General features: G+C 72.2%; 44 protein-coding genes and 1 riboswitch. Of the genes, 29 read left to right on the top strand and 15 right to left on the bottom strand.

The genetic code is table 11. The annotated features are described in order from the left end of the window. The first annotated feature begins 187 nt into the window (after positions 1-187). The 10 genes from ACFY7H_RS32325 (at position 188) to ACFY7H_RS32370 (ending at position 10315) form a co-directional block, all read left to right on the top strand. Positions 188-775 carry a CDP-alcohol phosphatidyltransferase family protein gene (locus ACFY7H_RS32325; protein ID WP_388945716.1) on the top strand — a complete coding sequence of 196 codons (588 nt, stop codon included), beginning with the start codon at positions 188-190 and terminating at the stop codon, positions 773-775. A gap of 101 nt (positions 776-876) precedes the next feature. Continuing rightward, a complete protein-coding gene (locus ACFY7H_RS32330; RefSeq protein ID WP_388945719.1) occupies positions 877-3375 on the top strand; it encodes a sugar phosphate nucleotidyltransferase in 2499 nt (832 codons plus the stop codon). Positions 3376-3463: 88 nt separating this feature from the next. Further along, on the top strand, positions 3464-4369 hold the full coding sequence (locus ACFY7H_RS32335) for a DUF881 domain-containing protein (protein WP_388945721.1): 906 nt from the start codon (positions 3464-3466) through the stop codon (positions 4367-4369). After that, positions 4366-4698: a small basic family protein gene (locus tag ACFY7H_RS32340; RefSeq protein WP_007262894.1), complete on the top strand. Its 333-nt coding sequence runs from the start codon at positions 4366-4368 to the stop codon at positions 4696-4698. The genes ACFY7H_RS32335 and ACFY7H_RS32340 overlap by 4 nt, the downstream gene beginning before the upstream one ends. 5 nt (positions 4699-4703) lie before the next feature. Continuing rightward, positions 4704-5588, top strand: coding sequence for a DUF881 domain-containing protein (locus ACFY7H_RS32345; protein WP_388945724.1), 885 nt, complete (start codon positions 4704-4706; stop codon positions 5586-5588). A gap of 130 nt (positions 5589-5718) precedes the next feature. Further along, positions 5719-6609 (top strand): FHA domain-containing protein, encoded by an 891-nt coding sequence (locus ACFY7H_RS32350; RefSeq protein ID WP_388945727.1) that lies wholly within the window; start codon positions 5719-5721, stop codon positions 6607-6609. A 69-nt stretch (positions 6610-6678) separates the two neighbouring features. Then, positions 6679-7443 (top strand): MerR family transcriptional regulator, encoded by a 765-nt coding sequence (locus ACFY7H_RS32355; protein WP_388945730.1) that lies wholly within the window; start codon positions 6679-6681, stop codon positions 7441-7443. Between the two features lie 63 nt (positions 7444-7506). Continuing rightward, a complete protein-coding gene (locus ACFY7H_RS32360) occupies positions 7507-7980 on the top strand; it encodes a bifunctional nuclease family protein (RefSeq protein ID WP_388945733.1) in 474 nt (157 codons plus the stop codon). A gap of 184 nt (positions 7981-8164) precedes the next feature. Continuing rightward, on the top strand, positions 8165-8803 hold the full coding sequence (locus ACFY7H_RS32365; protein WP_388945736.1) for a MerR family transcriptional regulator: 639 nt from the start codon (positions 8165-8167) through the stop codon (positions 8801-8803). Between the two features lie 90 nt (positions 8804-8893). Next, complete coding sequence (locus tag ACFY7H_RS32370; RefSeq protein ID WP_388945739.1) at positions 8894-10315, top strand: DNA polymerase IV; 1422 nt, start codon at positions 8894-8896, stop codon at positions 10313-10315. Here the strand turns inward: ACFY7H_RS32370 and ACFY7H_RS32375 are convergent. Next, positions 10312-10668 (bottom strand): PRC-barrel domain-containing protein, encoded by a 357-nt coding sequence (locus ACFY7H_RS32375; RefSeq protein WP_388945742.1) that lies wholly within the window; start codon positions 10666-10668, stop codon positions 10312-10314. The two genes, ACFY7H_RS32370 and ACFY7H_RS32375, sit on opposite strands and share 4 nt — an antisense overlap. A 123-nt stretch (positions 10669-10791) precedes the next feature. Then, positions 10792-10890: riboswitch (glycine riboswitch) on the top strand. 196 nt (positions 10891-11086) lie between these two features. On the opposite strand from ACFY7H_RS32375, the gene gcvP reads away from it, so the two are divergent. After that, complete coding sequence (gcvP, locus tag ACFY7H_RS32380) at positions 11087-13972, top strand: aminomethyl-transferring glycine dehydrogenase (protein WP_388945745.1); 2886 nt, start codon at positions 11087-11089, stop codon at positions 13970-13972. Between the two features lie 309 nt (positions 13973-14281). Here the strand turns inward: gcvP and ACFY7H_RS32385 are convergent, their stop codons facing one another. Both ACFY7H_RS32385 and ACFY7H_RS32390 read right to left on the bottom strand, forming a co-directional pair. Beyond that, complete coding sequence (locus ACFY7H_RS32385; protein ID WP_030236602.1) at positions 14282-14470, bottom strand: DUF5999 family protein; 189 nt, start codon at positions 14468-14470, stop codon at positions 14282-14284. A 260-nt stretch (positions 14471-14730) separates the two neighbouring features. After that, a complete protein-coding gene (locus tag ACFY7H_RS32390) occupies positions 14731-15351 on the bottom strand; it encodes a hypothetical protein (protein WP_388945749.1) in 621 nt (206 codons plus the stop codon). A gap of 493 nt (positions 15352-15844) precedes the next feature. On the opposite strand from ACFY7H_RS32390, the gene ACFY7H_RS32395 reads away from it, so the two are divergent. Both ACFY7H_RS32395 and ACFY7H_RS32400 read left to right on the top strand, forming a co-directional pair. Next, positions 15845-17380, top strand: a complete 1536-nt coding sequence (locus ACFY7H_RS32395) for a glutamate-cysteine ligase family protein (protein ID WP_388945751.1) — start codon at positions 15845-15847, stop codon at positions 17378-17380. Positions 17381-17504: 124 nt separating this feature from the next. Then, on the top strand, positions 17505-18302 hold the full coding sequence (locus tag ACFY7H_RS32400) for a CPBP family intramembrane glutamic endopeptidase (RefSeq protein ID WP_388945754.1): 798 nt from the start codon (positions 17505-17507) through the stop codon (positions 18300-18302). Here the strand turns inward: ACFY7H_RS32400 and ACFY7H_RS32405 are convergent. Then, entirely contained in the window at positions 18299-19126 is an 828-nt protein-coding gene (locus ACFY7H_RS32405) for a PhzF family phenazine biosynthesis protein (RefSeq protein ID WP_388945757.1), read from the bottom strand. The two genes, ACFY7H_RS32400 and ACFY7H_RS32405, sit on opposite strands and share 4 nt — an antisense overlap. Before the next feature lie 605 nt (positions 19127-19731). After that, complete coding sequence (locus tag ACFY7H_RS32410; protein WP_388945759.1) at positions 19732-20160, bottom strand: SRPBCC family protein; 429 nt, start codon at positions 20158-20160, stop codon at positions 19732-19734. A gap of 170 nt (positions 20161-20330) precedes the next feature. Here ACFY7H_RS32410 and ACFY7H_RS32415 point away from each other — a divergent pair, with 170 nt between their 5' ends. After that, complete coding sequence (locus tag ACFY7H_RS32415) at positions 20331-21293, top strand: DMT family transporter (protein ID WP_388945762.1); 963 nt, start codon at positions 20331-20333, stop codon at positions 21291-21293. 257 nt (positions 21294-21550) lie between these two features. Next, positions 21551-22552, top strand: a complete 1002-nt coding sequence (locus ACFY7H_RS32420) for a DMT family transporter (protein ID WP_388945765.1) — start codon at positions 21551-21553, stop codon at positions 22550-22552. Here ACFY7H_RS32420 and ACFY7H_RS32425 read toward each other — a convergent pair. Further along, a complete protein-coding gene (locus ACFY7H_RS32425; RefSeq protein ID WP_388945767.1) occupies positions 22534-23199 on the bottom strand; it encodes a pyridoxamine 5'-phosphate oxidase family protein in 666 nt (221 codons plus the stop codon). The two genes, ACFY7H_RS32420 and ACFY7H_RS32425, sit on opposite strands and share 19 nt — an antisense overlap. A gap of 37 nt (positions 23200-23236) precedes the next feature. Between ACFY7H_RS32425 and ACFY7H_RS32430 the strand changes: the two genes are divergently transcribed. Both ACFY7H_RS32430 and ACFY7H_RS32435 read left to right on the top strand, forming a co-directional pair. After that, a complete protein-coding gene (locus ACFY7H_RS32430) occupies positions 23237-24568 on the top strand; it encodes an aminotransferase class I/II-fold pyridoxal phosphate-dependent enzyme (protein WP_388945770.1) in 1332 nt (443 codons plus the stop codon). A gap of 96 nt (positions 24569-24664) precedes the next feature. Further along, the gene (locus ACFY7H_RS32435; RefSeq protein WP_388945774.1) at positions 24665-25297 is read left to right on the top strand and encodes a GNAT family N-acetyltransferase; all 633 of its coding nucleotides are present in this window, start codon (positions 24665-24667) and stop codon (positions 25295-25297) included. Positions 25298-25328: 31 nt separating this feature from the next. Here ACFY7H_RS32435 and ACFY7H_RS32440 read toward each other — a convergent pair whose 3' ends face one another. Further along, positions 25329-26315, bottom strand: a complete 987-nt coding sequence (locus ACFY7H_RS32440; RefSeq protein WP_388945777.1) for a DMT family transporter — start codon at positions 26313-26315, stop codon at positions 25329-25331. A 74-nt stretch (positions 26316-26389) separates the two neighbouring features. Between ACFY7H_RS32440 and ACFY7H_RS32445 the strand changes: the two genes are divergently transcribed. Continuing rightward, positions 26390-27289, top strand: a complete 900-nt coding sequence (locus tag ACFY7H_RS32445) for a LysR substrate-binding domain-containing protein (protein ID WP_388945780.1) — start codon at positions 26390-26392, stop codon at positions 27287-27289. A gap of 7 nt (positions 27290-27296) precedes the next feature. Here the strand turns inward: ACFY7H_RS32445 and ACFY7H_RS32450 are convergent, their stop codons facing one another. Beyond that, on the bottom strand, positions 27297-27770 hold the full coding sequence (locus ACFY7H_RS32450) for a pyridoxamine 5'-phosphate oxidase family protein (RefSeq protein ID WP_388945783.1): 474 nt from the start codon (positions 27768-27770) through the stop codon (positions 27297-27299). Positions 27771-27864: 94 nt separating this feature from the next. Here ACFY7H_RS32450 and ACFY7H_RS32455 point away from each other — a divergent pair, with 94 nt between their 5' ends. The 3 genes from ACFY7H_RS32455 (at position 27865) to ACFY7H_RS32465 (ending at position 29759) form a co-directional block, all read left to right on the top strand. Then, positions 27865-28491 carry a cysteine hydrolase family protein gene (locus tag ACFY7H_RS32455; protein WP_388945785.1) on the top strand — a complete coding sequence of 209 codons (627 nt, stop codon included), beginning with the start codon at positions 27865-27867 and terminating at the stop codon, positions 28489-28491. 229 nt (positions 28492-28720) lie between these two features. Continuing rightward, the gene (locus ACFY7H_RS32460; protein ID WP_388945788.1) at positions 28721-29131 is read left to right on the top strand and encodes a J domain-containing protein; all 411 of its coding nucleotides are present in this window, start codon (positions 28721-28723) and stop codon (positions 29129-29131) included. Positions 29132-29513: 382 nt separating this feature from the next. Then, on the top strand, positions 29514-29759 hold the full coding sequence (locus ACFY7H_RS32465; RefSeq protein ID WP_388945791.1) for a hypothetical protein: 246 nt from the start codon (positions 29514-29516) through the stop codon (positions 29757-29759). 243 nt (positions 29760-30002) lie between these two features. On the opposite strand, the gene ACFY7H_RS32470 is transcribed toward ACFY7H_RS32465, so the two are convergent. Further along, positions 30003-30341 carry an STAS domain-containing protein gene (locus tag ACFY7H_RS32470; protein WP_388945794.1) on the bottom strand — a complete coding sequence of 113 codons (339 nt, stop codon included), beginning with the start codon at positions 30339-30341 and terminating at the stop codon, positions 30003-30005. Positions 30342-30402: 61 nt separating this feature from the next. Further along, complete coding sequence (locus tag ACFY7H_RS32475; protein WP_388945797.1) at positions 30403-30699, bottom strand: hypothetical protein; 297 nt, start codon at positions 30697-30699, stop codon at positions 30403-30405. A gap of 233 nt (positions 30700-30932) precedes the next feature. On the opposite strand from ACFY7H_RS32475, the gene ACFY7H_RS32480 reads away from it, so the two are divergent. The 7 genes from ACFY7H_RS32480 (at position 30933) to ACFY7H_RS32510 (ending at position 37013) form a co-directional block, all read left to right on the top strand. Further along, positions 30933-31778, top strand: coding sequence for a HipA family kinase (locus ACFY7H_RS32480; protein ID WP_388945800.1), 846 nt, complete (start codon positions 30933-30935; stop codon positions 31776-31778). Next, a complete protein-coding gene (locus ACFY7H_RS32485; protein ID WP_388945803.1) occupies positions 31775-32158 on the top strand; it encodes a DUF3037 domain-containing protein in 384 nt (127 codons plus the stop codon). The genes ACFY7H_RS32480 and ACFY7H_RS32485 overlap by 4 nt, the downstream gene beginning before the upstream one ends. 137 nt (positions 32159-32295) lie before the next feature. Then, entirely contained in the window at positions 32296-33057 is a 762-nt protein-coding gene (gene fabG / locus ACFY7H_RS32490; RefSeq protein WP_388945806.1) for a 3-oxoacyl-ACP reductase FabG, read from the top strand. A gap of 27 nt (positions 33058-33084) precedes the next feature. Beyond that, entirely contained in the window at positions 33085-33891 is an 807-nt protein-coding gene (locus ACFY7H_RS32495) for an SDR family oxidoreductase (RefSeq protein WP_388945808.1), read from the top strand. A 152-nt stretch (positions 33892-34043) separates the two neighbouring features. Next, a complete protein-coding gene (locus ACFY7H_RS32500) occupies positions 34044-35627 on the top strand; it encodes an ABC transporter substrate-binding protein (protein ID WP_388945811.1) in 1584 nt (527 codons plus the stop codon). Positions 35628-35724: 97 nt separating this feature from the next. Further along, positions 35725-36393, top strand: a complete 669-nt coding sequence (locus tag ACFY7H_RS32505) for a uracil-DNA glycosylase (RefSeq protein WP_388945828.1) — start codon at positions 35725-35727, stop codon at positions 36391-36393. Positions 36394-36443: 50 nt separating this feature from the next. Next, a complete protein-coding gene (locus tag ACFY7H_RS32510) occupies positions 36444-37013 on the top strand; it encodes a hypothetical protein (RefSeq protein ID WP_388945813.1) in 570 nt (189 codons plus the stop codon). Between the two features lie 55 nt (positions 37014-37068). Here ACFY7H_RS32510 and ACFY7H_RS32515 read toward each other — a convergent pair whose 3' ends face one another. Both ACFY7H_RS32515 and ACFY7H_RS32520 read right to left on the bottom strand, forming a co-directional pair. Continuing rightward, positions 37069-37605, bottom strand: coding sequence for a hypothetical protein (locus tag ACFY7H_RS32515; RefSeq protein ID WP_388945815.1), 537 nt, complete (start codon positions 37603-37605; stop codon positions 37069-37071). 95 nt (positions 37606-37700) lie between these two features. Further along, entirely contained in the window at positions 37701-38222 is a 522-nt protein-coding gene (locus ACFY7H_RS32520) for a DinB family protein (protein WP_388945817.1), read from the bottom strand. Positions 38223-38304: 82 nt separating this feature from the next. Between ACFY7H_RS32520 and ACFY7H_RS32525 the strand changes: the two genes are divergently transcribed. After that, positions 38305-39219, top strand: a complete 915-nt coding sequence (locus ACFY7H_RS32525; RefSeq protein WP_388945819.1) for a Gfo/Idh/MocA family protein — start codon at positions 38305-38307, stop codon at positions 39217-39219. On the opposite strand, the gene lnt is transcribed toward ACFY7H_RS32525, so the two are convergent. The 3 genes from lnt to ACFY7H_RS32540 form a co-directional block, all read right to left on the bottom strand. Further along, positions 39155-40702: an apolipoprotein N-acyltransferase gene (gene lnt, locus ACFY7H_RS32530; RefSeq protein ID WP_388945822.1), complete on the bottom strand. Its 1548-nt coding sequence runs from the start codon at positions 40700-40702 to the stop codon at positions 39155-39157. The genes ACFY7H_RS32525 and lnt overlap by 65 nt on opposite strands. Positions 40703-40750: 48 nt before the next feature. Then, positions 40751-41212, bottom strand: a complete 462-nt coding sequence (locus ACFY7H_RS32535; RefSeq protein ID WP_388945825.1) for a nuclear transport factor 2 family protein — start codon at positions 41210-41212, stop codon at positions 40751-40753. Positions 41213-41280: 68 nt separating this feature from the next. Next, entirely contained in the window at positions 41281-41448 is a 168-nt protein-coding gene (locus ACFY7H_RS32540) for a hypothetical protein (protein WP_388945831.1), read from the bottom strand. Positions 41449-41631: the final 183 nt, after the last annotated feature.

Here is a 41631-nt window from a genome sequence, read left to right on the forward strand (position 1 = left end):
CAGGGGGGACCCTGTGGGAGAGTAGGACGCCGCCGAACAATCATTGTGGGAAAGCCCCGCACCTTCTGGTGCGGGGCTTTTCTGCGTTCAGGGCCCGGGTCAGCGGCAGGCCGGCCCCTGCAGGGACTCCTGTAGGGTCAGGGGGCATCGATTCGACCATTTCTAGCGTCACAGTGGAGGCCCCCGGGTGGAGGTCCAGGAGACTCGGGTTCAGACCGACCGAATTTTCACCATTCCGAACATCCTGAGCATGGCTCGTCTCGTCGGCGTACCGCTGTTCCTCTGGCTCATCCTGGAGGGCCACGACGGGTGGGCGCTGGCCGTCCTGATGCTCAGCGGGATCAGCGACTACCTCGACGGAAAACTCGCGCGCCGCTGGAATCAGATCAGCAAACTGGGCCGCCTGCTGGACCCCGCCGCTGACCGCCTCTACGTCCTGACCACCCTCTTCGGGCTGACCTGGCGGGAGATCCTGCCCCTGTGGCTCACCGCGGCGCTCCTCGCCCGGGAGGCGATGCTGCTGGTCATGGTGTGGATCCTGCGCCGGCACGGCTATCCGCCGCCGCAGGTGAACTTCCTCGGCAAGGCCGCGACCTTCAACCTCATGTACGCCTTCCCCCTGCTCCTGCTCAGTGACGGAACCGGCTGGTTGGCCTGGATGGCGTCCGTTTTCGGATGGGCGTTCGCAGGATGGGGTACAACTCTCTATTGGTGGGCAGGAATCCTTTACGTGGTGCAAGTCCGCCGGCTGGTCAGGGCTACCACGGCCGATTGAGCTCACTCGGCACCGGTACTGACGCGGATGAGTTGCGGAGTATCCGCCCCGGATGAGTGAGGTCGGCTGGACCGTCATCTCTCTAGGAGGACTCTTCCGACATGAAGGCCGTCGTGATGGCCGGTGGCGAAGGTACGCGGCTTCGCCCCATGACCTCAAGCATGCCCAAGCCGCTCCTGCCGGTGGCGAACCGGCCGATCATGGAGCACGTGCTGAGGCTGCTCAAGCGGCATGGGCTCAGCGAGACCGTGGTCACGGTGCAGTTCCTGGCGTCCCTCGTCAAGAACTACTTCGGTGACGGCGAGGAGCTCGGCATGGAGCTCACCTACGCCAACGAGGAAAAGCCTCTCGGTACCGCCGGCAGCGTGAAGAACGCCGAGGAAGCCCTGAAGGACGACACCTTCCTCGTCATCTCCGGCGACGCGCTGACCGACTTCGACCTCACCGACCTCATCAATTTCCACAAGGAGAAGGGCGCACTGGTCACGGTGTGCCTGACCCGGGTGCCGAACCCGCTGGAATTCGGCATCACCATCGTGGACGAGGAAGGGAAGGTCGAGCGCTTCCTCGAGAAGCCGACATGGGGGCAGGTGTTCTCGGACACCATCAACACCGGCATCTACGTGATGGAGCCGGAAATCTTCGACTACGTCGACCCGGACGTCTCGGTCGACTGGTCCGGTGACGTCTTCCCCCAGCTGATGAAGGAAGGCCGCCCGATCTACGGCTACGTGGCCGAGGGCTACTGGGAGGACGTGGGCACCCACGAGAGCTACGTCAAGGCGCAGGCCGACGTCCTCGAGGGCAAGGTCCAGGTCGACATGGACGGCTTCGAGATCTCGCCCGGCGTGTGGATCGCAGAAGGGGCCGAGGTCAGCCCCGACGCCGTGCTGCGCGGGCCGCTGTACGTCGGGGACTACGCCAAGGTCGAGGCCGGGGTGGAGCTCCGCGAGCACACCGTCATCGGGTCGAACGTGGTCGTGAAGAGCGGTGCCTTCCTCCACAAGGCCGTCGTCCACGACAACGTCTACATCGGCCCCCACAGCAACCTGCGCGGCTGCGTCATCGGCAAGAACACCGACATCATGCGGGCAGCCCGGATCGAGGACGGAGCCGTCATCGGTGACGAGTGCCTCGTGGGTGAAGAATCCATCGTTCAGGGCAATGTGCGCGTCTACCCGTTCAAGACGGTCGAGGCCGGTGCCTTCGTCAACACCTCGGTCATCTGGGAGTCCCGCGGCCAGGCACACCTGTTCGGCGCCCGGGGAGTCTCCGGGATCCTGAACGTGGAGATCACCCCCGAGCTGGTGGTCAAGCTGGCGGGCGCCTACGCGACGACGCTGAAGAAGGGCGCGATCGTCACCACGGCCCGTGACCACTCCCGAGGCGCCCGTGCGCTCAAGCGCGCGGTGATCTCGGCGCTCCAGGCCAGCGCCATCGACGTCCGCGACCTGGAGAACGTACCGCTGCCGGTGGCGCGCCAGCAGACGGCCCGCGGCGCGGCGGGCGGGATCATGATCAGGACCTCGCCCGGGGTGCCGGACTCGGTGGACATCATGTTCCTCGACGAGCGGGGAGCCGACCTCTCGCAGGCGCAGCAGCGCAAGCTGGACCGGGTGTACGCACGTCAGGAGTACCGGCGTGCCTTCCCCGGGGAAATCGGCGACCTGCAGTTCCCGTCGAGCGTCTTCGACTCGTACACGGGCTCGCTGCTGCGACGGGTGGACACCACCGGGATCGCCGACGCCGGGCTCAAGGTCGTCGTGGACGCCTCGAACGGCAGCGCGGGGCTAGTGCTGCCCAGCCTGCTCGGCCGGCTCGGCGTCGACGCGCTGACGATCAACCCCGGCCTGGACGAGTCCCGGCCGACCGAGACGCGGGAGTCCCGACGGGCCGGGCTGGTGCGCCTCGGGGAGATCGTGGCGTCGGCGCGGGCGGCCTTCGGGGTGCGGTTCGACCCGGTGGGCGAGCGGATCTCGCTGGTGGACGAGCGGGGCCGGATCATCGAGGACGACCGGGCGCTGCTCGTGCTCCTCGACCTGGTGGCCGCCGAGAAGCGCAGCGGCAAGGTGGCCCTGCCGGTGACCACGACGCGGGTCGCCGAGCAGGTGGCGGCGTACCACGGCACCCAGGTGGAGTGGACGACGACCTCGCCCGACGACCTGACCCGGGTCGGCCGGGAGGAGACGACGATCTTCGGCGGGGACGGGCGGGGCGGGTTCATCGTCCCCGAGTTCAGCTCCGTGTTCGACGGGTCGGCGGCCTTCGTGCAGCTGATCGGACTGGTGGCCCGGACGCAGCTCACCCTGAGCCAGATCGACGCCCGGATTCCCCGTGCGCACGTGCTCAAGCGGGACGTGCCCACGCCGTGGGCGGCGAAGGGCCTCGTCATGCGGCGGGTCGTGGAGGCGGCGGGTGACCGTCAGGTGGACACCACCGACGGGGTGCGCGTGGTCGAGGCCGACGGGCGGTGGGCGCTGGTCCTGCCGGACCCGGCGGAGGCTGTCACCCACCTGTGGGCCGAAGGCCCCGACGACGCCTCCGCCCAGGCGCTCCTCGACGAATGGGGTGCGGTCGTGGACGGAGCCGGGCAGCACTGACGCGCGGTGCCGGCGGGCCGGGTGCGGGGATCTCCGCCCCGGCCCGCCGGACGAGCGCATTGGGTGGGGGCGGCGCCGACATGCGACGATGTGCGGCATGTCGCAGCCGCCCAACAACCGGAGCTCGGCCACACCGCCGGCGCGCCCGGACGCGTCCATGTCGCTGCTGACCCATGTGATGGACCACAGCCTCGACGAGGGCTATGCGGAAGCTTCGGCCCGGCGCGAGGCGGAGGGTACGGCGGGGCTGCCCCGTACGCTCAAGGCCAAGCTCGGGCTCGCCGCGGGGCTGGTGCTCGCCGCCATGGTCGTCACGCTCGGTGCCGCGCAGGCGCGTGTCTCGGCGCCGGTGCTGGCCAAGGAGCGTCAGGAACTGATCGACCGGGTGCAGCGGGCCGATGACCACGCGGACGGTCTGGAGCGCGACACGGACCGGCTGCGGACCGAGGTCGCCGACCGGCAGCGCGTGGCGCTGAAGCAGCAGGTCGGCGAGCGGGGCAGGCTGGTGGAACTGCTGGCGGGCGCAACCGATGTGCGTGGTCCCGGCGTCAAACTGATCGTGGACGACGCCAAGGGCGCCTCCTCTGGCGGCGGTGGCGGCCCGCGCGAGAGCGCCGGGTTCTCGAACACCGGCCGGGTGCGCGACCGCGACATGCAGCGGATCGTCAACGGACTGTGGCAGGCGGGGGCCGAGGCCGTGTCGATCAACGGGCAGCGGCTGACGGCGCTGTCGGCGATCAGGGCCGCGGGTGACGCGATACTGGTCGACAACAAGCCCCTGGTGCCGCCCTACGAGGTCCTCGCGGTGGGCGACAAGAAGGGGCTCGGGACCACGTTCCAGGACTCCGTGGACGGCCAGTACCTGCACGTCCTGCAAGAGAGCTACGGGATCCGCTCCAGCCTGACCCCGATGGACGAGGTGCGGCTGCCGGCGGCGTCGAGCCTGACCGTCCGCTCAGCCACAGCAGAAGAGCCGAAGAAGGGTGCATCGTGATCGCGGTACTGGGCCTCTTGGCCGGAGTGGTGGTCGGGCTTCTGGTCCGGCCCGAGGTGCCGGCCGTGGTGGAGCCTTATCTGCCGATCGCCGTGGTCGCCGCGCTCGACGCGGTGTTCGGCGGTCTGCGCGCGATGCTGGACGGGATCTTCGTCGACAAGGTCTTCGTGGTGTCGTTCCTGTCGAACGTGGTCGTGGCCGCGCTGATCGTCTTCCTCGGTGACAAGCTGGGCGTCGGCTCGCAGCTGTCGACGGGTGTGGTCGTCGTCCTCGGCATCCGGATCTTCTCCAACGCCGCGGCCATCCGCCGGCACGTCTTCCGGGCGTGAGGCCGATGAGCACGGAGAACACCCCGCCCGGCGAGCCGGAGGTCCCCGGCCAGTCCGGGTCGAGGCCCCAGCAGCCCCAGCAGCCCCAGCAGCCACAGCAACAACCCGCGTCGGAACAGGCCGGGCCCCAGGAGCCCCCGCGGCAGCCCGGGCCCGCCGTGCCGGAGGAGACCGGGCGCCAGCGCCTGGCCGCCGGGCTGTGGCCGCCCCGGTTCAGCCGGGCCCAACTGATCGTCGCGCTGCTGTTGTTCGTCCTGGGGCTCGGTCTCGCGATCCAGGTCCGCTCCAACAGCGACTCCAGCGCGCCGCTGCGCGGTGCCCGTCAGGAGGACCTGGTACGGATCCTCGACGAGCTGGACGGGCGGACCCAGCGCCTGGAGGACGAGAAGCAGAGGCTGGAGGACCAGCGCAAGGAGCTGCAGAGCAGCTCCAACCAGGCCGAGGAGGCTCGGCGGCAGACGGTTGAGAAGGAGCGCCAACTGGGCATCCTGGCCGGTACGGTGGCCGCACAGGGCCCGGGGATCACGCTGCGGATCACCGACGCCAAGGGGCAGGTGCGGTCCGACCAGCTGCTGGACACCCTCCAGGAGCTGCGGGCGGCCGGGGCGGAGGCGATCCAGATCAACGGGGTGCGCGTCGTGGCGGGCTCGTACTTCTCGGACGAGGCCGGCGGGGTCGGGATCGACGGTAAGAAGATCACACAGCCCTATGAGTTCAAGGTCATCGGCAAACCGCAGGATCTGGAGCCCGCGCTCAACATCCCGGGAGGTGTCGTACAGACCATGGAGAAGGAACAGGCGACCGTTGCCGTCACACGGTCGGCGAAGATCGTTGTGGATGCCTTGCGGGCTGCGAAGCAGCCTGACTACGCTCGGTCGTCATCGTCGTGACGCGTAGCGGTGTGCGGACGCTCTCACGCGGGCCGGCGCCTGCGGGGGGTCGACGCACGGAAGTCGCCGTGCGTGGTGGAAACTGTCTGGTGGTTACGGACGTTGTCAGAATGTCCGGGTCGGCAGGTGTGTGCATGCAGAGTTCGTCCTGCCCCACGGGCGGGTCTGTTTCGGTCAAGGGGAATCGCCCGTGAAGTTGTTTGAGAAGTTGTTCGGCAAGAAGAAGAACGAGGAAAGCGGTGGCTCGCGGCATCGCGCGGGGCAGCCGGGAGCGGAGGGGCAGGGCGACAGGCCGCTCTTCCGCGACGAGGTGGCCGGCCCGGGTGACCCTGCGGGGGGCGGCGCGTCGTCCGTTGACCCCGCCGGTTCCGGACGCATAGGTTTCGGTGAACCGTCAAGCTCCAGTGCGGGTGGAGGGTTTGCCTCCGACCCCTATGCCACCAGTGCCTCCGCGGGGCAGCCGCGGCGCGAGGAGCCGTCCATGTCGGCCGAGCAGACGTGCGGCAGGTGCGGACACCGCAGCGATGCGGCGAGCCGTTTCTGCTCCAACTGCGGGGCGCCGCTGCGGCCGGGTCTGACGCCGGAGCGTGCCTCGGAGACCACGTCCACCATCTCGATCTCCGGCCTCGAGGCCTACGAGGCCGAGGGGTCGGGCCAGCACCTGTCGTCCTCGCTGTCCCCCGAGGCCCAGGCCGCGGTGGAGGCGCTGCCGCCCGGTTCCGCCCTGTTGATCGTGCGGCGCGGGCCCAACTCGGGCAGCCGGTTCCTCCTGGACGGCGAACTGACCACTGCGGGCCGGCACCCGCAGAGCGACATCTTCCTGGACGACATCACCGTGTCCCGCCTGCATGTCGAATTCCGCCGGAGCCCGGAGGGCGGCTTCACCGTCGCCGACGTGGGCAGCCTCAACGGCACGTACGTGAACCGCGAGCCGATCGAGTCCGTCGCCCTGCACAACGGTGACGAGGTGCAGATCGGCAAGTACCGGCTGGTCTTCTACGCGAGCCTGCGGGGCGCCTGACCCCCTCGGACACCGTCCGGGGGGAACCCCACCCCCGGACACCCTCCGGGGGGACCCAGGGAAGGTTCCATGCTGCGTACCCCGACGGGCGGTGCCCCGAAGAACGGCACCGCCGGCTCGGCCGGACAGCTGGTCAGCATCGGCACGGTGCTGACCACGCTGCGGGACGAGTTCCCCGAAGTCACGATTTCGAAGATCCGCTTCCTGGAGGCGGAGGGGCTGGTCGAGCCCCGGCGCACACCTTCCGGATACCGCAAGTTCAGCGCGGCGGACGTCGAGCGGCTCGGGCGCATCCTGCGCCTGCAGCGCGACCACTACCTCCCGCTGAAGGTGATCCGGGAGCAGCTCGACGCGCTCGACCGCGGAGAGCAGATCCGCATCCCCGCGCCCGCCGCGCACGGGGAGTCGGTGGATCCCGCGCAGTCCTCCGCCGGGGGCGGGGAGGCCGGCGGGGAGCGGCCGACGCCGGCCCGGGTGGGCCGGGCCGAGCTGATCGCCGCCGCCGAGGTGGACGAGGCGCAGCTCGAGGAGTGGGAGTCGTACGGACTCGTCTCCGAGGCACCGGGCGGCGGGTTCGACGCCGGGACGGTCACCGTGGCCCGGCTCATCGCGGACCTCGGGCGGTTCGGACTCGAGCCCCGGCACCTGCGGGGCATGAAGGCGGCGGCGGACCGCGAGGCCGGCCTGGTGGAGCAGCTGGTCTCCCCGCTGCGTCGGCACCGCAACCCGCAGACCAGAGCCCATGCCGAGGCCACCATGAGGGAGCTCACGGGGCTCTCCGTACGGCTTCACGAGGCCCTGGTCCAGACCGCTCTCGGGCTGCGTCCGCACTGACCGGAGTGGTCCCGGGGGAGCCCCGACTACCCAAACCTGCCGAGCAGGTCCTAGGGTTGCTGTGTGAACGAGCTCGACGTTGTGGGTGTCCGGGTGGAAATGCCCTCCAACCAACCGATCGTGCTCCTGCGTGAAGTGGGAGGCGACCGGTACCTCCCCATCTGGATCGGTCCTGGGGAGGCGACCGCCATTGCCTTCGCGCAGCAGGGCATGGCCCCTGCCCGGCCGCTGACGCACGACCTGTTCAAGGACGTGCTGGACGCGGTCGGCGAGGAGCTCACCGAGGTCCGGATCACGGATCTGCGGGAGGGCGTCTTCTACGCGGAGCTGGTCTTCGCCAGCGGAGTCGAGGTGAGCGCGAGGCCGTCGGACGCCATAGCGCTGGCCCTGCGCACGGGAACGCCGATCTACGGCAGTGACGGTGTGCTGGACGACGCCGGAATCGCCATTCCCGACGAGCAGGAGGACGAGGTGGAGAAGTTCCGAGAATTCCTCGACCAGATCTCGCCCGAGGACTTCGAGACGGGCCCCCAGTAGCCGCGCCGACGGTCGCGTCATCCACCGTGAACGGTCAGCCCATTCAAGTAGCCTTTCCCCGCAATGGGGTACGGGAAACCACTCTCAGGGTGATTATCACTCGGCGTGCCGAGTGTGGCGATCGTTGACGCACCCCTGGTCACTGCCTACCTTCGAGATGGCAGGTCAAGGACGGAGGGTCGGCGTGAGGATCACGGGCGACGGTACGACCGGGGGCACCCCCGCGCGGAGCGATGGTGGGCCGTACCCGCTGCACAGTGGTGCGGCGGGGTCCGTGCACCGTCAGCCGGCGCCCGCGCCGGTCGGACCGGTGAGCGACGGCCCGGTGTCCGAACAGGTCGGCTACCGGGGACCGACGGCGTGCGCCGCCGCCGGGATCACGTACCGGCAGCTCGACTACTGGGCGCGGACCGGGCTGGTGGAGCCGAGCGTGCGGCCCGCGTACGGCTCGGGGACCCAGCGGCTGTACAGCTTCCGCGACGTGGTCGTCCTGAAGATCGTCAAGCGCTTCCTGGACACTGGAGTGGCGCTGCAGAACATCCGCACCGCCGTGCAGCACCTGCGCGACCGGGGCTTCTCCGACCTGGAGCGCATGACGCTGATGAGCGACGGCGCGACCGTGTACGAGTGCACCTCGCCGGACCAGGTCGTGAGCCTGCTCCAAGGCGGTCAGGGCGTCTTCGGCATCGCGGTGGGCGTCGTCTGGCGCGACGTCGAGAACGCGCTGTCCCAGCTGCACGGCGAGCGCGTGGACACCGGGGAGACCCTGGTCCGCCACAACCCGGCCGACGAGCTGGCCGCCCGCCGGAACCGGGCCGTCTGAGCCCGCCCCGCGCCCGTGCCCCCGGGGGCGGGACGCGGGCCGCGGCCACGGATCACCGCGTTGTCAGTGGCATGGGGCAGCATCGGTACCGTGAGAGCCGCGCCGACCATCCTGCACCTGGACATGGACGCCTTCTACGCCTCCGTCGAGCAGGCGTCGAAGCCCAGTCTGCGCGGGAAGGCCGTGATCGTCGGAGGGCTCGGGCCGCGCGGGGTCGTGGCCACCGCCTCGTACGAGGCCAGGCGCTTCGGGGTGCACTCGGCGATGCCGACCGCCCAAGCCCGCCGGCTCTGCCCGAACGGCGCGTACCTGATTCCGCGCTTCACCCTCTACCGCGAGGTCAGCGAGCTGGTCATGGGCCTGCTCCGGGAGCTGTCGCCGCTCGTGGAGCCGCTCAGCCTCGACGAGGCCTTCGTGGACCTGGAGGCGGGCGGAGCCGCCTTCGACTCGGAGAGCGCCCGCGCCACGGGGGAGCGTCTGCGGGCGGAGATCCTGGCGCTCACGGGGCTCAGCGGCTCGGTCGGACTGGCCGGGTCCAAGATGCTGGCCAAGGTGGCCTCGGAGGAGGCCAAGCCGGACGGACTGCTGCTGATCGAGCCCGGCACCGAACGCGAGCTCCTCGCGCCCATGTCGGTGCGCACCCTTCCGGGGGTCGGGCCGGCCACCGGTGAACACCTGCGCCGGGCCGGGATCACCACCGTGGGGGAGCTGGCCGAGGCGGGCGAGGACGAACTGGTGCGGATGGTGGGCAGGGCGCACGGGGTGGGGCTCTACCGGATGGCGCTGGGTCTGGACGACCGGCCGGTGGTCGCCGAGCGCGACGCGAAGTCCGTGTCGGTCGAGGACACCTTCGACGTGGACCTGCACGACCGGGTACGGATCCGCAACGAGGTGCAGCGGCTCGCGGACCGCTGCGTGGGCCGGCTGCGCGGCTCGGGACACTCGGGGCGGACCATCGTCCTGAAGGTCCGCCGGTACGACTTCTCGACCCTGACCCGCTCGGAGACGCTGCGGGGGCCCACCGACGACGCGGCCGTGGTGCGGGAGGCTGCCGCGCGGCTGCTGGAGGGCGTGGACACCACCGGCGGCGTGCGGCTGCTGGGGGTGGGGGTGACGGGGCTCGCGGACTACACCCAGGAGGACCTGTTCGCCCACGCGCTGGCCGCCGCCGCGGAGGCGGAGGAGGCGGCCGGCGCCGGGGCCACGGGGGCCGGAGGAGCCGGAGGAGCCGGCGACGACCCCGCGGAGTCCTCCGGCGAGGCGGAGCCGCCCGAGGAGCCGGCGCAGGCCCTGGAGGGCACGGAGGCCGCTCCCGTACGGCACTGGGCCGCCGGGAGCGACGTACGGCACGCGGTGTACGGGCCGGGGTGGGTGCAGGGCAGCGGGGTCGGCCGGGTGACCGTACGGTTCGAGCAGCCCGGATCAGCCCCGGGCCGGGTCCGCACCTTCCGGCTGGACGACCCCGAGCTGGAGGCCTCGGACCCGCTGCCCCTGGTAGGGGAGGGCCCTTAGGGCCTGTCCTGCGGGTGGGGGCGCTGGAAGTCGGAGGGGAGGGCCACGTCGAGGCCGTAGTGGTGGTAGAGCTGGAGCTCCTGTTCGGGGGAGAGGTGGCGGCCGACGCCGAAGTCGGGGGCGTCCTTGATCAGGGCGCGTTCGAAGGGCACGCGCAGGGCGTCGTCCACCACCTCGCTGGGTTCCAGGGGGACGAAGGCGTCGCGGCCGAAGAGGCCCGTCCGGACGGCGGCCCACTCCGGGACGCCCGTGGCGTCGTCGAGGTAGACCTCGTCCACGGTGCCGATCTTGGCGCCGTTGCGGTCGAACGCCTTGCGGCCGATCAGGCTGCGCGGATCGATGTCGGTCTGCACGGTCCCTCCGTACGGTCGCAGTGATGCAGAGCTCATCCGTCATGACTACAAAAGTGCATATTTGAAGAGGGGGCCACTCGAGGGAGGGTCGAGATCCTCGCTGGTAGGCTGGGTGACGGCTGTTGACCCTGTGCGGGAGAGTCCTCCGAGTGAGTACGACGGAGGCGCCGAAGGAGCAAATCCTCCCCGGAATCTCTCAGGCATACGTACCGCACGTGACGAGGCCACTCTGGAAAGCAGGGGCAGGCTCCGGACCCGCAGTACCGGCGCTTCTCCTCACCGACGGTGAAAGCCGGAGCTCTCGGGCGAACCCCGCGGCTCCGGTGAAGCTCTCAGGTTGAGATGACAGAGGGGGAGGCCGTCCGGGTGCCCGCGCCGTGGTGCCCCTCGCAGGTCATACGACCAGGAGGCCTCCGTTATGACCGCCAACCGCATTCCGCTCTCCCAGCTCGAGCGGGGCATCCCCTTCGAGCAGCGTCACATCGGCCCGGACGCCGAAGCGCAGGCGAAGATGCTCGCCCAGGTGGGCTACGGCTCCCTCGACGAGCTCACCGCCGCCGCGGTACCGGATGTGATCAAGACCGCCGAGGCGCTGAACCTGCCCGAGGCGCGCACCGAAGCCGAGGTGCTGGCCGAGCTGCGCTCGCTCGCCGACCGCAACCAGGTGCTCTCCTCGATGATCGGTCTCGGCTACTACGGGACCTTCACCCCGCCGGTGATCCTGCGCAACGTCATGGAGAACCCGGCCTGGTACACGGCGTACACCCCGTACCAGCCGGAGATCTCGCAGGGCCGCCTCGAGGCGCTGCTGAACTTCCAGACCCTCGTCGCCGACCTGACCGGTCTGCCGACCTCCGGCGCCTCCCTGCTCGACGAGGGCACCGCGGCCGCCGAGGCCATGTCGCTGGCCCGCCGCGTGGGCAAGGTCAAGGACGGCGTCTTCCTCGTCGACGCCGACGCGCTGCCCCAGACCATCGCCGTGATCGAGACCCGCGCCGAGCCCACGGGCGTCGAGGTCGTCGTCGCCGACCTGTCCGAGGGCATCCCGGCCGAGATCGCCGAGCGCGGTGTCTTCGGCGTGCTGCTCCAGTACCCGGGCGCCTCCGGCGCCGTCCGTGACATCAAGCCGGTCATCGACCAGGCGCACGAGCTCGGCGCGATCGTCACCGTCTCCGCCGACCTGCTGGCCCTGACCCTGCTGACCTCCCCGGGCGAGCTGGGCGCGGACATCGCCGTCGGCACCACCCAGCGCTTCGGCGTCCCGATGGGCTTCGGCGGCCCGCACGCCGGCTACATGGCCGTCCAGGGCAAGCACGCCCGCTCGCTGCCCGGCCGCCTCGTCGGCGTCTCCGTGGACGCGGACGGCAACAAGGCGTACCGCCTGGCCCTGCAGACCCGCGAGCAGCACATCCGCCGCGAGAAGGCCACCAGCAACATCTGCACCGCGCAGGTGCTGCTCGCCGTCATGGCCGGGATGTACGCGGTCTACCACGGCCCGGACGGCCTGAAGACGATCGCGCGCCGCACCCACCGCTACGCCGCGCTGCTCGCCGCGGGCCTGACGGCCGGCGGGGTCGAGCTGGTCCACGGCTCCTTCTTCGACACCGTCACGGCCCGCGTGCCCGGCAAGGCCGCCGAGGTCGTCGCCGCCGCCCGTGAGGGCGGGGTCAACCTGTACCGGGTCGACGCCGACCACGTCTCGGTCGCCTGCGACGAGACCACGCGCCGCGCCGACCTCGAGGCCGTCTGGGCCGCCTTCGGTGTCACCGCTGACATCGAGGCCCTGGACGGGACCGCCGCCGACACGCTGCCCGAGGGCCTGCTGCGCTCGGACGCGTACCTCACCCACCCGGTCTTCCACCAGCACCGCTCCGAGACCGCGATGCTGCGCTACCTGCGCAAGCTCTCGGACAAGGACTACGCGCTGGACCGCGGCATGATCCCGCTGGGCTCCTGCACCATGAAGCTCAACGCGACCACCGAGATGGAGCCGGTCACCTGGCCCGAGTTCGGCCAGCTGCACCCCTTCGCCCCGGTCGAGCAGGCCGAGGGGTACCTCACGCTCATCAACGAGCTGGAGGAACGTCTCTGCGAGGTCACCGGCTACGACAAGGTCTCCATCCAGCCGAACGCCGGCTCCCAGGGCGAGCTCGCCGGTCTGCTCGCGGTGCGCGCGTACCACCGCGCGAACGGCGACGAGCAGCGCACCGTCTGTCTCATTCCGTCCTCCGCGCACGGCACCAACGCCGCCAGCGCCGTGATGGCCGGCATGAAGGTCGTGGTCGTCAAGACCGCCGACGACGGCGAGGTGGACGCGGACGACCTGCGCGCCAAGATCGAGCAGTACCGTGACGAGCTCTCCGTGCTCATGATCACCTACCCGTCGACGCACGGTGTGTTCGAGGAGCACGTCGCCGACATCTGCGCCCAGGTGCACGAGGCCGGCGGCCAGGTGTACGTGGACGGCGCGAACCTGAACGCCCTGGTGGGCCTGGCCAAGCCGGGTCACTTCGGCGGCGACGTCTCGCACCTGAACCTGCACAAGACCTTCTGCATCCCGCACGGCGGCGGCGGCCCGGGCGTCGGCCCGGTCGGTGTCCGGGCGCACCTGGCCCCGTACCTGCCCAACCACCCGCTCCAGCCGGCCGCCGGCCCCGAGACGGGCGTCGGCCCGATCTCGGCCGCGCCGTGGGGTTCGGCGGGCATCCTGCCGATCTCCTGGTCGTACGTCCGCCTGATGGGCGGCGAGGGCCTCAAGCGCGCCACCCAGGTGGCGGTGCTCGGCGCCAACTACATCGCCAAGCGCCTGGAGCACCACTACCCGGTGCTGTACACCGGTCCGGGCGACCTGGTCGCGCACGAGTGCATCATCGACCTGCGTCCGCTGTCGAAGGCCACGGGTGTGAGCGTCGACGACATCGCCAAGCGCCTGATCGACTACGGCTTCCACGCGCCGACCATGTCCTTCCCGGTGGCCGGCACGCTGATGATCGAGCCGACGGAGTCCGAGGACCTCGCCGAGATCGACCGCTTCTGCGACGCGATGATCGCGATCCGTGCGGAGATCGAGCGGGTCGCGGCCGGTGAGTGGCCGGTGGACGACAACCCGCTGGCCAACGCCCCGCACACCGCCGCGGCGCTGGGCGGCGAGTGGAACCACCCGTACACCCGCGACGAGGCCGTCTTCCCCGGGGGCGTCTCCGCCGCCGAGAAGTACTGGCCGCCGGTGCGCCGGATCGACGGCGCCTTCGGCGACCGGAACCTGGTCTGCTCCTGCCCGCCGCTGGACGAGTACGACCACTGACACGGCAGCCGGGCCCGTAGCTGACGGGCCGGTGACAGGGTGAAGGGGCCGGTCCCGGAGCATTGCGCTCCGGGACCGGCCCCTTCTTCGTCCGTGCGTCCGCGCCGTGCGGTGCCCTAGGCCGTCTCTTCCGGATCTTGCTCCCCCAGCTACCGCTGGGAGGTGCCCCCAGACCCGCGACGCCTGGCACGGCACCTCGCCGCGTTGTCGGCGCAGCCGAGTACGTCCGGTACGCGCGCTGTGCCTCCGCCTTGCGAGGCACCGCACCAGACGCCGCGGGCTTGACCGGCAAGATCCGGAAGAGACGACCTAGGCCACCGCGAGCGGGCGGTGCGGAGCGATGATCTGGCCGTCCGGCAGCAGCTCACCGGTGTCCTCGAAGAGCAGGACGCCGTTGCACAGCAGGCTCCAGCCCTGTTCCGGGTGGTTGGCCACCGGGCGCGCGGCCTCCCGGTCGGCGGATTCTGATGACGGGCAGGCAGGCTGGTGCTGGCACATGGATGGGTTCTTTCGCTGCGGTGTGGTCTGTTCGCTACGGCTCGATGCGTGATTCATGGCCGTCCCCCTGGGTCGTCCCCGCGCCTGCGGGGAGGATGTCCTCAGTGTTCCCCCAGGACGGCTGCTTCGCAGGTATTTCCCGGCAGCTGTCCTCTTGGAATGAGGACGCATCACCCGTGCGGGCGGTTCACGCCAACTCCCCTGTCATTTCGGGTGGTTCGCATTGGCCCGAGCGGACTAGGCCGAATGGGTGACTCGGGTCAAGCCGCCGGGGCCGCCAGGGTGGGAGGGGCCGGTGGGGCGGTCCGGGTCAGCCGGTGGGTCAGTACGGGCAGCAGCTCCGAGACGGGGTGCGGCCGGAAGGGTGCGATCCCGGGCGGCGCCGGGGCCAGCGGAACCAGCAGGTCGGCGGCGGCGGGGAGGCCGGCGGCGGCGTCGGCGCCCACCGCCCCGTGCAGCCACAGGGTCAGCATGTACAGCTCGGGCACGGACAGCAGCCGGGGCTGGTAGGCCTTGCCGAGCGACTCCGCCTGGCGCAGGGCGCGTTCGGTGGCGGCGACGTAGGGGCCCTCGAAGAAGTGGGAGAAGGCCCAGCCGTCCGGGGTCAGGCGGGTGTCGGCCGCCGCGATGAAGCGGTCGCCGCTGCGGATCAGGAACCGCCAGCCGGTGAGACGGGTGCGGGGCGGGCGGCCGCCGGCCGTGTGGCCGGACACGCCCAGCCGGTCGAGCACGTGGACGGGGAGCGCGAGTTCGGCGGTCATCGGACCCTGGACCGCGCGCAGGGCGGGGGTGTGTGCCTCGTGGACGGCGGTGGGGGAACCGAGTGCCGCGAGGACGCTGCGCAGGGCGGGCGCGGGAGCCGGGGGGACATGCAGCGGCATGGTGGGTCGCCTCTCACTTGGGAGACCGGTGGTACGGGGGAAAGTGCGGACGGAGCTGTCGCATTCTGGGGTCAGAGGTGGGCCTTGGGGCAATGGCCGCGCGCCAACTCTCTGCCTCGTTTGCGGAGTTTATACGACATGTGTTCACGCAGTGTTTCGGCTAGCCGTCCTGCCTATTGCCGGCAAGGCGCCTTCCGGTCTCGCTGCCATGGTATTCATGCCGGTTGCGCGTGGACAGACCGCGCTGACCTGGAAGGTTACCGGAAAGGTGCTCGGCTGGAAAGCTTCGCCAATGTGAAATCGGCAAAACCCAGGGGGAATTTGCATCCGGTGAGTTGCCAGGCGAATGTGCCGGAGCGCCCATCTGGCCATACCGGCGCGCGCTCCCCGCCAAGCCCCCGCTCCGGCGTTATGGATCACGGTGCTTGGGCATCATCGACCGTAACGCGCGCCCGGGTGCTCTGGGCCCGGCCACTCGAGGAGGGACGCTTCGATGGGGGAGAAGGTCGTGGCAGGCGGATTCGACCTGTCCGATCGGCATCGGTATCGGAGGAAGCTTCACGAGTGCCTGGAGGGGCTGGAGCGGCTTCTGGCGGAGAAGAGGTTCGACCGTCCCAAGAACATGATGGGGCTGGAGATAGAGCTGAATCTCGCAGGTGCCGACGGTATGCCGCGCATGGTGAATGCACAGGTGCTGGAGCGGATTGCGAGCCCCGATTTCCAGACGGAACTCGGAATGTTCAACCTGGAGGTGAACGTACTCCCCCACCGGCTCGACGGGCGGGTATTCGACCAGCTCGCCGAGGAACTGAGCGCCGGACTGAACTACGCCCACCGCCAGGCCGTGGAGATCGACGCGGGCGTCGTGATGATCGGGATCCTGCCCACGATCTCCCGCGCGGACCTGGCCCTGGCCAACCTCTCGGCCGTGGACCGCTACTCCCTGCTCAACGAGCAGATCCTGATGATGCGGGGGGAGGACTTCCGGCTCGACATCGACGGGGTCGAGCGGCTGACCTGGAGCACCGGGTCGATCGTGCCGGAAGCCGCCTGCACCTCCGTGCAGCTGCACCTCCAGGTCACCCCGGCCCGGTTCTCCGACGTGTGGAACGCGGCGCAGGCGGTGACCGCCGTACAGATAGCGGTGGGGGCCAACTCGCCGTTCCTGTTCGGACGCGAGCTGTGGCGCGAGTCGCGCCCGCCGCTGTTCACGCAGGCAACGGACACCCGGCCGCCCGAGCTCCAGGCGCAGGGGGTGCGGCCCCGGACCTGGTTCGGGGAGCGGTGGGTGGACTCGGTGTACGAGCTCTTCGCCGAGAACGTCCGCTACTTCCCCTCCCTGCTGCCGATCTGCGACGAGGAGGAACCCCTGCGGGTGCTCGCCCAGGGCGGGGTGCCGAGCCTGCAGGAGCTGGTGCTGCACAACGGCACCGTCTACCGGTGGAACCGGCCCGTCTACGGCGTCGCCGACGGGGTGCCCCACTTGAGGGTGGAGAACCGGGTCCTGCCCGCCGGGCCCACCGTGGCCGACGTCGTCGCCAACGCCGCCTTCTACTACGGGCTCGTACGGACCCTCGCGGACGAGCAGCGCCCCGTGTGGACCCGGATGTCCTTCGCGGAGGCGGAGGCCAACTTCGACGCGGCCTGCCGGTACGGGATCGACGCCCGGATCCGCTGGCCGCGCCGCGGCCGGGCCGGGGGACTGGTGAGCGTACCCGCGGTGCGTCTGGTGCTGGACGAGCTGCTGCCGATGGCGGCGGCCGGGCTGGACGCCTGGGGCATCGAGCCCGCCGACCGGGACCTCTACCTGGGGATCATCGAGGAGCGGTGCCGGCGCCGGGTCAACGGGGCGACCTGGCAGGTGGACACGTACCACCGCGCGCTCGCCGGCGGGCTGGAACGCGACGCCGCCCTCGCGGCCACCACCCGGCGCTACAGCGAGCTGATGCACAAGGGGCACCCCGTGCACACCTGGCCCGTGGGCCTGGAGGAGCAGGAGGTGGACGCCACGACCGCGGTCCGCCGCTGACCGGCGGGCCCGCCGCGCGCCCCGCCCCGTCCGCCCCTCCCTTCCTCCCTCCGTTCCCGCTGATCCCTTCCCGCCGCCGAGGAGGCAGTATGGGGTGGTGGTCGGAACGGGACGGGAGTCAGGCGTGCGGGTCGAGCCGGAGCCGGTGGGCGTGGAACTGCGCGAGGACGGGCGCCGGGTCCTGCGCAACGAGACCCTGCTCGTGCTCGCGCTCTCGCTGGGCGCGAGCGGCGTCTCGGCGCTGATCAGCTTCGTGGGTTCGCTGACGAAGCCGGGCGGGCTCAAGGACCAGGCGGCCACGCTCAACGGCTCCTACGCGCCCGGACGGCCCTGGCTGGACCTGGCCTGGCAGCTGTTCGGGATCGCGACGGCGCTGGTGCCCGTGCTTCTCGTCGCGCACCTGCTGACCCGCGAGGGTGCGCCCGGGCTCAGGGCGCTCGGCTTCGACCGCACCCGGCCCGGCCCCGACCTGGCCCGGGGCGTGCTCGTCGCCGCCGGCATCGGCAGCGCCGGGCTGGCCTTCTACCTCGCGGCCCGGGCCACCGGCTTCAACCTGACGGTGGTGCCGGAGGCCCTGCCCGACGTGTGGTGGAAGTTCCCGGTGCTGATCCTTTCCGCGGTGCAGAACTCCGTGGTGGAGGAGGTCATCGTGCTGGCGTACTTGCTGCGCCGGCTCGACGGGCTGGGCTGGTCGCCGACGGCCGCGCTGCTCGCCAGCTCGGTGCTGCGCGGCTCGTACCACCTCTACCAGGGCATCGGCGGGTTCATCGGCAACGTGGTGATGGGCGTCGTCTTCGTCCTCGCCTACCGGCGCTGGGGCCGGGTCGGCCCCCTGGTCGTCGCGCACGCCCTGCTCGACATCGTCGCCTTCGGCGGGTACGCGCTGCTCGCGGGCAAGGTGGGCTGGCTGCCGACGCCCTAAGGGGTGTCGGGGGCGGTGAGCAGTTCGCCGTCGATGACGGTGACGGCGTGGCCCGTGAGGAGCGTACGGTCACCCGCGAGCCGCACCCGCACCAGACCCGTGCGCGCCCCGCCCTGCAGGCCGGTCATCTCGGTGCGGCCCAGGCGCGCCGCCCAGAAGGGGGCGAGGGCGGTGTGGGCGCTGCCCGTCACCGGGTCCTCGTCGACGCCGACGGCGGGGAAGAAGCCGCGCGAGACGAAGTCGTAGCCGCGGGAGGGGTCCTCGGCCGGCGCGGTGACGATCACCCCGCGGCGCGCGTAGGCGCGCAGGGCCGCGTGGTCGGGCGCGAGTTCCCGTACGGTCCGCTCGTCGGCCAGCTCCACCAGCAGGTCGCCGATGTGCTCGGCGGTGTCGTGGACCGACTTCGCCTCGGCGCCCAGGGCCCGGTCCACCTCCGGGACCGGCGCGAGCGGGGTCAGGGACGAGGTCGGGAAGTCCAGCGTGACCGTGCCGTCCGCGGCGACCTCCGCCGTGAGGATCCCGCAGCGCGCGCTGAAGCGGACCGGACCCCGGGCGAGGCCGGCGGCGGCGATGACGTGCGCGGTCGCCAGGGTCGCGTGGCCGCACATGTCGACCTCCGCCGCCGGGGTGAACCAGCGCAGCGCCCAGTCGGCATCGCCGCCGGGCGGCAGGGGATGGGCGAAGGCCGTCTCGGAGAGGTTCACCTCGGCGGCGACCCGCTGGAGCCAGCTGTCCGGGGGGAAGCCGCCGTCGAGGAGCAGGACTCCGGCGGGGTTCCCCCCGAAGGGACGGTCGGTGAAGGCGTCGACGATTCGGATGCGCATGGGCCGACCGTAGGGGGGTTCGGCGATCGCGGACAAAGGCCAATGCGCGGTGACTGGACTGGTCGGACAGTGTCCCGTCGCGCCTGGCCTCGACCGGCCTCACTGGATTTCGACCGGGTGGACCGCGGGCCGGCGCCGTGATGGCGGAAAGCCGGGGTGAATGCGGTTCAGGCACCTGCGGCGGGCCGGGGCATGAGTCTGGTGTCCGGGGCGTGTCCGCGGCCGGTCCACGTCTGTCGGCACGAGCGTTGTCCCCCGTAGCGGGGTGGGCGCACTCTCGCCGCTCCGGGTACCGGATGAGCGGAGTGTCCGCGACGGGGGCTCCGGATGGGGAGGGATGCACATGAACAGGCGTGGTCTGGTGGTTTCAAGTGGGCCGTCGGGCAGCACTGCGGTACTTGCTGGCCGGGATTGATGCTTCCGCCGTGTCAGGGTGCGGGAGCCCCGGTGGAGAAGGCGATCACGGAGTACGCCAAGGGTTCCTGGAGGTTCACGGCCAATGCGGACTTCGACGGGGTGCTGACCATCACCGGCGACGGGAGGCCGGTGGGACCGCCGGCGCCCATGGGGCGCCGGCGGCGAGCGCGCCCGGCCGGGACCCGCAATCAGACGACCAGGGCGGCCAGCTTGCGCAGCGACTCGTTCAGCGCGGCCGTCGCGGAGTCCTTGAGCTTGCCCGCCATCAGCGAGACGGCTGCGCCCGTGAACTCGCCGTCGATGCGGACCCTCGTGGCCGCGCCGTCGGCGGTCAGGGTGTAGCGGGTGAGCACGGCGACGCCCATCGGGCCCTTGCCGGTGACGGCGAGGACGCGCTGCTCCTCCAGCTCCGAGACCGTCCACAGGACCTCGGCGGGAAATCCCATCATCTTCATGTTCTCGGCGAAGGTGGAGCCGACCGCGAGCGTCTCGGGGCCGCCCTTCGGGAAGTCGGTGTGGGTCATGCTCCACTGCCCGTACGCGTCCCAGTCCGTCAGCTGGGCCCAGAGCTTCGCGGCGGGCGCCTCGATGCGTGATTCCGCGGTGACTTCAGCCATGCGTCCACCCCTTCTGGTCGGTACGTGCGGCGGAAGGTAGCCCCGGGGCGCGGAACATACAAGCCTGACGGGCTGTCAGATTCCAGGATGCCCGACAGGCCGGATCCCGGGTGTGTCTCAACAGGTGTCTCGCGAGTGACGCTCCTGTCCCGCCCTGCCATGATGGGCCGATGCAAGCGTCAGGGAAGAACGCCGGACTGGGCCTGGCCCTCGTTTCGGCATGCGCGTTCGGCGGTTCGGGTGTCGCGGCGAAGCCGCTGATCGAGGCGGGTCTCGACCCGCTGCACATGGTGTGGCTCAGGGTGGCCGGGGCGGCGCTGGTGCTGTCCCCGCTGGCCTGGCGGCACCGTTCCCTGGTGCGGCGCAAGCCCCTGCTGCTGGCCGGCTTCGGGCTGGTCGCCGTCGCGGGCGTCCAGGCCTTCTACTTCGCCTCCCTGTCGCGGATCCCGGTGGGCGTGGCCCTGCTGCTGGAGTACCTGGGCCCCGCCCTGCTGCTCGGCTACATACGTTTCGTGCAGCGCAAGCCGGTGACCCGGGCGGCCGCGGCCGGGGCGGCGGTGGCCGTCGTCGGGCTGGCCTGCGTGGTCGAGATCTGGGCGGGCCTGCGGCTGGACCTGTTCGGGGTGCTGCTCGGTCTCGCCGCGGCCTGCTGCCAGGCCTTCTACTTCGTCTTCGCGGACCAGGGCGCCGACGCGGAGGACGCGCCGGACCCGATGGGCGTCATCGCCCACGGCATGATCGTCGGCGCCCTGGTGATGACCGTGATCGCCCGCCCCTGGCAGATGGACTGGCAGGTGCTCGGCGGGTACGCCGCGATGGGCGACCTGCGGGTGCCGGCGCTCGCCCTGCTGGGCTGGGTGGTGCTGGTCGCCACCGTCTTCGCGTACCTGACCGGCGTGGTCTCGGTGCGCAGGCTCTCGCCGCAGGTCGCGGGCGTGGTCGCCTGCCTCGAGGCGGTCGTCGCGACCGTACTGGCCTGGGTGCTGCTCGGGGAGCAGCTCTCGGGCCCGCAGGCCCTGGGCGGCGCGCTGGTGCTCGGCGGTGCGCTCATCGCGCAGTCCTCACGGTCGGCGCCGGTGGTGGCGCAGGAGGCGCCGCTCCCCGTGGCGGACCGGGAGCCGACGAGCGCGTAGGCGCCGGGCCCGCGCGGGCGGGCCGGCCCGGACTCCCGCGGCGGGCGGGCCGCGGATCGCGGCCGGGCTGGTCCGTACGGCGGGCGACGGCGTAGGGTGCTGACCATGCCTTCGACCGTGCTTCCGCCTCCCGCCGCCTAGCGCGGGCGGCTGCCACCAGAACGAGAGACCCGCCCGGGGAGTTCCCGGGCCGGTACGCGCTGCCCGCGAAGCGATGGCCTTCCGTCCCCGTCCTTCACGCATGCGCGGAGAAACACGTGTCGAACCATTCGCCCGCCACCGGGCGCAGCCTGCTCTACCTCGTCGTCGCCGGAGCCGCCTGGGGCACCGCCGGTGCGGCCGCCTCCCTCCTCTTCCTGGCCAGTGACCTCGGCCCGCTCGCCCTGTCGTTCTGGCGCTGCGCGGGCGGGCTCGTGGTGCTGCTCGGGGTGCTCGCCGTACGCCGTCCCGCGCGGGCGGCCCGGCCGGTCCGGCCGGTCCGGCCGTCGTCGGCCTCGCTGATCGGGACCGGGCTGATGTTCACCGTGTTCCAGGCCGCCTACTTCGGGGCCGTGCGGGAGACCGGCCTGGCCGTCGGCACCGTCGTCACCCTCGGGGCGGGGCCCGTGCTGATCGCGCTGGGCGGCCGGTACTGGATGGGCGAGCGGCTGGGCCGGGGCGGGGCGGTCGCCGTCGGCGGTGCCCTGGCGGGGCTGGCCGTACTGGTGCTGGGCTCCGGGGGCGGCGAGGTGCGGCCGCTGGGGGTCGGCTGGGCGCTGCTGTCGGCCGCCGGGTACGCGGCGATGACGCTGCGGGCCCGGTGGCTCGGGCGGCGCGGGGCGGGCGGGGACCCGCTGGTCACCACCGCGTGGTCGGTGGCCGTGGGCACGGTGTGCCTGCTGCCGCTCGCGGTGGTGGAGGGGCTGCTGCCGCACACCGCCGAGCCGGGGCGGGTGCTCTGGCTGCTGATCTACGTCGCCGTGGTGCCGACGGCCCTGGCGTACGCGCTGTACTTCACCGGCGCCGCGGCGGTGCGTGCCGCGACGGTGTCGGTGGTCATGCTGATCGAGCCGGTCAGCGCGGCCGTGATCGCCGTCGGGGTGCTCGGGGAGCGGCTGACCGGCGCCGTGGTGCTGGGCACCGTACTGCTGCTGGCGGCGGTGGGCGCGCTGATCGCGGCAGAGGCGCGCCGGCCCGCCGACGCGGTGCGCGCCGGGGCCGGGGCCGGGGCCGGGCCGGGGGACCGGCCCGCCCAGGAGCCTCAGAGCGCGCTGATGTAGTCAGGGACGGCGATGCCGGGGGCCAGGTCGGCGGCCGGGACCGGGGTGCCGTACGCCGGTGCCACCGGGACCACGCCCGACCAGTGGGGCAGGCCCAGGTCCTCGGGGTCGTCGTTCGGTCCGCCCGTACGCACCTTGGCGGACACCTCGTTCAGGTCCAGCCGGATCACGGCCGTCGCCGCGAGTTCCCTGGCGTTGGCGGGCCGGGAGTCGGCGGAGCGGCCGGGGACGACCTGGTCGACCAGGGCGTCCAGCGCGATGCGGCGCTCCTCCGCGTCGGTGACCTGGTGGGCGGTGCCGTGCACGACCACCGAGCGGTAGTTCATCGAGTGGTGGAAGGCGGACCGGGCCAGGACCAGCCCGTCGACGTGCGTCACCGTCAGGCAGACCGGCAGCCCGGGGTCGGCCTTCCCGGCGGCCAGCAGCGGGCGCGAGCCGGTGGAGCCGTGCACGTACAGGGTCTCGCCCACGCGGCCGTACAGGGTCGGCAGGACCACCGGCGCGCCGTCGCGGACGAACCCGAGGTGGCACAGGTAGGCCTGGTCGAGTATCGAGTGCACCGTCTCGCGGTCGTAGCGCGCCCGCTCGCGCGCGCGGCTCGGGAGGGTGCGGCCGGTGGGCTCGTAGGCGGCGGTGGTGGCGCTCATGCTGCGGTCTCCGTTGTACTAGTGCATAATGTGGTTTGTGCTAGGAGAGTATCGGATCAGTGGGCGTCGCGCATCGGAAATCGCGGCCAGTGTCGAAACGGGCGTCGGATCGGGCACGCTCGCCCCGGGGGCGCCGCTGCCCCCGATGCGTGAGCTCGCGGCCGCCTTGGGGGTGAACCCCAACACGGTGGCCGCCGCCTACCGCACCCTGCGCGAGCGCGGGGTCATCGAGACGGACGGGCGGCGTGGCAGCCGGGTCCGGGCCCGCCCGGCGACCGCCCCGCGCGACGCGCTGCGGATGCCGGTGCCCCCGGGCGTACGGGACGTCTCGCAGGGCAACCCCGACCGGTCGCTCCTGCCCCCGCTGGACGGGGCGCTGGCTGCCGCCGCCCGGCGGTACGCCCAGGCCCCGACCCTCTACGGCGAGGACCCGGTGCTCCCGGACCTCGCGCGGCTCGCCCGCGCCGGCTTCGACGCCGACGGGGTCCCGGCCGGGGCCCTGGCGGTGACCTCGGGGGCGCTGGACGGCATCGAGCGCGTGCTGGCCGCGCACCTGCGGGCCGGGGACGCGGTGGCGGTGGAGGACCCGGGCTGGGGGAGCGTGCTGGACCTCGCCCCCGCGCTCGGGCTGCGGGTGGTCCCGGTGGCCGTCGACGACGAGGGGCCGGTGCCGGAGGCGGTGGACCGGGCGCTGGGGGAGGGGGTCAGGGCCCTGGTGGTGACGGCCCGCGCGCAGAACCCGACCGGCGCCGCGGTCGGCGCGGGCCGGGCGGCGGAGCTCGGGGAACTGCTGGCCGGCCGTCCCGAGGTGCTGCTCATCGAGGACGACCACGGCCACGGGATCGTCGACCTGCCGCTCTGCCCGCTGGGCGGGGTGACCCGGCACTGGGCGCTGATCCGCTCGACGGCGAAGGCGTACGGGCCGGACCTGCGGCTCGCGGTGCTCACGGGCGACCCGGTGACGATGGACCGGGTCCGGGGCCGGCAGCGGCTGGGCCCGGGATGGGTGAGCCGGCTGCTCCAGTACGCGGTGGTGGACCTGTGGACCTCCGGCGCCGTGGACCCCCGGGCCGTGGCGGGCTCGTACGGGCTGCGGCGGGACGGCCTGGTCGGGGCGCTGGCGGAGCGGGGCGTACGGGCACACGGCCGGAGCGGGATGAACGTCTGGGTGCCGGTCGGCGACGAGACTGCGGCGGTCACCCGGCTGCTGGCGGCCGGCTGGGCGGTGCGCCCCGGGGCCGGGTACCGCGTCCAGGCGGGACCGGGCGTACGGATCACCGTGTCCGGGCTGGCCCCGGAGGAGGTCGGCGGCCTGGCCGACGCGGTGGCGGCGGCGGTCCGCCCGGTCACCGGGGGGCGCTTCGACTAGCGGGTGCCGGGGGGTCCGGTGATGGCGGCGCGTCCCTTGATCCGCATGTGTAATATCCCCTGAAGCACTTCAATCATTACCTGGGGGATGCTCCGGATGTGGGAGATCGCGCGCTCGTGGGTCGACGGATGGACCGTCTCGCGGGGGACGCCGAAGCCGGTGGACCGGCCGTGGGGACTGACCATCGAGGTCGGGAGGCCGACCGAGACGGTCCGGCACGTCCTGCGTGACGGCGACGCCGAGACCGCCCGGCGGCTCGTCGGCTCGATCAGCGAGCCGGCGGTCTGCGTCAAGGCTTTTCTGGAACCGGGCGTCATGACGCCGTGGTTCCCGTCCGCCTGGCGGCCGATCGACCCCGGCTTCCTGATGGCCGTCGACCTGCGTCCCTCCGTCGTGCGCGCGCCCGGCGGCTACACGGCCGCCGCCGAGACCGTGGGCGACGTCGTCCTCGTGCGCGTCCTGACCGCCGGCGGGGAGCTCGCCGCCGGCGGCCGGATCGGCCTGACGGGCGCCGCGTGCGTCTTCGACCAGATCGTCACCGAGGAGGCCCACCAGCGCCGGGGACTCGGGACGTTCGTGATGGGCGCGCTCACCGAAGCGGCCGTCCAGCGCGGTGTGACGACCGGCGTCCTGGGCGCGACCGTCCCGGGCCGAGCGCTCTACGAAGCGCTCGGCTGGAAGGTCCTCGCCCCGCTGACCGGCTTCGTCCACCAGCCCCTCGCGCCCTGAAGCCGGACCCCGGCCCGGGTGCCGGCGGGGCTCAGTCGGTCTTGCGGGAAGCGGCCCTTGACTGGGTCAGGGCCGCGCCCGCCAGCACGATCACCGCGCCGGCCGGCGTGTTCCAGTGCAGCTGCTCGCCGAGGACGAGCACACCGGCGGTGGTGGCGATCACCGGGATGAAGTACGTGACCATCTGAGCGGTGGTCGGGCCGACCTCCGACACCAGCCCGTACTGCATCTGGAGGGCCATCCCCGTGCCCAGGGCGCCCAGGGCGACCACCGAGAGGGTCGGCCACAGCGGGAAGCCGGCCGGAGCCGTCGTGAAGAGCGCGCTGACGGCCGCCAGCTGGAGCGTGGAGACCATGAGCTGCGCCCCGGTGAGCGCCACCGGGGAGCCGGGGGTGCCGGCCAGGGTGCGGCGTACGTAGATCCAGCCGATCGGGTAGCAGAGCGAGGCCAGCAGGGCCAGCGCGGTGCCCTGGGCGTCGATCCCCGCGAAGCCCTGCCAGACGCCGAGCACCGTCAGGACGCCCAGGAAGCCGATGCCCAGCCCGGCGAAGCGGCGGCGCGTGGGGCGGTCCTCAGACAGCGCCACCAGCGAGAGCGCCATGCCCCACAGCGGGGAGGTGGCGTTGCAGATGCCCGCCAGGCTGGAGGGGATGCTCTGCTCGGCGTAGGCGAAGAGCGAGAAGGGGACCGTGTTCAGCAGCAGTGCCGCCACCGCGAGGTGACCCCACGTGCGCCGGCCGCGCGGCAGCGGCTCGCGGCGCACCAACAGCACCGCCAGGAGGGCCAGCGCGCCGAAGAACACCCGGCCGAGAGCGACCTGGAACGGCGCGAACGCCTCGGTACCCACCTTGATCAGGAGGAAGCTGAAGCCCCACACCACCGAGAGGAGGGCGAACCGCACGCGCCAGTCCAGGCAGGAGGTACGGCCACTGCCCCGGCGGGCCGGCTGCGGTACGGAAGGGACGGAAGGGGCGGAGGAGGCGGAGGAAGTGGGGCGGGAGGTGGTCGGTGCGCTCATGTGGATCACTCTGCTGCCCGCGACCTCGTAGAACAAGCGAGAGTTCCTTCGAGGGTCGGCGTAGCATCGCTTACATGTTGAACCTGGAACGCCTGCGCACCCTCGACGCCCTCGCCCGCCACGGCTCGGTCAGCGGCGCGGCCGGGGGTCTCCATGTGACCACATCGGCGGTCTCCCAGCAGATGGCCAAGCTGGAGCGGGAGGTGGGCCAGCCGCTGCTCGCCAAGAACGGGCGCGGGGTCCGGCTCACGGACGCCGGCCGGCTGCTCGCCGACCACGCCGCCCGGATCATCTCCCAGGTGGAGCTCGCGCAGGCCGATGTGGAGGCCCGGCGGGGCTGTGCGGTGGGAGAGCTGCGGATCGGGGCCTTCCCCACCGCCATGCGCGGGCTGCTGCCCGGGGCCCTGACCGCCCTGCGGGCCGGCCACCCCGAACTGCGGGCCCTGGTACGGGAACGGGAGCCCGAGGAGAGCATGGCGGCCGTCGTGCGCGGTGACCTCGACATGGCCCTGGCCATCGACTGGCACAACAAGCGGATGCCGGTGCCCGCCGAGCTGACCCGCGCCCACCTCCTGGACGACGCGGCCGACATCGCGGTGCCGGCGGGGCACCCGCTGGCCGGACGCACCGAGATCTCCCTCGGTGACTTCGCCGACGACGACTGGATCTCCTGGAACGAGGGCCAGTTCTGCCACGAGTGGCTGGTGTTCACCCTGCGCGGCATCGGGGTCGAGCCGCGCATCGCGCATATCGCCGAGGAGCACCACACCCAGCTGGCCTTCGTGGAAGCGGGGCTGGGCGTGTGCGTGGCGCCCCGGCTCGGTCGCGGGCCCGTACCGCCGGGGGTGCGGCTGCTGCCGGTGAGCGACAGCGTCCGTCGCCACGTGTACGTCGTCTGGCGGACGGACGCGGCCCGCCGGCCCTCCATCAGGGCCGCCGTCGACGCGCTCCGGGAAGCGGCCGCGGCCGTGTAGGCGCGGCTCAGATCTTGCGGAAGTCCCAGGACACCACCGATTGCGGCGTGAGCCGGATCCAGGCGTGCCGGCCGTCGTGCGGCATCTCCTCGATCCCGAAGTTCTTGACGGGGAAGATCCGTTCCGGCTCCAGCAGCTCCGGGCAGGGTTCGCCGGTGCGCGGCGCCTCGCCCACGAAGACGGCGCGGCCGGACAGCTCGACCCCGCGCAGTTCTCCGTACTCCTCGCCGGCGTCGACCACCACCGAGATCCGCGGGTCGGCCCGCAGGTCGGACCAGCGGCGGCTGCGGGTGATCGAGTACAGCCACAGCGAGGTGCCGTCCCAGGCGAACCACAGCGCGCCGACGTGCGGGCTGCCGTCCGGGGAGACCGTGGCCACCCGGCAGGTGTGCTGCTCGCGCAGGAACGCGTCCACCTCCTCGTCGCTCATCATGATGCGCCGGCCCCGCCGCTGCGCCGTCCGCGCGCCCGTCTCGTCCATCCGCCCCGTCCCGCCCATCCGTGCCCCACCCCTTCACATCTGACTATGTGTCAGGAATCATGCGTGCTCTTCCGTCGCCGCACCAGGGGGAGTCATGCCGGAACTCGACCCAGCCACCACCGCGCTGCTCACCGTCGAGTGCCAGAACGGCGTCGTGGGCGAGACGAGCGCCCTGCCGGAACTCGCCAAGGAGGCCCGCGACTCCGGCATGCTGGACCGGGTGGCCGCGCTCGTCGACGCCGCACGCGGGGCCGGCGTACAGGTGGTCCACGCGGTCGCCGAGCGCCGGCCCGACGGGCTCGGGGCCAACGCCAACGCGCGGCTCTTCCGGGCCGCCGCGAAACTGCCCGTACAGCAGCTGAGCGGCAGCGACGCGGTGCGGGTCGCCGCGCCCATCACCGTCGCCGGGCAGGACCTCGTGGTCCGCCGACTGCACGGACTCTCCCCGATGGCCGGCACCGACCTGGACGCCCTGCTCCGCAACCTCGGCGTCCGCACCCTCGTCGTCACCGGGGTCTCCTCGAACATCGCGATCCCCAACACGGTCTTCGACGCCGTGAACCTCGGCTACCGGGTCGTGGTCCCGTCCGACGCCATCGCCGGGGTGCCCGCGTCCTGCACCGCCGAGGTGATCCGCAACTCCCTCGCGCTCGTGGCGTCCATCACCACGGCCGGAGCCCTCCTCGCGCTGTGGGCCCCGGCGGGGCTCAAGACCGGCTGATCGGCGTCGAGGAGGGCCGCTGGGCGGGCATGGCCCCTGGGCGCCGGCACCGGACGCAGATGAATTCCGCCCGTTTTCGAGGTGATCTCGGTGATCAGTCCGTCGCCTCCCTTCGGCATTCGTCTTCTCACCCGGGCGAATTCTCGATCGGGGTCACCTTGACAACCTCCCCGCCGGGCTTTATCACGTTGGAGGAGGGGCCGCTCCGGCTTTTCCGGAGGTGAGGAAAATGGGCGGATCGCGTGTATCGCGCGACCATTACGCCGTCCTCGGACTCCCTGCGGAGGCGTCGCCCGAGGCGATCACCAGCGCCTACCGCGCCCTGATCCGCGCCCTGCACCCGGACGCCCGGCCGGGCGGGCCGACGGCTGCCGCTGAACTGGCCGAGGTCATCGACGCCTACCAGACCCTCCGCGATCCGCTGCGGCGGTCCGCCTACGACGCCGAACGCCGTCAGCGGCCGCATGCCGCCGGCCGTCCGGTACGCATCCCCGTGCGGGTGAGGCGTACGGCGGACACGGCGGAACGGCCCTATCCACCACCCGAGGCGAGCCCTCATCGGGTCGTATTCCACGACTTCTCACGGCCGTACGAAGACCCATTCGACCGCCTTGTGTCCTGGCTGTTCCACGGCATATAGGCCCGTAATGAGGGCGGCGACCATGGCCGTCCGCCCGGTGTGCTGGATGGCCGTCTCGAAGGTGGCCTTCATCGTCGTGTCCTCGTGCTGGCAGGTGACCTGCCCCGGGCCGATGCGTCTGGCAGGGGCATCCTGCCGGTGCGGGAGGCGGCCTGAAACCAGGCGAGCCACAACAGGAAGGCAGGCCCTGGCGCGCGCGGGACAGCGGCCCGGCGCGCCGTCCGGGCACCGGACGCGCGTGGCGTCCGGCGAATTCCGGCAAACCTCCGGAAGGCCGAAATCCCCCTGATGGCCCAGGCCCGTTGGCCTCTTTGGAGCAGGCGCGCTCTCATGGACAGGGACGGCCGCTGACGCGGCCACCACGGCAGGAAGGGAACGGCCCATGTACGAAATGCGCGCCGAGTTCGCCCCCGAGCGATCGGAAATGCTGTGGCACGTCCTCGCCAAGGGGCAGACCACGACCACCCTCTGCGGCTACTCACTGCCGCAAGGGTCGACGGTCGCCGCGCTCATGTCGGAGGGAACGGCGGAACGCTACTGTGCCCGCTGCATGACCGCCGTCCGCAGCACGGTGGGGAACAGCGCACCTCCTGCGGCCACGGCGGAAAGGGATCCGGCGGCGGTCTGACCGTGGTCCGGCCCTCCACGCCCCCGGGCGCCACATGCCCCGGTGTCTTCATGCCCCCGGCGGTATCAGGCTCGGGCTCCCCGCCCGGCCGGGCCCGGCCCTCGCACTCCCCCGGGCTGCGCTGCGGATCCCCAGGCAGGCGACGGGCAGCCAGCCCCACCGCATCGAGATCACCAGCCGGTGAGGCCCGGACCCCGACCAGCCGAAGACTCCCCGCGAGGTCGGTGTGCCGCGGGGAGCCGCTCAGTCCTCGAACGTGATCAAGTGGTTCGCGCCGGTCCGGTGCAGAGCCCGGCGCACCTGCTTGGCGGCGCCGCGGACGTGCACCGCGTCGGACGAGTTCGTCATCAGCAGGGGCCGGACGAGCGCGTAGGCGCAGATCGCGTCCAGCCGTTCGACCTCGCCGAGGTCGAACACCCACTCGCCGACGGCGCGCAGCGCCGGATCGAGCATCGCTTCCTCGATCTCTCTGGCCGCCGCCCCGGTCACCTCGCCGCGAAGCGCCAATTCGGCGCGGCGCTCATCGGCGACCACGACGCGGACGTGTTGCCTCTCGGAACCGCCTTGTACATGAGCGTCCATGCGATCTCCTCACCAGCGCCTCGAACCGCTTCGCACCCCCCGCCGCCCTCGCACGGCGCCCTCAACGGGCCGCCGCGGCCGGGAAGAAGGTGATCAAGGTGGCGGGGTCCTCCTGGTCCAGGACCCGGACAGCAGCTTCGGGGACGTCCACCGTCGCGATGTCGATCGCCTCGGGTGCCGCACCCTGTGCCGCGGTGGAACGGGGGAAGCGCGACGACCGCCCGCCAACGGCGACGATCACCACGTCGTCCTTCGGGTCATAGCCGAGATACGAGAAGGGCAGCCGCTCCGCTTCGTACTGATGCCCGTCGAGAGCGGTCGTCCAGCGGCTTCTGTCGAGCGAGCGGGTGTCGGTCATCGTGTCGTTCCTCCTTCCACGGTGTTCGGGACCGGTCGATGAGAACCGTTCGCTCCCGGTCCGGCGGTGTGGGCGCGTTCCCCTCCTCATAACCTTTCCCGGAGGGCTTGTATGCCTGTGGGCGGCGGCAGCCGCCGCCCGGATCCCGGGCCGGCCGGCGGTCTGCCGCGGGCTGGCAGCCGTCCGGGAAAATCCTTGGATGGTGAAGCGCGCCCGCCCGCTAGCCTGGCAAAATGCTCACAGAAGTGATCGCGACCCGCTACGTCACGCCCTTGCGCGAGGGCGGCTCGCTCCCGGGGATCGTCGAGGCCGACGATCTCGGTACGTACGTCATGAAATTCACCGGAGCCGGCCAGGGGCGCAAGACCCTGGTCGCCGAAGTCGTCTGCGGGCGCCTCGCCCAGCGGCTGGGTCTGCGCGTCCCGCGGCTGGTGCAGATGCAGCTCGACCCCGTCATCGGGCTCGCCGAGCCCGACCAGGAGGTCCAGGAACTGCTCAAGGCCAGCGGCGGGCTCAACCTCGGCATGGACTACCTGCCCGGCTCGATCGGCTTCGACCCCCTCGCGTACCGGGCCGACCCGGTCGAGGCGGGACGCGTCGTCTGGTTCGACGCGCTGATCAACAACGTCGACCGGTCCTGGCGCAATCCGAACATGCTGGTCTGGCACGGGGACCTGTGGCTCATCGACCACGGGGCCACGATGATCTGGCACCACAACTGGCCCACCGCCCAGGCCGCCGCCGCCAAGCCCTACAACGCCTCCGACCACGTCCTGGCCCCCGTCGGCCCCGACATCGCGGCGGCCGCCGCCGAACTGGCCCCGCTGGTCACCGAGGAACTGCTCACCGAGGTCACCGCCGACGTCCCCGACGAGTGGCTGGTGGACGAACCCGGCTTCGACTCCACCGACGCGGTGCGCCGCGCCTACGTGGAGGCGCTGCTGCCGCGTGCGGCGACGATCCACGAGAGGATCACCATGGAGGCGGAGGTCAGGCAGCGGTCCGGTCCGCCGGGCTGGCTCGCCGAGCGCCTCCCTCCCCAGTCGGACCAGAACAAGCAGAAGAGCGGCGACGAGTGACCAAGCGGGACGTGTTCGAATACGCGCTGGTGCGCGTGGTGCCCCGCATGGAGCGCGGTGAGTGCTTCAACGCCGGTGTGATCGTCTACTGCCGGGCGCACTCCTACGTCGCCGCGCGCACCCACCTCGACGAGGCGAAACTCCTCGCGCTGGACCCCGGGGCCGACGTGGCCGGAGTACGGGCCGCGCTGCGCGGGGTCGAGGGGCTGTGCGCCGGCGGCGAGGCGGCCGGCCAGGCTGCGGGTGACGACGCGGGGCGCCGGTTCCGGTGGCTGATCGCCCCCCGCAGCACGGTGGTGCAGCCGGGACCGGTGCACACCGGCCTGACGGCCGATCCCGCCGCCGAGCTGGAACGGCTCCTGGACCTGCTGGTCCGCTGATTCCGGGCCAGGGCCGCGCCGCTGCCGCCGGGGGCCGTTGACACGGGGTGTCAGGGCTCCTAGCGTCTCCTCAGCTGAAGCTACTAAGCGGTTGCTCACCTCCGGGCGGCCGTCTCTCGAGGGCGAGGAGAACCAGCATGTCCACCACCGAGCAGCGCGTCGCGATCGTGACCGGGGCGGCCCGGGGCATCGGCGCGGCCACCGCCGTCCGTCTGGCGGCCGAAGGCCGTGCGGTCGCCGTACTCGACCTGGACGAGGCGTCCTGCAAGGACACCGTCGAGGCGATCACGGCGGCCGGCGGCAAGGCCCTGGCGGTCGGCTGCGACGTCTCCGACGCCGCCCAGGTGGAGGCCGCCGTCGAGCGGGTCGCGAGCACGCTCGGCGCCCCGACGATCCTCGTCAACAACGCCGGCGTGCTCCGCGACAACCTGCTCTTCAAGATGAGCGAAACCGACTGGGACACCGTCATGAACGTGCACCTGCGCGGGGCGTTCCTGATGGCGAGGGCCTGTCAGAAGTACATGGTGGCGGCCAAGTTCGGCCGTGTCGTGAACCTCTCCAGCAGCTCGGCGCTCGGCAACCGCGGCCAGGCCAACTACGCCGCCGCCAAGGCGGGTCTCCAGGGCTTCACCAAGACGCTGGCGATCGAGCTCGGCAAGTTCGGCATCACCGCCAACGCCGTCGCCCCGGGCTTCATCGTGACCGAGATGACGGCGCAGACCGCGGCCCGCGTCGGCATGGGCTTCGAGGAGTTCCAGCAGGCCGCCGCCTCCCAGATCCCGGTGCAGCGCGTGGGCCGTCCGGAGGACATCGCGGGCGCCATCGCCTTCTTCACGGGCGAGGACGCGGGCTTCGTCTCCGGCCAGGTCCTGTACGTGGCCGGCGGCCCGCTCAACTGACGGTTCGACGAGAGGCGGGCGTACGTCATGACGGACAACGGCATCGACAACGGCATCGGCGACGGCATCGGCGGGGACGCCGGCCGTGTCGACAGCGGCAAGGTGGCCCTGGTCACCGGCGCGAGCCGGGGCATCGGCTACGGGATCGCCGAGGCCCTGGTCGCCCGCGGCGACCGGGTCGTGATCACCGGGCGCAACGAGGAGGCGCTCAAGGAGGCCGCGGAGCGGCTCGGCGCGGACCGGGTGATCGGAGTGGCCGGGAAGGCGCACGACGAGGCCCACCAGGCCCTCGCCGTGGAGCGTGCGATGGAGGTCTTCGGCCGCGTCGACTTCCTGGTGAACAACGCGGGCACCAACCCGGTCTTCGGGCCGATCGCGGACCTGGACCTCGGGGTGGCGCGCAAGGTCTTCGAGACCAATGTGATCTCCGCCCTGGGCTTCGCCCAGCGGACCTGGCACGCCTGGCAGAAGGACCACGGCGGGGCCATCGTGAACATCGCCTCCATCGCCGGCGTCTCGGCCTCGCCCTTCATCGGGGCGTACGGGATGAGCAAGGCCGCGATGATCAACCTGACCCTCCAGCTGGCGCACGAGATGGCGCCGGGCGTGCGGGTCAACGCCATCGCCCCGGCGGTGGTCAGGACGAAGTTCGCGCAGGCGCTCTACGAGGGCCGTGAGCAGGAGGCGGCGGCCGCCTATCCGCTCGGCCGGCTCGGCGTTCCGGAGGACATCGGCGGGGCAGCCGCATTCCTGACATCTGCACAAGCGGAATGGATCACAGGACAAACGCTCGTCGTCGACGGGGGAATGTTCCTCAATGCCGGGGTTCATTGACCGATATCCGGACGCATTTGCCTCCTGACAGGAGGCAAATGCGTGTCGAACTGGCACGAAATCGGTCAAGTGCCTCACGAAACCTGCCCATTGGATTTGTGAGGCTCTGCGGTAGGGTCTGCCGCACCCCTGGCTGATCGAGGAGCGTGCACGTGTTCAACCGGACCAGATGCCTGCAGATCGCTGCGGCCGTTGCGTCCATATCCCTGCTCGCCGGATGCGGCCTGTTCTCGGACGACGACGGCGAGACCGCGAAGAGGATCACCGTGGGGACGACGAGCGCGCCCAGCCACCTCGACCCCGCCGCGGCCTGGGACGGCTCCTGGGAGCTGTACCGCAACGTCTACCAGACCCTGCTCGCCTTCCCGACGGGCAGCACCAAGCCCCAGCCGGACGCGGCCCAGGGCTGTGAGTTCACCGACTCGGCGAACACGGCCTACCGCTGCACCCTGCGCAAGGGCCTGAAGTTCTCCAACGGCGAGCCGCTCGACGCCAAGGCGGTCAAGCACTCCCTCGACCGGATCAAGACGATCAACCACAAGGTCGGTCCCGCCGGTCTCTTCAACACCCTGGACAAGATCGAGGCGCCGGACGCGCTCACGGTCGTCTTCCACCTGAAGACCCCCGACGCGACCTTCCCGTACGTGCTGGGCTCGCCGGCCGCCTCCCTGGTCGCGCCGAAGGACTACCCGGCCGGGAAGATCCGCACCGACGGGAAGGTCACCGGCTCCGGCCCCTACGTCCTCACCTCGTACACCGAGGGCGGCGAGGCGGTCCTCGGCCGCAACGAGAGCTACACCGGCTTCGCCAACCGCCGCAACGACGGCGTGACGATCCGCTACTTCTCCGACTCCAAGAAGATGGTCGCCGCCCTCAAGGGCAAGGAGATCGACGCCACCTACCGCGGCCTCTCCGCCCCAGAGATCAAGGACCTCCAGACCCCCGCCTCGCAGGCCCTCGGCGTCCAGGTCGTGGAGAACGTCGGCGCCGAGATCCGCTACCTGGTCTTCAACCCGAACGACCCCCAGGTCAACAAGCAGGCCGTGCGACAGGCGATCGCCCAGGTCATCGACCGGGGCGCGATCGTCTCCAAGGTCTACCAGGGCACAGCCGAGCCGCTCTACTCGATGGTCCCCAAGGGCGTCGTGGGCCACAGGACGCCCTTCTACGACATGTACGGCAACCCCGACGTGGCCAAGGCCAAGAAGATCCTCACGGCCGCGGGGATCACCCAGAAGGTGGAGCTGACCTTCTGGTACACCACGGACCGGTACGGCGCCTCCACCGCGGACGAGTTCACCGAGATCAAGCGGCAGCTCGACGAGAGCGACCTCTTCAAGATCACCCTGCGCGGCCAGCCGTGGAAGGCATTCCAGGAGGGCTACAAGAGCGGCCAGTACCCGGTCTTCGGCCGAGGCTGGTTCCCGGACTTCCCGGACCCCGACAACTTCATCGCGCCGTTCGTCGGCAAGGAGAACGCGGTCGGCACCCCGTACGAGCCGGCGCAGATCGTGAACGAGCTGCTGCCCAAGTCCCGCCGCGAGGGCGACCGCTCGGCGGGCGTCAGGGAGTTCGAGGCGGCCCAGCAGATCTTCGCCCAGGACGTCCGGCTGCTGCCGCTGTGGCAGGGCAAGCTCTACGTCGGCGCGCGCGAGGACATCGCCGGCGCCGAGCGGGCACTGGACCCGCAGACCGCCATGCAGATGTGGGAGCTGTACCGCAAGACCAGCTGGTGATCCCGGCGGGGCGCCCGGATGGCGGCGTTGTCAGTGGTCCCCGGTAGGTTCAGAGCAGTTGCACGAACTTGTACCGGAGGTTGTCGACGTGACCCAGATGCTGCCCGAGTCCTGGCTCCCCGTCCTCGGCGGGGAGCTGGACCAGCCCTACTTCAGGGAACTCACCGAGTTCGTCGAGAAGGAGCGGGCGAACGGGCCGGTCTACCCGCCCCGCGAACAGGTCTTCGCGGCCCTGGAGGCCACGCCGTTCGACAAGGTGAAGGTCCTGGTCCTCGGCCAGGACCCTTACCACGGCGCCGGCCAGGGACACGGCCTCTGCTTCTCCGTGCGCCCCGGCGTCAAGACCCCGCCCTCCCTGCGCAACATCTACAAGGAGATGAAGGAGGAGCTCGGCCTGCCGGTCCCGGACAACGGGTACCTGATGCCGTGGGCCGAGCAGGGCGTCCTGCTGCTCAACGCCGTCCTCACCGTCCGCGAGGCCGAGCCCAACTCGCACAAGGGCAAGGGCTGGGAGAAGTTCACCGACGCCGTGATCCGGGCCGTGTCCGATCGCCCCGACCCGGTCGTCTTCGTGCTCTGGGGCGCCTACGCCCAGAAGAAGATCCCGCTCATCGACGAGGAGCGGCACGTGATCGTCAAGGGCGCCCACCCCTCGCCGCTGTCGGCGAAGAAGTTCTTCGGCTCCCGTCCCTTCACGCAGATCAACGAGGCGGTCGCCGCCCAGGGCCATGAGCCGATCGACTGGCGGATCCCGGACCTCGGCTGACACCACACCGCGCCTCGGCGCCAGATCCGGTGCCGCCGGTTAGCTTCTTGATGATCGGACCGGAACCGGTCCGGCGGAGCGAGCCGGAGGCCCCGTTGACGGAGCAGCAGCAGGAGGCGTCGGAGGACGCCGTCATGACCAGGATCGGCCAGGCCGTCATCCTGCTGCACGCCGGAGACCGCGAGGAGGCCCGCAACCGGCTCGGCGAGATCTGGTCCGAGATCGGCGAGGAGGGCGACTCCCTGCACCGCTGCACGCTCGCGCACTACCTGGCCGACGCGCAGGACGACCCCGCCGACGAACTGGCCTGGGACCTGCGGGCGCTGACCGCCGCCGACGGACTCGGCGAGCGGCCGGGAGAGACGCTCCCCGGGCGCACCGACCCGCACCCCGCCGTGCGGGGGTTCTACCCGTCGCTGCACCTCAGCCTCGCGGCCGACTACGCCAAACTGCGCCGGCCCGAGGAGGCCCGGGCCCACCTCGCGCGGGCCCGGGCCGCCACCCGAGCGCTGTCCGACGACGGGTACGGCAACGGCGTACGGGCCGCCATCGCCCGCCTGGAGCGCCGGCTGGAGACCGAGGGGGGCCCGGGGCCCCGCCCCTTCCCCGGGCAGGCGTAGGCCCGGTCCAGCGGCCCCCGACGGGGTGTGACGGCCGCGGGGGGCCGGGTCCGCTTCAGCCGCCCTCGACGCCCGCGCAGATCCGGGCCTCCGGACCGTCCGGATCCCAGTCCCCGTGCCGGCGGCCCAGCGCGCACACGTCGGCGGGCCGGACCGGCAGCTCCCGCACCAGCCCGGGCGGCAGCCGCCCCTCCCGCCCCGGGGCGGGCGGACGGCCCGCCGCACCGCCCCGGGCGCGCCCCGGCGGCTCGGCCGGCTCCGGGATGTCGGGTACCGCGGGTGCGGCCGGTGCGGCCTCCCGGGGCTCCGTACGCGGCCCCGGTACGGTGCGCGCCGAGCCCCGCCCCGCGGCCGTCGGGGCCGACGGGCGGGCGCCCTCCCCCGGTACCGCCCTCAGCGCCTCCAGGGCGGGCGCCTGGACGACCACGGGCAGCGCCCCCGGCCCGCCGCGCGGCTCGTGCCGGGGCGGCGGTCCGCCGGGGGCCGCCGCCGGGCCGGTGGGGGAGGGGTTCACGTTCACGCAGCCGGAGACGGCCGAGACGGCACAGGCGGCTCCGAGGAGCAGCTTCGTCGAGGTTCGGGTGGGGTGCACCCACGCAACTCTGCTGTGCGGCGACCCCGTTGCGATAACCGGGAGCCGATATTCACCCCGCACGGGTGACGCGGAGGGGCGACCGGCGGACAGCGCTACTCGCCGGTGGCGCCGTCGATGTGCTCGCGCAGCAGGTCCGCGTGCCCGTTGTGACGGGCGTACTCCTCGATCATGTGGGTGTACACCCAGCGCAGGCTGAAGACCTCGCCGCGGTGGTGGCTGGCGGCGTCCGACACCGCGTCCAGGGAGCGGCCCGCCGCCGCCCGCCGCGCCAGGTCGGTCTCGGTCCGCCAGACCTGCTCGGCCGAGGCCCAGGTGTCCCCGTCGGTGAACTCGAAGTCCCCGTCCACGTTTTCGCGGGTGCTGTACAGCTCGGGCAGGTCCTCGCCCAGGGTGATCTCCCGGAACCAGTACCGCTCCACCTCCGCCATGTGCCGTACGAGGCCCAGCAGACTCAGCGCGGAAGGCCGGAGCGGGGTGAGGCGCAACTGCTCCTCGGAGAGCCCCTCGCACTTCCAGGCCAGGGTGGAGCGGTGGTAATCGAGCCAGCCCTCCAGCATCTCGCGCTCGCCGGCGGTGGTGGAGGGTTCGGGGCGGTGCGGTCCGTTCGACGTCATGGTCCACATCCTGGACGAACGCGCCGCCTCCCACCAGGGATTAAGCTGCGGCTGTCCCCAAGGCACACACAGGAGGCTCCTGGTGAAGGTCGGCGTCATCGGACTCGGCGACATCGCGCAGAAGGCGTACCTGCCCGTCCTCACCACCCGGCCCGGGCTGGAGCTGCACCTGCAGACCCGCACCCCGGCCACCCTCGAGCGGATCGCAGACGTCCACCGCGTCCCGCCGGAGCGCCGCCACACCACGCTGGACTCACTGCTCGCCGAGGGCCTCGACGCCGCCTTCGTGCACGCCCCGACGGACACCCACCCGCAGATCGTGGAGCGGCTGCTGGAAGCGGGCGTGGCGACCTACGTGGACAAGCCGCTGGCCTACGAGCTGGCGGACTCCCGGCGCCTGGTCGAGCGTGCCGAGAAGCTCGGGGTGAGCCTCTTCGTCGGCTTCAACCGCCGCCACGCCCCCGGCTACACGCTGTGCGCCGACCACCCGCGCGACCTGATCGTCATGCAGAAGAACCGGGTCGGGCTCCCCGAGGACCCGCGCACCCTGGTCCTCGACGACTTCATCCACGTCGTCGACACCCTGCGCTTCCTGCTCCCCGCGGAGGCCGACCACATCGACGTACGGGCCGTGGTGCGCGAGGGACTGATGTCGCAGGTGGTGCTCCAGATGTCCGGCGACGGCTTCACCGCCCTGGGCATCATGAACCGCCGGTCCGGGTCGGCCGAGGAGGTCCTGGAGGTGTCCGGCCAGGACTCCAAGCGCCAGGTCGTCAACCTCGCCGAGGTCGTCGACCACCGTGGCCAGCCCACCGTGCGCCGCCGCGGGGACTGGGTCCCCGTCGCGCGTCAGCGCGGCATCGAGCAGGTCGTGGACACCTTCCTGGAGGCCGTGGCGGCCGGCAAGGTGCTCAGCGCCCGGGACGCCCTGCTCACCCACGAGCTGTGCGAGCGGGTGGTGCTGACGGCTCTGGAGCAGGCCTCCCGGGCCGCCTGACCGCCCGCACCGCCCCGGCCGCGCAGTACACCGCCAGCGCGGCCAGACAGGCGCCCGCCGGCCAGTTCCCGAAGCGGACGAAGAGGGTCGTGCCGCGGGCGAGCGGCACCTCGTACGCGACCGCCGTGCTCGCCGAGGTGGGCAGGGCGGCCCCGATCCGCTCGCCGGACGGCCCGTGGACGGCGCTGACGCCGGTCAGGGTCGCGTGCACCACCGGGCGGCCCGTCTCGGCGGCGCGCAGGGCCGCCAGGGAGGCGTGCTGGGCCGGTGCCCAGCTGTCCTGGAAGGTCGAGGTCGCCGATTGCGCGACGAGTACCCCGGCGCCCGCGCGGACCAGGTGCCGGCTCATGTCGGGAAAGGCCGACTCGAAGCACACCAGCGGACCCAGCCGCACCCCGCCGGGCAGGTCCACGACCACAGGGGCCGCGCCGCGCATCCGGTCCTCGCTGGCCGCCCTGCCGACCGATGTGGCCCAGCCCAGCAGCGAGCGGGCCGGCACGTACTCGCCGAAGGGGACCAGCCGCATCTTGTCGTACCGGTCGCCGGTGGGGCCCTCCGGGCCGACCAGCACCGAACTCTTGTAGATCCCGGGCCGGTCCGAGCGCCGGGCGTCCACGTTGACCAGCAACGGGGCCCCCAGCTCCGCGGACAGGGCCGCCAGCCGCCGGGACAGGTCGGGCCGCGACGCCAGGTCCGCGCCGACGCCGCTCTCCCCCCACACCACCAGGTCCGGCCGCGCCCCCGCCAGGGTCCGCGTCAGCCCCTCCTCCACCGCGAACCGCCGCTCCGCGCTGTCCGCCCCGCCCACCGGGCCCGGCTGCACGACGGCCACGCGCACCCCGCCCGACACCTCGGGGCGCGGCAGCCACAGCCACACCACCCCCGTGAGCACCGCACCCCCCGCCAGCGAGGCCACCGCCGGAACCCGCGCCCGGGGCGCCGCGACCAGCAGCACCACCGCACAGTTCACCGCCACCACCAGCAGGCTCACCAGCCACACCCCGCCCACCGAGGCCAGCCGCAGCGCCGGCGGCACCTGCCACTGACTCGCCCCCAGCAGCCCCCACGGCCCGCCCAGCCCCTGCCAGGACCGGGCCAGCTCCGACAGCAGCCACCCCGCCGGTACGAGGACCAGCCCGGCCGCCGCCCGCCGCGGGCCCGGCACCCCGCCGAGCAACTCCCGCACCAGCAGGGCCCAGGGCACCCAGAGCAGCCCCAGCAGCACGGCGACGGGGATCAGGAACACGTGCAGGCTCGGCAGCAGCCAGTGGTGCACCGCCACGATGAACCCCGCACCCCCCAGCCAGCCCTCCAGCGCGGCCCGCCGCCCGGTGGGCGCGGAGCGCAGCAGCAGCATCCACGGCACGAGGGCGACGTACGCGAACCACCACAGCCCCGGCGCCGGAAACGCGAGACAGGGCAGCGCCCCGGCGGCCACGGCGCCCGCCGCACGCCACCATCGGGTCCGCTTCGCGAGCAGCATGACGCGCCTCCGCTTCCAGTGTGGGACCGCCCTCGGCCGGGCGCGGCCTCAGGCCGCTACGTGACGCCACTTCTCGTGGACCGTGACCCGCGTGAGCCGCCAGCCGTCCGGGGTGCGGGCCAGCGAGAAGGCGTACCGCCCGGCGGCGACGAAGTTGGGGGAGGTGCCGCGGTCGCCGGCACCGGCCAGCCGCATCGGGTTCAGGAAGTCCGCCCGTACCCGCGCCGAGTCCCCGGGATACCCGCCCCGGTCCTCCAGCCGGATCAGCCGGTTCACGATCAGGTGCTGGCGCACCGGGAAGAGCTCCATCGTCCGCGCGAGCCAGTCGGCGACCTCCGCGGCCGGGCCCTCGGCCCCGCCGGCCGAGCTGTAGTCGGCCCGTCCCCCCGGCGTGAACAGGGCGCGGTAGGCGTCCCAGTCCCCGTCGTCGACGGCCACCGCGTACTCCGAGACCACCTCGTCGATGGCGAGACGGTCCATCACGGTCGCCAGGTCCACACGCTGCGTCATCGGGTCAGTGTGCGGCTGCGGGGCGCCGGCGCCAAGGGCCGTGCAGCCACCGGACGCGCCGGCGCCGGTCAGTGACCGGAATGCGCCTCCCGTTGCCGGATCACGACCAGGAACGCGTCACTGGCCAGGTCCATCACCACCTCCGCCGGAACGCCCTCGCGCGTCCGCTGCGCCGCGTACTCCTCGGCGGGCCAGCTCCCCCTCGGACTTCCCGCCGGAAAACGCTCCAATACCACGCGGCCCATGAGAACCCCCTGTCGCTCGCCTTCAGGTCTCTTCCGGGCACAACGACGTGGGGGGGGGCCCCCGCCCCCCGCCCGGGGGGCCCCCCCCCCCGGGCCCCCCCCCGGGGGGGGGGGGCGGGCGGGCCCCCCGCCCCCCCCCCCCCCCCGCGGGGGGGGGCGCCCCCCCGCCAGAGC

The organism is Streptomyces sp. NPDC012794, from assembly GCF_042901085.1.
GTDB lineage: Bacteria > Actinomycetota > Actinomycetes > Streptomycetales > Streptomycetaceae > Streptomyces.

Coding starts and splice junctions, on each gene's coding strand:
- ACFY7H_RS32520 (WP_388945817.1), bottom strand. CDS start 38,222: ATGACGTCGAACGGACCGCACCGCCCCGAACCCTCCACCACCGCCGGC.
- ACFY7H_RS32460 (WP_388945788.1), top strand. CDS start 28,721: ATGGGCGGATCGCGTGTATCGCGCGACCATTACGCCGTCCTCGGACTC.
- ACFY7H_RS32345 (WP_388945724.1), top strand. CDS start 4,704: ATGAGCACGGAGAACACCCCGCCCGGCGAGCCGGAGGTCCCCGGCCAG.
- ACFY7H_RS32470 (WP_388945794.1), bottom strand. CDS start 30,341: ATGGACGCTCATGTACAAGGCGGTTCCGAGAGGCAACACGTCCGCGTC.
- ACFY7H_RS32355 (WP_388945730.1), top strand. CDS start 6,679: ATGCTGCGTACCCCGACGGGCGGTGCCCCGAAGAACGGCACCGCCGGC.
- lnt (WP_388945822.1), bottom strand. CDS start 40,702: ATGCTGCTCGCGAAGCGGACCCGATGGTGGCGTGCGGCGGGCGCCGTG.
- fabG (WP_388945806.1), top strand. CDS start 32,296: ATGTCCACCACCGAGCAGCGCGTCGCGATCGTGACCGGGGCGGCCCGG.
- ACFY7H_RS32390 (WP_388945749.1), bottom strand. CDS start 15,351: ATGCCGCTGCATGTCCCCCCGGCTCCCGCGCCCGCCCTGCGCAGCGTC.
- ACFY7H_RS32395 (WP_388945751.1), top strand. CDS start 15,845: ATGGGGGAGAAGGTCGTGGCAGGCGGATTCGACCTGTCCGATCGGCAT.
- ACFY7H_RS32385 (WP_030236602.1), bottom strand. CDS start 14,470: ATGTGCCAGCACCAGCCTGCCTGCCCGTCATCAGAATCCGCCGACCGG.
- ACFY7H_RS32450 (WP_388945783.1), bottom strand. CDS start 27,770: ATGGACGAGACGGGCGCGCGGACGGCGCAGCGGCGGGGCCGGCGCATC.
- ACFY7H_RS32405 (WP_388945757.1), bottom strand. CDS start 19,126: ATGCGCATCCGAATCGTCGACGCCTTCACCGACCGTCCCTTCGGGGGG.
- ACFY7H_RS32435 (WP_388945774.1), top strand. CDS start 24,665: ATGTGGGAGATCGCGCGCTCGTGGGTCGACGGATGGACCGTCTCGCGG.
- ACFY7H_RS32475 (WP_388945797.1), bottom strand. CDS start 30,699: ATGACCGACACCCGCTCGCTCGACAGAAGCCGCTGGACGACCGCTCTC.
- ACFY7H_RS32330 (WP_388945719.1), top strand. CDS start 877: ATGAAGGCCGTCGTGATGGCCGGTGGCGAAGGTACGCGGCTTCGCCCC.
- ACFY7H_RS32480 (WP_388945800.1), top strand. CDS start 30,933: ATGCTCACAGAAGTGATCGCGACCCGCTACGTCACGCCCTTGCGCGAG.
- gcvP (WP_388945745.1), top strand. CDS start 11,087: ATGACCGCCAACCGCATTCCGCTCTCCCAGCTCGAGCGGGGCATCCCC.
- ACFY7H_RS32425 (WP_388945767.1), bottom strand. CDS start 23,199: ATGAGCGCCACCACCGCCGCCTACGAGCCCACCGGCCGCACCCTCCCG.
- ACFY7H_RS32535 (WP_388945825.1), bottom strand. CDS start 41,212: ATGACGCAGCGTGTGGACCTGGCGACCGTGATGGACCGTCTCGCCATC.
- ACFY7H_RS32465 (WP_388945791.1), top strand. CDS start 29,514: ATGTACGAAATGCGCGCCGAGTTCGCCCCCGAGCGATCGGAAATGCTG.
- ACFY7H_RS32510 (WP_388945813.1), top strand. CDS start 36,444: ATGATCGGACCGGAACCGGTCCGGCGGAGCGAGCCGGAGGCCCCGTTG.
- ACFY7H_RS32440 (WP_388945777.1), bottom strand. CDS start 26,315: ATGAGCGCACCGACCACCTCCCGCCCCACTTCCTCCGCCTCCTCCGCC.
- ACFY7H_RS32410 (WP_388945759.1), bottom strand. CDS start 20,160: ATGGCTGAAGTCACCGCGGAATCACGCATCGAGGCGCCCGCCGCGAAG.
- ACFY7H_RS32335 (WP_388945721.1), top strand. CDS start 3,464: ATGTGCGGCATGTCGCAGCCGCCCAACAACCGGAGCTCGGCCACACCG.
- ACFY7H_RS32415 (WP_388945762.1), top strand. CDS start 20,331: ATGCAAGCGTCAGGGAAGAACGCCGGACTGGGCCTGGCCCTCGTTTCG.
- ACFY7H_RS32505 (WP_388945828.1), top strand. CDS start 35,725: ATGCTGCCCGAGTCCTGGCTCCCCGTCCTCGGCGGGGAGCTGGACCAG.
- ACFY7H_RS32455 (WP_388945785.1), top strand. CDS start 27,865: ATGCCGGAACTCGACCCAGCCACCACCGCGCTGCTCACCGTCGAGTGC.
- ACFY7H_RS32445 (WP_388945780.1), top strand. CDS start 26,390: ATGTTGAACCTGGAACGCCTGCGCACCCTCGACGCCCTCGCCCGCCAC.
- ACFY7H_RS32495 (WP_388945808.1), top strand. CDS start 33,085: ATGACGGACAACGGCATCGACAACGGCATCGGCGACGGCATCGGCGGG.